The organism is Thermogladius sp. KZ2Tp1, assembly GCF_051131135.1.
Lineage (GTDB): Archaea > Thermoproteota > Thermoprotei_A > Sulfolobales > Desulfurococcaceae > Thermogladius.
This window is the reverse complement of sequence record NZ_CP151274.1, coordinates 57,672-115,042: the sequence shown is the minus strand read 5'-3', so window position 1 is coordinate 115,042 and position 57,371 is coordinate 57,672. Positions and strand designations below refer to the sequence as shown.

The window sequence follows — 57,371 nt, the reverse complement described above, 5'->3', positions numbered from 1 at the left end:
CTTGAAAGAGTACCCCTCGAGGTGGCTCGCAATAAGGCTACTCGAGGGCGACGAAGAGCTATCCGAGTTACTGTCTGAGAAATGCGGTGGCGATGTGTACAGGTCATTAGAGGAGGTGAGGGCGGAGGCCCGGAAGGCCGTTGGTAGAGACATATCCGAGTTCGCGTCGGCGAAGAGGTTTAGCTTCATTATGAGCCTAGCTCGCGAGGCGATAGTCAGAGCCAGGATCCCCGAGACGAAAAGGGCGAGGAGCCTTTTCTACCACCCTGTTATCGGGATGGCGCTCAGCTTAACGCTACTCTTGTCGATCTTCATGCTGGTCTTCACAGTCAACACGGGGTTTCCGTTGAACACCGTATTGTCGTTACTCGGGCAGGAGGAGCTGGCACGTGCTGTAGAGGAGTACAGCCTGTCGGGCCTGTTGGAGAAAGGCCTGGGCTGGCTCATGGACCTGGCGAGGTCGTCTATAGCTAACCCGCTGCTGGCGAGTTTTGTAGCAGACGGCGTCATAGGCGGGGTGGCCACAATACTCGCTTTCCTACCACTGATACTCATCGTCATGTTTGTCCTGTCCGTGGTAGAGGACGCGGGTCTACTCCCGAGGATGGCCGTGGGGGTTTCGGCGTTGACGACAAAGATAGGCTTGTCAGGCAACGCGCTGTTCCCAATAACCATCTCGCTCGGGTGTAACGTCCCCGGTATAATGGGGGCAAGGGCAAGCCTGACGGCAGGTGAGAGGATTAGACAGATACTCACACTGCCGTTAGTCCCCTGCCAGGCCAGGCTCGTCGTCTTACTGGCCCTCGCGACAGCTCTGAGGACTCTAGGTGGATGGCTTATGGTCTTCACTGGCTACGTGGCGGCCTTCTCGGCGTTCGTAGTATTGAACTACGCCTTGTACAGGCTCTCGAGGACAAGGGAGCCTACCCCCGAGATGCTCCTAGAGATCCCTGCTTACCACAAGCCGCTCGGCAAAGTCGTGTGGTGGATGACGTGGAATAACGTGAAGCACTTCCTAGAGAAGGCGGGCACGATCATATTCTTGTCCAGCGTCGTCGTATGGGCTTTGTCGTCGTTTACCCCCGCGCTCACTTACACTGATGACCCGTCTAACAGTATCGCAGCAGAGGTGTCCAGGCTCCTCGCTCCCGCGGTTTACCCGTTCCATGTCACAGGGGAAAACACCTGGATGGTGGTCTTCGGGCTTCTCATGGGGTTCGTCGCGAAGGAGGTCTTCGTGTCGAGTATTCTCACGATAACCGGGGCTCCCAACATGGCGGAGGCGGTCTCGGTGATAGGCTTGACGGACGCTCAACTCATCGCGATAGGGGTCTTCACGACACTCTATGTCCCATGCCTAGCCACTCTCTCCACAATATATAGCGAGACGAGAAGTGCCAAGCTCACGGCCCTCTCAATCCTCCTGTTGATGGGCACGGCTTATCTCATATCCGCACTCGTATACTACCTACTAACGTTAATACTGTGAATCCGTAATCTAATTGGTCCAGGGTCTGTTTTTGAAGGAGGTCTGCACGCGTATCTACGAACTGTTGTCTAGGAAGTACGAGATAAGAGAGGGAGAGTTCGTCGGGCTAGTTGCGAGAGGGAACCTCTTCGAGCACCTCGTTGCCGTCCTATTGAGCCAGAACACCAGCGACAAGAACGCTATCAAAGCGCTCTCCAACTTGAAAGGCAAGCTCGGCGAACTCGCCCCCGAGAAGGTTCTTTCGCTGGACACAGGCGAGCTAGCACAGCTGATAAAGCCCGCTGGCCTACACCTTCAGCGGGCTGAGAGGATCGTGGAATTGGCGAGCTACCTAAGAGACCGGCTCGAGGAGTTCGAGTCGGAGGTCAGGAAAATGGACGTCCCAGAGGCCAGGAGGGTGTTGATGAACCTACCTGGGGTGGGCGAAAAGACTGCTGACGTCTTGTTGCTGGTCTACTTCGGGAAACCGGCTTTCCCAGTCGACACGCACATAAAGAGGATAACCACACGGCTCGGCTTCGTGAAGGGAGGCTCGTACAAGAGAGTATCCGGCTTCTGGCTAAGCTGCCTACCGCCAGATAAGTACCTCGAGACCCATCTCCTTCTAATCCAACACGGCAGGGCGACCTGTAAAGCCAGGAAGCCCTCGTGCCACGAGTGCCTCATCAAAGAGTTTTGCGAGTACTATAAGTCCAGATACCCCCATCAACAGTAGTCGGGAGACAGTCTGAGCGTGGGGGTAACGTTGTCCAGGGGTAAGGTGCTGAGAAGGCTGGCTGGCGAGACGCTGGGTGAGGAGGTGGCGAGCAGGCTGTGGGGGAGGATCGAGTTCGTAGGAGACATAGCTCTGATCAGGATACCGCCCGGTATAGAGGCTGACGTTCTCAAGCGACTCGCCGAGAGGATCTTGGAGGAGTTCAAGTACGTCAAGAGCGTGTGGGGCGGCTACCCTGGCGTCCAAGGGGAGTACAGGCTCCGGAAGTACGTTCACCTGGCTGGAGAGCCGAGGAGCGAGACAGTCTACAAGGAGCACGGCTGCCTTTTCAAGGTGGACATCACGAGGGTGTACGTGTCCCCAGTTCTAGGCTTCGAGCACAAGAGGGTCGCCGGCCTCGTCCGGCCAGGTGAAGTGGTTCTAAACATGTACGCGGGCGCCGGCTTGTTCAGCATTATAATCGCAAAGTATAGCAGGCCGTCCAAAGTCTACAGCGTCGACATCAACCCAGACGCGTACAGGTACATGGTGGAGAACGTCAGGCTCAACAAGGTCGAGGGGGTGGTAGAGCCCATTCTAGGGGACGCTGTAAAAGTGATCCAAGAGAGGCTCGCCGGCTCGAGCGACAGGGTCCTAATGCCCTACCCGGACATCGCCTTAGACCACCTCCCCTACGCCGTTATGGCCTTGAAGGACGGCAAAGGAATGGTGCACGTGTACCTCCACGTTAAGGCTGCTAAGGGCGAGGACTACTTTGGGAAGGCCGTGGCTCTCCTGAGCCAGAGGCTCGGCGAGGTCGGCGTCAAGTGGTTCAACGTCGCGAACAAGAGGGTCGTCAGGATGGTGGGGCCGCGAGTTTACCAGGTCGTACTCGACGTTGAGGTGAAAGTTTTTTAATTGAAAACGGAGTCGAGACAAAGGGTGCTCCTCGTGGGCAAGGCTGTAATCGTGCTCGTGCTCCTCGCGGCCTTCCTAGCCGGGTTCGCGGGCGGTTACTTGTTCAGCTCCGCGAGTACCCCGAGCGGGTCGCAGGCACCGCCTACTAGAGTTACAGTGTCGACGACGACTAGCTTGTACCAGACCCACCTGCTAGACGACCTGCTGGCGGACTTCAAGAACGCTACCGGGCTGAGTGTCGAGTTCAGCGTCCTCGCTAAAGGGAGTGGCGAGGCGTTGAGACTGTTGAGCGACGGCTCGGCCTGCCTGGGCTTCACCCACGCGCCTTCACTCGAGCTGAAGTACCTTCTCAACGGTAGCATCGTCAGGCTGAGCATCTTCGCCTACAACGAGTTCGTGATAGTGGGGCCAAAGGACGACCCGGCTGGAGTCTCTAACGCCGCATCGGCTGTCGACGCCTTCAAGAGGATCTACGAGGCGGGTGAAAAGGGCTTGGCCAAGTTCGTGAGTAGGGGCGACAACTCCGGGACTCATGTGAGGGAGCTACAGCTCTGGAAGCTCGCGGGGCTCGACCCCAGCGGTAAGGCCTGGTACTTGGTCTCGGGGCAGGGCATGGCACAGACCCTTCTAATGGCCGACAACCTCAAGGCGTACACCCTGACGGACGTCGGGACGCTCCAGAGCCTCGTATCACAGGGCAAGATCAGCGATTTGGTTGTACTCCTTAGAGACCCCAAGCTACTGATCAACGTCTACAGCTTCTACGTCTCCTCTAGCCAGAGCTGTAGGAGCAAGGACGTGAACAACCTAGCGCTCCTGCTCGCCGAGTACTTGAACACGAGAGGGCAGCAGTTAATAGCCTCAAAGTACAAGGGCCTCTTCAACCCAGCCCTTCAGAACCTGACAGTTGTCGAGTCCGCCTGGGTCGAGCTGAGCAGGCTCGCCTGACGCGGCCACGCCTTTATCCCTCAAGAAGCATTTTTCCATCTGGGTGTTGAGCCTTGGAGAGCCTCCTCGACATCACGCTGAGAAGCCTGTGGATATCCGGGCTGGCTTCACTCGTATCCTTCATAGCCGCCCTTGCTCTGTCGTTCTCCCTGGCCCGTGCCCGGGAGAGCTTGGCTAACGTCGTCGCGGGCTTTTTAGAGTCGCTAGTTGGCGTCCCCACAACTGTCATAGGCCTCCTGACCTACATGCTACTTTACCCTAGGGGCCCTCTCGCCCCGCTGAACTTGCTCTACACTCCATGGGCTATCGTGATAGGCGAGAGTCTCGTCGCCCTGCCGGTCTCAGCGGTCGTTTTGTACAGGTCCGTCAGGAGGAGCCTCAGCGTAGTGAGCGAATTGGCAGCATCACTGGGCCTAACGAGCGGAGGCCTCTTCGGGATAGTGGCGAGGGAGATCATACCTGACCTCTTCACGTCTTACCTGGTGGGGTTCTCGAGGGCCATTGGGGAGCTAGGGGTCGCCCTCATCGCCGGCGGCGGGATTCAGGGGTACACGAACGTGCTCACTACTGCGATAGCCCTCGAGACGTCTATAGGAAATTACGAGGACGCCATTAGCGTCGGGCTAGTCTTGATCTCGATCACGGCCCTGATAACGTTAGCGTTGAAGACTATGGGTGAGAGGATTTGGAGGTCGTCCTAGAAGGCGTGAGCCACACGTACAATGGTAGAGAGTACGCTCTCGAGGAAGTGGGCCTGTCCATCGACGGCCCGGGGTTGTACCTCGTGGTGGGGCCCAACGGGTCGGGGAAGACCACGTTGCTGAAGATAGTCTCGCTCAACCTGAGACCCAGCCGAGGTCGCGTAATTGTCGACGGCTTGGACGCCTGGAACACCAGCAAGAGGGAGTTCGCCGAGTTAAAGAGCAAGTTTGTATACTCCCACGACAAGCCTATTCTACTACGGGGGACCTACTGGTACAACCTGACGATGGGGGGCAGGCTATCAGGTAGAGTAGACGAGGACTTCATGAAGCGTCTAATCGAGATCTTCGAAGCGGAGAAGCTACTCGAAAGGAAGTCGCGGGAGCTGAGCGCGGGGCAGGCAAAGCTCTGCTCGTTGATAAGAGCCCTGTCGATTAAAGCGGAGGTCTACGCGCTAGACGAGCCGTTCAATAGCCTAGACTCGTCCAACGCGTCCAGGCTCCTAGCGGTGTTGAGGGAGCTCTCTAATACGAAGGCCGTCCTCGTCTCGACACACTTCTTGTACGAGGGGCTGTTGAACTCGGCCAAGAAGACGATAAGGCTGATCAACGGAAAAATAGCCTGAGCAAACCTACCTACTGCTCTTCCTCTCCTCTCCGCGCTTCTCCTTGGGGGCCTCGACCTCTATGACTCTGACCCCGACCCCCATTAGCCTCCTCATAACCGCGTCGATGAACCTGACATGGGCCCCCTTCTGCCCCACGAAGGCGGGGTAGGCGTCCGATCTCACCTTGACTAGGAGGTCCGGGCCCGCGAAGTCGGCGTCGACGATGTGCTTGTGGATCCAGCCTATGGGGTGTATCGACCTCACCAGCGGCTTCAGGTCTAGCGTCAGCTCCACGGCGCGGAGTTTGAGGCCCGTGTCACTCTCGACAGCGGTTATCCTCTCGCCTCCCTTCCCTATCAACCTCCCGATGTAGCCTTCTTTGACTACTATCAGGGCGTCGGGTAGGCTCTCCGTCTTTAGCCCGACAGACTTCTTCTCGTCGATGAACTCGACAGCGGTGATTACCTCGGCGTCGGGGGCCCTGATCTTTACGGCGTCGACGATCATCTTCTCGCTGTCCTTCAGCTTCCTCGTCCTCAGCTTAGTCTCTAGTATCAGCTTAACCCCCCTGCGCGCACCGGGCCTGACTATGTCCTTGAGCCCGAGGTCGACGACTCTCGCCGACTCTTCGCCCAGGAGCACCTCTCTCAGCAGCGACGCGCTATCTCTACTCCCGTGCTCCCTCTGAAAGACCGGGTCTCCGGCCACGATGAGACGGCTGTTCCTGCCTATCCTGGTTATCAGCTCCACAGCGCTCTCGACGGACACGCTGTGGACGTCGTCTAGGAATATGACCGAGTCGTCGAACGTCCTGCCCCTCAAGTAGTGGGTGTCGGCTATGACGATCCTGCCCTGCTTGATCAGCTCCTTTATCTTCTCTACCTCGATGTAGCCGGACAGGACATCGCTCATGTAGTTCGAGGCGACATCGTAGTACATCTCTCCGAGCTCGACCATAGAGAGTTCCCGTCCGGTCGTCACGTCGACTACGGGCCTCGAGATGACGAACCTCCTGTACTCTCCGCTAAGAACTGCGTCGACACCGTAAAGCAGGCTGAAGAGGCTTTTACCAGACCCTGTCGGCCCGAAGAGGCCCACGATCTCGTACTTCTTGTTGGACAGGGCTATCTGCATCTCCTCCTGGCCCGGCGTCTGGGGTTTGAGGCTCTTGAACAGCTCATCCATACAGTTTTCCCTCGCGAGCTGATGAAAACGCAGCCTAGTTAACAGGATTCTAGTAAATAGCCGTTATAAGTTTTCGAGCAAATCGTGGACGGCACGCTCCTTGAGGCGCAGGGGGGCTAAGCCAGAGGCCAACCCCCACGCCTCTGCTAACAGCGCTTTCAAGACGGCCGGGTCGACACCGCCCTTCTCGAGGGACTTTTTGAGGCGGTCCTTGGACAGGCTGTCCGCCCACGCAATCATGAGCGCTAGCCCCTTCGCGGTATAGGGGTACTGACCTCTCACGACCAGCTTCGCGATCAACCCCTCTAGCGGGGGGAGCCTGACCTCGAGCCCGAGCAGGCTATACGCGAAAGACTCTCTAAGTAGCTCAACGTCAAGCCCGGCCGCAGCCGTCTCGATCACTAGGAGAGGGAGTGTGACGAGGTTTACAGCGGCAACCCCCTTCTCCTGCAACGATGCCCTCAGCTTTGCCTGTATGAAGCCCATCTGTGTCGCAGAAGTCACGGCTCGGGTAACATCGTCTTCTCTACCCGCGTCGACGAGCAACCTTACCTCTTCGAGGGGTTGGACAAGCCCGTAAAGCCCGGTGGCTAGGTCGTCCAGGACGACGTAGTTGACTCCGAGCTCTCTAAGCTTTCTCCCCACCCCTTCGACGAGCCTGAGCGTCTCCTCTAGAACCCTGCTCGTCATGTCAGTCCAACTACAGTGCGGGGGCTAGGAGGTACAGTATCTTCCCTACCCCAAGCGAGAACTCCAGCTGGAGCGGGGAGTCGGTACTGAACCTGACGGCTATGGTGTCGGATATTTTGCTAAGGCCGATCACAGAGGAGACGTAGGAGACTTGGTAACTGGCTTTACTCCTCTCCTTTACCTCGAGGGACACGAGAGCCGGCGACCCGATTTGGTACTTGGCCTCGACGGTCCCGGTACCCTTCCCCCTCACTATTAGGGCCTCCTCGGTCGCCTCGAACTCTATCTTCTCCGAGACGCTTTCCACGTCTTTGACCGCCTCCTTGAGGCCGCCCGCTATAAGCCTGGCGTCCACTTTAAACTCCAGGCTAGCGAGAGATATCTCGGGCGGCTTGACGTCGAGGTTCCTGAACCTGTAGAGCCTCTTCGTCGCAGAGACTAGCGTCAGCTCGACGTGCTCCTCGTCACCCTCGATGCTGAGCCTGTCCCCTTTCTTAGCCTTCCTGAACAGCTTGTTAAGGTTGGACAACGACACCCCAATATTGAGCGGGTCCTCTACGTTGTACTCGCTGAACGCTTCTGCGGGTAGCTCTATGTCTATCAGTGCGATATTGCTTATGTCCATTGCCGTGATCTTGAGCTTATCCTTTTGAAACTGGAAAGCCACTTCGTCGACTATCTTACTCAAAGCGTCCACGATCTCCTTGAAGTACCTCGCCTCCGGGTAAACCACTTTTATCAACACGCTACACCATACATGTGATTATACGTTGAGCCTAGGTAATTAAACCCAGTGGTCGGTTCTATGTCTGACCGGGCAGCTAATTACTTCAGCACCAAGGTGACCGAGAGAGACCGCGCGGTATTCGAGGCAGGCCTCGCGCTGGGCATGGTGGTTCACCAGTTCACGGGCATACCCTTGAAGAGCAACGAGGACGCAGAGCTGTTGGAAAGGCTCATCGAGAGGTCGATCTTGTCGCAGCCGTACAGGACAAAGGCGAAAGTCGCGATAAAGAGGAGGTTCGACCACAAGCCCGAAGACCCCTACGACTACAGCACCCTGAAGACGAGCGACCTCGACGTCCTAGTAGAGGTGAAGTACGGCAGGTTCGTGGTGAGGGCCAGGCTCAGGCGCGTTGAAGAGCTCGACTTCAACCTAGCCTACATAGAGGACATAGAGGAGGTGTGAGTTGAAGGGCATAGCCTGGGCTATAACCGGGTCCGGTGTCTTCATCAACGAGTCGCTGGAAGCCATACGAGCACTCAGGAGCAGGAATGTCCCGGTTACCGTGTTCGTCTCGAGGGCTGGCGAAGAGGTCTTGAAGATGTACGGTATGATTAGAATGCTAGAGGAGGTTGTGCGCGGCGAGTACCCGAACGAGGTGGTTTACGAGAGGGACGAGGGGCACAGCTTCCCGAGAACCGGTAGGTTGTACAAGGGCGTGTACAGCTTCGTGGTGGTCTCCCCCGCTACGATCAACACGGTGGCCAAGATAGTGCACGGTATAGCGGACTCACTGGTGTCGAACCTCGTAAGCCACGCGATAAAGACGGGTACCCCCGTCCTCGTGGTACCCTCCGACCTGAACGAGACAACGTCAAGGATACCGCTACTGATAGACCGCGACGCGTGCGAGTCCTGTAGCAGCTGCGTTGCGAGTACGGTCTGCCCCACAGGGGCTCTGAGCAGCGACCACGAGTTCAAAGTCAGAGTAGACTTGTTGAAGTGCACCCTCTGCGAGCTGTGTGCTAGAGCGTGCCCGTACGGCGCTATAAAGTTGAACGTCGAGATAAGGGTTAAGCCCCACCCTTACTACGTGGGCATCATAAACAGGTTAACCGAAATACCGGGGGTGGCAGTCCTCGAGAACCCGGGCCGCGTTCTCGACGTTCTCAGGGAGAGAGGTGTCTTTGCTTGAGGGTGCTTTTTGTAACCGGTAGGCTGGCTAGCGAGATGCTGAAGAGGGTGCTCGACGAAAGCGGCTTGAACCCCGGCGAGTACGACGTCTTAGTGGCCGATATAGACGTGGCAGCCTTCATGACGGCAACCTTTATAGGGCGGGTGCTCGAGCCCCGCAGAGACCTCATTCGGGGCTTCGACCTAGTTGTGGTCCCCGGCTTCACGCGAGGCGACCTATCTCAGGTTGCCCGCGAGCTCGGTGTTAGCATCGTTAAGGGGCCCCGGTTCCTCCAGGACATACCACTGTTTATCAAGGCCCTCAGAGAAGGCGTTAGGTTCTCTCCGGTAGACCCCGCGGACACGCTACTGGAGGGCTACAGGTCACAGCGCGAGAAGGAATTGGTTAAGAGAGTTGAGGAGAGCTCGTGGGAGAAGCGCGTTTTCACCATAGGGTCTGGCCCTGTCGCAAAACCGGTGTCTCGCGTAAGGCCACTCGTAGTAGCCGAGGTGAGCGACGCTGTGGAGCTAAGCGAGGAGGAGGCCGTCACCACAGCCAAGAGATTCGTCGAGAACGGCGCCGACGTAGTAGTCGTCGGAGGAGAAGCAGGAGAGGATAGGCCGGGAAAAATCGGGTCTATCCTCAGAAGGCTCCGCGGCAGGCTGGGCGTCCCGGTGGGAGTGGACGCCTACTACCCCAGCGAGGTAGAGGCGGCGATTAAGGAGGGCGTCGACCTGGTTTTAGTGTCAAACGGGGAGGTCCTAGACCTGGTGAGGCGGCTCGCACCCCGCGACACGACAGTCGTGGTCACACCTGGCGCATCTAAAGCGAGTGTGCAGAGCTCCATCGAAGGTCTAGGGGGGCTGGTGGGCGAGCTGAGGAGAGAGGGGTTCGCTAAAGTGATCGCGGACCCCGTACTCCACCCACCCCTCATGGGGTTGCTGGAGAGCATTAGATCGTACATCGACTTCAGAGAGAGGTTCCCAGATACCTCTCTCATGATGGGGGTGGGCAACGTCACTGAGTTCATCGACGCTGACTGCCACGGGGTCAACGCGGTCCTCGCCTCGATAGCCGTGGAGCTGGGGGTGGAGCTACTGCTCACAACCGAGGGGAGTACCAAGACGAGGGGTTGCGTAGGCGAGCTCGCGAAGGCCGTTAGGCTAGCCTCCATGGCTCGCTACGAGGGGAAGCCTCCAAAGGATTACAGCGTGAACCTCCTCTACCTGAAGAGCAAGAGGAGCCGGGAGGCCAGGGGCACTCTTCCCGTAAACGCCGTGACGGTTGGGCTACTAGAGCCCGTGAGGCTCGACCCTAGGGGCTTCTTCAAGGTCTGGGTGGACAGAGAGCACAACTGCATTGTCGTAGAGCACTACAGGACTGGTGAGAGCGGGCCCGACCACGTCTTCTGCGGTACAGAGCCGGTGTCTATAGGCAGGGAGATAGCCAGGAGGGGCCTAATAGAGTTGCTAGACCACGCCATCTACTTAGGTAGCGAACTACAGAAGGCGTGGATCGCGCTCAAGACAGGTAAGGACCACGTCCAGGACGAGGACTTGTTCTGAACACCCAAGCCTTTTATACTTGATACACGCATACTGGGCTTTGTTAACGGTGTCTTAAGTGGAGGACTGGCTTGTCTACGCACTCCTAGACGCCCTCATGGCCGCGCTCGCGACGATCTTAGCGAAAGTCGGGCTCTCTGGTGTGGACTCTGTAACGGCGACGGCGGTGAGGTCTGTTGTCATGATGTTGTTCACTGTAGGGTTCATGTTAGTGGTCCAAGGCCCAGGACTACTGAGGACCCTTACCTCGAGAGACGTTTTGTTCATCGTGTTGAGCGGTGTAGCCGGCGCGCTCTCGTGGCTTCTCTACTTTATGGCGCTCCAGAAAGGCCCTACTACTCCGGTTGTCGTTGTAGATAAGTCGAGCCTGCTTTTCGTTGTTGTGATGTCCGTTATTCTACTGAAAGAGTCTTTGACCGTGAAGAAAGCCGTTGCGACGGCGCTGATGTTCGCTGCTATCATCCTACTCAGTATGTGATTTTTAGTCCTCTCTCTCCTCGTACTCTCTAGTTAGTACTGGGCACCACTTCTCAGGGCGCTCTACCCCGCCGGGACAGCCCTTCCCGTGCCTAATAGGCTTGTCGATCCTGCTCAACAGCACGATCCTACTCGGTATGCTCTCGCTGAGCACCTTGTACCCCGTCAGCTCGCTCAGCCTCTGGGCTATCCTCCTTATGTCCTCGTGGTCGGGCATGTTCGCGAGAGTCAGCCTGCCCCTACTACCTCCGAGGAACATGTAGGCCTTGACCTCGATGTAGGTTGGGTTGCCTTTTTCTACCATCTTGGCAAAGCTCCTCAGAGCCTCCTCGTGGTCATTGTACCCTTTGACTATCGTGAACCTGAACACTGTGGGAGATCTGAAGCTCCTCACCATCTCGAGCGTCTCCTGGAATAGCTCCCAGGCTCTCGGGACGAGCGGCCTGTTGAACTCCTCGTAGGACTTCTTGTCCCACGACTCAATACTTATATAGAGCTGGGTCGGCTCCTCCTCTAGGTTTGCTAGCACGTCGGGTCTCGTACCGTGGGTGACGAGGAAGGTTGTTATCCCCCGCTTGTGGTACTCCTTAATGAGCTCGCCCAGCCGTGGGTAAAGGAGGGGTTCCCCCGTCAAACTTATGGCGGCGTGCTTCGGGTTCATAGCCTCCTCCACCCTCTTCTGGTCTGCCTTGGGGTTGCCCTTGAAGCCCGCCATTATCTCTCTGTGTACCTTGATGCTCTCCTCTACGAGGACCTCCGGGTCGTCGACCACTGGGACTCTCGTCTCGTCCCAGTGGAGGCCTATGTCCTCGGGCTGTATCCTCCAGCAGTGGAGGCACCTGTTCCAGCACCACGCGGCAACAGGTGACATCTGGATGCACCTGTGGCTCTCGATACCGTACCAGAGACACTTGTAGCAGAACCTGTTCCTCAGGACGGCCTCTTTGCTCCAGTGGCACCTCTTAACAACTCCTATAGTGCCTATGAAGTGGTATCCCTGCTTGACCATTCTCTCGTAGATAGCCCTGTACGCCGGGCTGCTGTTCCAGAACTCTTCCCTCTTCCTCTTCACTTCGCCCCAGTCTATGCTCTTTAGCACTGTTCGAAACACCCAACTCCTAGGATTAGAAACGGCTCTTATTAACTGTGTTGTCACGCTTTTATACCATGGAGCAAATAATCCTATCTGGGTCCCGCACGTGATGAGCGAACCCGTGTCAGAGCTTTTTGCCGTGAAGACGGTTGGCGTTGCTGAGGTGCAACCTGTTTGGTCAAAGCAGTTATAATGGCTGGAGGAGAGGGCTCTCGCCTCAGACCCCTGACAGTGACAAGGCCTAAGCCGATGATCCCTTTGGCAAACACGCCGATCATTGTAAGGCTGATCAAGCACTTGAAGGAGAACACGGGCATCAGCGACATAGGCATCACCCTTCACTACCTACCCAACGTAATAATGTCCCACCTCAACGACGGGGCAGACCTAGGGGTTAGGCTCCACTACGCTGTAGAGGAGAAGCCGCTGGGGACGGCAGGGGGCGTCAAGAACCTCGTCGATCTAATGGGCTGGGACGACACGATACTAGTGATCAGCGGCGACGTCGTCACGAACATCGACTTGAAGAGGCTGGTCGAGTTCCACTTCGATAACCAGGCCGACTTGACCATGGCCGTCAGGAGGGAGACGGATGTCACTAGGTTCGGTATCGTGGCGCTAGACGAGAGGGGGAGGGTGCTGAGGTTTAAGGAAAAACCGTCGCCGAACGAAGTCTTCAGCGACATCGTAAACACGGGTATCTACGTTATCGAACCCCACGTTTTCAAGAAGTTGGAGGCTAAGCGCAGTTTAGACTTCGCCTCCGACGTGATTCCCCGGCTCCTCGCAGGCAACTTCAGAGTCTTCGCCATGAGAGTGGACGACTACTACTGGAGCGACATAGGGGACATAGAGCAGTACAGGGCCACACACGTGGACCTCTTGTCCCGGAGGCTCGCACTACCGGGCGGGGTAGAGGGGCGAGAAATCAGGCCGGGCGTTTTCATCGGCAGGAACACGCACGTAGACGTCGAGAGGGTCATACCTCCTGTGGTGGTCGGTAACAACTCCAAGATCATATCCTCCACGTTGGGCCCCTATACTGTTGTAGGTAGCAACGTTGTGGTAGAGGAGGGCAGTAGAGTCGAGAACTCGATCGTTTTCGACAACGCCTACATCGGTAGCGCGAGCGTTGTAGAGGGGGCGGTGATCGGCGAGAAGGTCACTCTCGGAGACCACGTCGTCGTATCGGAAGGTGTTGTTATAGGCGACGAGACACGCGTAGGTAGGGGGGCAAGCGTAAAAGCGAGGGTCAAGATCTGGCCTATGAAGATCATCGACCCGTACACAACGGTCTCCTCCGACATTAGGTGGGGCGTGAGGTGGAGTAGGGTACTCTTCGAGCCCTGGGGCTTGACCGGTATACTGAATATCGACATAACGCCGGAGTTCCTCGTGAAGCTGGGCTCGGCTATCGGCAGTATAATGAGGGAGGGCGAGAGCGTGATAGCGGGTAGCGACATCTCGCCGGCCAGCCACGTAGGCTTACAGAGCATGATAGCTGGGTTCATGTCTGTTGGGGTCGGCGTGAGGTACGCCGGCTACACACCCCTCCCCTTTATCACTTTCGGCGTGAATAGGCTGGGGACGAGCGGCGGGGTCTACGTGAACACCTTACAAGGCGAGTACGCGAAGATCCGCGTCAAGGTCTTCGACAGGGAGGGCAAGTTCCTGTCCAAGAACTTGGCGAGGAAGATCGAGGACGTCTTCTTCCGCGAGCAGTTGAGGAGGTCTGCCGAGATAGACGCCGGCTTCCTCGTCGAGGAGAACGGGCTCGAAAAGCTGTACGCGGAGGAGGCGTCCACTCTACTCGACCTAGAGGAGGTTGATGGTAGTAAGCTCTCGAAAGTCCTAGTGGACTGCGGCGGTGGTGTGGTCTCCAAGGTTATAGCGGACGTCTTCTTCAAGGCGAAGCTCCCCCTGTACTACTCGAACTGTACAGATGTGAGGACGCCGAGGGCTATTAGGAGACAGGCCTTCACGGAGCTGGTCGACTCCAGCATAGCGATAGTGAAGGGGACAGGGTTCAGGCTGGGGTTCATCTTCGATAGCGACGGGGACAAACTAACGCTGGTCACCGACAGGCACGGCTTGGTCGCCGGCGACAAGCTCGTGGCATTAATGGCGCAGGTGGTCCTGACCGAGAGGCCTGGGAGCAGGGTACTCCTCCCAGAGACGACGCCGAGGGCCATAGTCGAGTTCGTGGAAAGGCTCGGCGGTAAAGTAGAGCTGGCCGAGACAGGGCTCATGGGCCTATCGGAGAAGATCAACACGTCCTACGCTCTGGCGGCGGACGAGAGGGGCTCTATAATCTACCCTGAGTTCCACTACGGTCCGGACGCTATATTCACGGCTATGAGGCTCCTGGTGTTCGCGAGCAGGTCCGACATCAACGAAGCTGTCTCGAGACTTCCCTTGATACACAGGGTGGTCAAGGAGATCTACCTCCCGTTCGAGAAGCGAGGCCTGTTTGCCAGAGAGTTAACGAGGGCCTTGGACATGAGGGAGATCGAGATGATAGACGGACTGAAGATATTCGACGAGGAGGTCGGCTGGGTCTACCTCAGGTTCTCGAGGACAGACCCCGTGGTCGAGGTAATATTCGAGCCCATAGAGGAGGGCAAACTGGAGTACATGATCAAGTCCGTGATGGACCTGATCGGGAGGGTTCTCGAAAAGATATAAAGGAGCTCTTCCGTCTTTAATCAAGCACTGTCACCTGCTCTCTCTACTCTCAAGATAGAGGGGTGGTCCTCGTGGTCAAGATCGTTATTGTAAACGGTAGCCCACACGAGAACGGGGCAACCAGCAAGTTGGCCAGGGTGGCTGCCAGGGGCGTCGAAGACGCAGGGGGGAGTGTCGAGGAGGTCCGGCTATACGCTTACAGGATAAACCCCTGCATGGGCTGCGTGAGCGAGGACGTCAAGAAGTGCTACTTCCCCTGCCCAGTATTCAACGACGACTTCAACGATGTGGCAAAGAAGCTCATCGACTCGGACGGGTTCATCTTGGCAACCCCGGTCTACTGGTACGCGTCGAGCGGGGTACTGAAGAACTTCATCGATCGCCTAACGAGCCTGGAAAACATGATATTCCATGCGGGTAGAAGCCTCCTAGACGGTAAGGTGGCGGGCTTTATAGCCGTTGGAGCTGACAGCGGGGTTATGATGGCGCTATCCTACATGATGATCGTTATGAACAGCATGGGAGTACTAATACCCCCCTGGGCGATAGCCTACACGCACAGCGTCGACCCGCTCGAGGACGAGCAGGCCGTTAGAGACGCCTACAACGTAGGTCTAAACGTGGTGCGGGCGGCCCTACTCGCCAGGAGAAGCGGCGGAGTCTGGTATAGACCAGACGTTCCTATAGACTACTTGAGGTCCGTGGACGTTGCTCAACAAGCCCGTTGAATACGGTTAAGCAGGGCCGTAAACACCGCGCTATCCTAGTAAAAGACGAGAGCTTTTTTATCATATCAAGCCTTGTACCTTGGCAAGCATGTAAAACCCCACAGACACGGTGATGAGACCGTATATAACCCTCAGCTTATCTCTAGGGGCCTTGACCGAGAGGTTTGTACCGAGGTAGCCCCCGACCACACCACCTAGAACGTAAAGGAAGGCTATGCTGGGTATAACGTGGCCGGTTAACGCGTACTCGACCCCGCTGGCTACGCCGAACGTGCCGACGCTTATCAGGCTCGTACCGATGGCCCTGGTTATGCAGAGACCGGCCGAGAACATCAGGCTTGGGACTATTAGGAAGCCTCCCCCGATCCCGAAGTACCCGCTGAGCAGCCCTACGAGGAAGCCGAAAAACCCTACCTTGATGGTCGTAGCCTTCGTTATCACCCGGCACTCCTCGAACGCCTTGACCACCCTGTCGACCTCGTGGATAGTCCCAGCCCTCGGGGACTCCCTCCTCGCGGCCATGTAAACACCGAGCGTGATCATCGCTATAGCGAAGTACGTCAACAAGCTCCTCCCCGGCGTGATCCTCCCCAGGTAGGCGCCCGTCAGAGAGCCGAACAAACCAACCCCGGCGAACACGAGGCCTATACAAGGCGAGACGTTTCTCTTCCTTAGATGTATGTAGGAGTTGACGTAGGCGTTAACACCCACAGCAAGAGCTGTCGTGCCTATCGCCACGTGCGCCGCGTCGGGGGAGTTCTCGAGCCCAACGAAGTAGAGTAGTAGCGGAACAGCGAGGATGGACCCCCCTCCCCCTACCAGTCCTAGAGAGAAGCCGACTATCAGCCCTGAGACTAGGGACGCGAGTACTTCGTAGAGGTCCACTTTGGGTCACCTGTTAACATAAATTGGAAAAGGATATTACATTTTCGCCTTACGTCAGAACCCCCATCTATGCAGTGGTAGTACTGTATGAGCAATAACCCTGATTTGACTGCGCATCATAGGCGTGATAAGGTATTTATCTCTCAGGCACGAAGGAGACTTTTAAGGCTCGGGGAGGGGCCTCGTGATCAAAGTATTTGTCGCCTCCTCTAAGCTGGGGCTGGAGTTCGGCTCGCGCCTCTCGAGGGACGTGGAGCAGGGACTCGCGTCGAGGGGGCTCGGGGGCCTGTTTGCCGGGCTGGTCACGGAGACAGAGCATGTTAGCAGGCTGACCGACTGCGACGTAGGCGTTGTGGTGGTGGCCACGGGCGGCACTGAAGAGCTCATCGTGGCCCTCGGCGAGAGGTGCCAGCTAACGTACGTACTCTACCACTACGCCTACAACAGTCTCCCGGCCACGCTCGAAGCCGCGGCTCTCCTCAGGAGGCGTGGAAGGAGGGTCAGGCTCGGCGAGTACAGGGGCCCCGAGGACGCCGCCGGGCTCGTCGAGAGAATTGTGAGGGTCGTCGAGGGCGTGAACACCCTGAGGGGTTGCAGGCTCGGCGTCATCGGGGGTGTCAGCCCCTGGCTCGTCTACAGCCGCGTCGACCCCGAGGTGGTCAAGAAAAAGCTGGGCTCCGAGGTCGTCTACATACCCATGGAGGAGCTTTTGAAGGAGTTCGACGCGTCGCCGCCTCCACCCGGAGAGTCCGTGTTGAAAGAGGCGAGAGAAGTGCTCGTGGACAGCGTCGAGGTCGAGAAAGCCCTCCGCCTCTACACCGCCCTCGAGAGTCTCGCCAAGAGGCACGGTCTATGCGGGTTGACCGTAAAGTGCTTCGACCTGATCACGCTTAGGAGGGTCACGGCCTGTCTACCAATGGCGCTATTCAACACCCGGCTATTTCCTGCGGCCTGCGAGGGGGATGTCCCGCTACTCTTGTCCATGGCGCTCGGCGAGCTCGTGACCAGGCAGCCTGTCTTCATGGGGAACCCGGCGGTAGTGAGGAGAGACGTGGTGCTAATAGCTCACTGTACAGCCCCCCTGGTCTCCTCGTTCAGGCTGATGACGCACTTCGAGTCAGGTCTCGGCGTGGGAGTCAGCGTCGACTACCCAGTCGGGGCCGAGGTGACCGTGTACAGGCTCACCCCCGACCTCGAGACCCTCAGGGTGGGCGTTGGGAGGGTCAAGCAGTGGTCTTGGCGGGGCGATATGTGTAGGACGCAAGTGCTACTAGAGATGAAGGGGGCTGAGAGGATCGTCAGGGAGAGCATTGGTAACCACTACGCGCTAGTACTAGGAGACTGGTCCAACGAGCTGTCACTAGCCGGGGAGCTACTCGGGCTGAGAGTCGAGGAGCTGGAGTAGTAGGACGTCACACCCACACCAACATAACGCTCGCGATCACGCCCAGCCCTAGTAAGACCTTGTACGGCTCTAACACCTGGCCCAACACTAAGTACGCGAGGATCGAGGCCCCGATCGGCTCTGTGAAGACTATGCTCGTTACGATGTTCGACTTGAAGAACCCGAGCAGGTAGTTCATGAGCGTGTGACCGCCGATCATCGGCACCAGGGCCAGGAGTAGAGCGAACAGGATTCTGTGAGGCGTGTCTATTACCTGGAAAGAGCCCTTCACCAGGCTGTAGAGGAGCGCGGTGAGAGAGGCCGTGGCGTATGTGGGTATCACGTACTCTACTGTACTGAGGCCGAACCTGGACCTCGCGACTCTACCGAGTAGGAAGTACGAAGCGACGAAGAGGCTCGATGTCATAGCGTAGACGTCTCCCTCCGATGGTTTGAGGCCGGGGCCGCCCAAGAAGAGGTACAGGAACGCTGCACCGGACAGGAGGCCGACCACCTCCCTAGCCCTGACCTGGCCTCCAAGGGCTAGCCTCTCCATCACGAGCAATAGAAGAGGATAAGTGTCGACCAGCAGCGTGCTCTCGAAGACTGGTACGAGGAACAGGCTCTCCATCCACAAGGCGAAGTGCAGCCCCAGGCAAACACCTGAGACCGTCGAGACCGCGAGAGCTCTGGGGTTCCTGGGTCTAACAAACCCCCTTCTCGAGAGCAACAGGAACACCGTGGCGATAAAAAGTCGCCAGAAAGCCGCCGAGCTTGCGCTAAGACCTGAGAGTAAAACAAGTACGCTAGCCGAGGATATCGAAAGAGAAATCACAAGCAATAGTAAGAGTAAAACAACAGTATCTCCTGACACTCCATACTCGGAGTCCATCAGAGAAGCTTGATCAGCACTTCTCGAGTTCATAAATGTTCGAAAGTTGGCGAATTTCTTATAAATTTAATTGGAGACCGCGTTTTTGCAAGAACTCCCTCAATTCATGTAAACGAGGCATTCCGGTCTGGGCACCTAATTTAAGGCATTTGAGAGCTGCGACCGCGTTGGCCACTATAGCCGCGTCTTTTAAATCGAGTTGCCTCAAAAAGTACGCATACACAAATCCAGCATTAAAAGCATCTCCAGCACCGGTTGTATCCACGGGATTGATCGGGAATGCGGGGGTTTCAATAACGCCATTTTCGTGAACTATTAGGCTACCTTTTTCACCTCTAGTAACGACTACGACCCTGGGTCCATACTTTAGCATTTCTTTAGCTGCTTCAACTAATGACTCCTTTTTGGTCAAAGTCTTGAGTCCTTCCTTGTTTGGCATCAAGATATCAACGTTCTCTAGCAATGGTTTTAATCCTTCTAGACCGTACTCTATTGCTACGTGCTTTTCGAGGTCGAAGGTCACAGCTGCTTTTTTCTTTTTTGCGATCTTGGCGGCCTCAAGCGAGGGTTGAATTTTGATGGCCGAGGTGTGTAATACTTTCGCCTCGCTTAACATTTTCTCTAAGCCGTCTCGGATCTCATGAAAATCGGGTACATTCAGCTTAAGGAAAGGATCCATATATGCTTGTTTCTCCCCTTTCTCATTTACCACTATTATGTTTACAGGTGTTCTCGCATCTCTCCTCACGAGTAATAACGATGTGTCAACACCCTCCTTTTCGAGAGCCTTAATAAGAAACCTCCCGAAATCATCTTCTCCCACACCACCCACAAATGCTACATTCACTCCCAGCCTAGCTAATCCAACTGTAAAGTTTGCTGTTACCCCGCCCGGGAAGATCTGCTTATCCTCGATATAGATTTTCTCGTCTGTCTCGGGGAACCTTTTTACTTTAACAGTCCAATCAATACAAACTTCGCCCAACCCTACGACTTCAACCAAAACCCTTCCACCGGGAGGGTTTCTTGAAATAAAAAATGCATTATGGAAGTTATAATCCTTGTTAACAGGGCTCGGCGTAGTAGGATGGGGCTTGTATTCCTGGGTTGCTCGGTGTTAGCTGATTTAGCAGAGTCGATAGCTCGTTGTACCCGACGGTTAGGTAATCGATCTTGTTGGCAACGACTGTAGCGTTGCACGGTAACACACTGTAGATCGGTGTGTTAACGTACGCCTTAGGTGGTAAATTGACCTGCTTCGACCAGATTGCGTAGCCAGCCCAAACTCCCCAGTAACCCATTAGGTGCGGGGTCTGTGTAACGCTCATGGACACTACGCCTTGTTTAATCATGTTCAACCAATCGGATGGCTGTGCGTCGAAGCCGCATACGTATTTATCCTGCCCAGGTTTGTATCCCGCGTCTTGTAGCGCCTTGACTATGGCCATGGCTTGTAGGTTGTTCGTTGCAAACCATACGGTAGCTTGGGCCCCATAAGATGCCACAATAGTCTGTGCCTTCGAATAGCATTCCTGGAAGTTGTCTGGGTCTACCTCTACTTCGGCCAGGATTTTGACCTTACCTTGATCGACCAGAGGTTTAAGAGCGTCCATGAACCCTTGGTACCGCAGGTAGCTTGTAGGGATACCCGGTAGACCCTTAAATATTATCACGTTATAGGGTGGGTTAACGCCCCTTTCTTGGAGAGACTTTAAGAAGTTTTCTGCGACAAACTTAGCTGCGTACCGGTTGTTGGTGCCGAGGTAGAGGTCCCTCGCTGTCTGGTCGGGGACGTCTCTATCAACTAGGATGACTATAGTGCCTGCTTGTCTAAGTTGCTTTAAGATATCTTGTACAGCATCCGAGATTGGTCCCACTATAGCTACGTTTGGTCTCAAGCTGATCGCATTTTGCAACTGTGAAATTTGCTGATCAAGCGTGGTAGCGTCAAACCTCTTGTACTCGATGGTTACACCTTTCTGGGACTGCACGTCCTTTATGGCCATCTCAATGCCATGGGGTACCAAGTCCCACCACGGGTTTCCAGGGGCTGGATCGAAGAAGTATATGGTCAACTTCTTAGGGGTAGCCGTGTAAGTTGTGTAATACCAGGCACCAACCCCCGCGATCGCTACAACTGCTATGATTATTCCAACTATTGCGTATTTAGATATACCTCTCATACTTCTCCCCTTTACAAAAGTTCTTATACATGCTAAGTATATAAACATTTACGTGTGTTTATCAAATGCACATAAATTTTTTAACACTACGTATATAGAAATTAACGTGAACGTGAATATGGTGGGAGATCCATACGCTGAGGTGTAAAGACGCTCCAATTCTCGAGCTAAGAGGTATTTCGAAATCTTTTCCCGGGGTTAAAGCACTTGACAACATCGACTTAGACCTATATCCTTGCGAGATTCACTGCCTGCTAGGCCAGAACGGTGCTGGTAAATCCACACTACTAAAAATAATAGCAGGAATAATATCTCCTGATAAAGGAAAAATAACATTCGAAGGCAGAGAGGTATCGTTTAAAAGCCCACGCGAGTCTAGAAAGCACGGCATCGTGCTCGTTCACCAGGAACTAACGGTCTTACCGTCTCTAACGGTGCTGGAAAATGTAGAGTTATTAGGAGAAATGTCTTCATGGTCAGTTATTACACCTTTTAACAAGCGGGTGTATACCGATAAGGTCAAGAGCGTATTTGAGTCCCTAGGTGTAAGGATAGATCTCAACGAGAAAGTAAAGGACCTAAGAGCTTCTGAAAAGACATTGACGCAAATAGCCGCGTCTTTAACTATGAATGCCAAGCTATTGTTGCTCGACGAGCCTACGAGTCCCTTAAGTAGAGAAGAGATAGAACATTTATTCAAGGTTATGAGAAGGCTAAAGGAGAATGGTATTAGCATAATCTTCATTACTCACCGTGTGGAAGAAGCCTTCGAAATTTGCGACAAGATATCAATATTGCGGAATGGCGTTAAACTGGGTACTTTTCCGGCAAGCAAGCTTTCCCGGGAAGAGGTTATAAGATTGATGATCGGTTCTGATCTGTCGGAGTTCTACTATATAAAGAGCTCGACAACGCAACCTGCCGGGGAGGGTGCTGTACTCTTGTCTGTGAGAAATATGTCTACAAATCCTCTTAAACCTGTAGAGGTGAGGTTGAAGAATATTAGCTTCGATCTGTATAAAGGCGAGATACTAGCGGTTTTAGGATTGCTGGGCTCTGGAAAAACTGAGCTTGGGAAAAGCCTTGTCGGCCTTCAATATATAGAATCCGGCACTATCTATATTGAGGGGAGGCCTGTAATAATAAAATCGCCTGTCGACGCTAAGAGGTATGGTATAGTTTACTTGCCTGAGGACAGGAGAAACGAAGGTCTTTTCCTGAGTAGGCCTATTCTTCATAACATGACTATCTCTTCGTTAGACAAATACTCGCGTTTATTCATAATAGACGGTAAATCCGAGTTGAACGATTCAATGAAAGTCTCAAAATCTTTAAACTTAGTGTTTGCGACGTTGCTTGACAGGGTTTTGAAATTGAGCGGCGGTAACCAGCAAAAGGTTTTGCTAAGTAGGGCACTATTGGCAAACCCTAAAATTTTAATACTAGACGAACCAACGATCGGAATTGATGTTGGTTCAAAGCACGAGATTAGAAGGCTAGTGTACAACATGGTCAGAGACAGGGGGATCTCGGTGATTTGGCTAACCAGCGATGTGGACGAGGCGCTTGGAGTGAGTGATAGGATCATGATACTTCATGACGGGAGAGTCAAAAACATTTTAAAGAACGAGAACTTAAATCGCGAAGTGTTGATTAAAATGTTGTAAATGAAGGTGTAGCCGATTGCGGAAAGGATCCACCGAATATCTTATGAAAATCCTTAGCGAGATATATGGTAGAGAGATCCTTAGGCCAATACTTCCAATATTCCTGCTCATCATCATAGGAAGCATAATGGTTCCAGAAAAGTTCCTCACCTTAACAAATGTGAAAATTCTACTTATGCAACTTACTCCTCTAGCCGCTATAGCAACTGGGGAGATGCTTGTCATATTGACAGGTGGTGTCGACCTTTCTCCAGGATCTGCACAGGGCTTCACTGCAATGTTAGCTGCCCTAATATACATATTGACAAAGAATTTTTCATTGGCAGTACTGGCGGCTCTAGCGATGGGGTTAGTCATTGGTGCGATTAACGGGGTGCTCGTAACAAAGCTGAAGATATTTTCGTTTGTCGCAACTCTGGCTGGTCTTGCTATATGGAGAGCAGTGGATCTCTTCATCAGTGGAGGGAAGCTAATATACGGTTTAACGCCCTGGGATATATTCACTTACTCTATTGCTGATGTAATACCACTAGGTTTCCTTGTAATTGTGATCGTTGAGATAGCGGTGTATATAATGCTTCAATACTCCATCTTAGGAAGATACATTTATGCTATGGGTAGCAACGAGGAAGCATTAAGGCTATCGGGGGTTCGGGCAGACCTAGTGAAATTCATGGTGTTCACCATCGCCGGTCTAATGTATGGACTTGGTGGTGTCCTTATTATAGGAATGTCCGGTCTAGCTGTAGACCCGTGGACGGCGAGGGGCAACGAACTGAGTGCGATTGCCTCCTGCGTACTGGGAGGCATACTCTTGACAGGTGGTGAAGGGCATCCTCTCGGGGCGTTCTTTGGGGCTGCCCTCTTAACACTAATAAGCAATATACTCATATTGCTAGGCTATACAGAGTACTACATACAACAAATAATAACGGGTGTGATCTTAATAGGGGCAGCGACAGCCTTGTCGAGAGGTCTAAGGTATGTTAAGTAAGACCATTTTTGTTTAAAAAACAATATTTCTCCATATATTATTCATTTCCTCGACTATTTCCAATGTTTTCTTGCTTTTAAGGATTTTTCTTAAGAGGTCAAACTTTACAGTGACGGCATCAGCACCTACTAAAAAGGCTCTCACTATTTGTTCCCTACTTCTAATGCTGGCAGCTATGATCCTAGTAGCTGAATTATTTAGTTTATAGATGCTGGCAATTTGCTTAATTAGGCTTATGCCATCACCCCCTAGCTCGTAAACCCTCGTGACGAAAGGTGCGATATAGTCTACCCCTATTTGGTTGGCAACCACTGCTTGGTCCACAGTAGTAACTGCGGTGAGAGTAACTCTTACACCTCTTCCTTTAAGGATACTAGCGGCCAAGATCCCTTCTTCTGTGGCGGGTATTTTTATAATCATTTTTTTCTCGTTGATGGAGAAAACTCTTAGCGCGTTCTTTACCAGCTCGTCTGCGTTTGTTCCAGGGACCTGGACATGAAATTCATTTTCCACTAACGGCTCGAGCTCCGTTATAAGTTCGATGAACGACCTTTTCTTTATATCGACGCCTTTAAGCAAAAATGGGTTCATCGTAACGCCATATACTAGCCTGTTTTCTACTGCCCACTTGATCTCTTCGGGGTTAATACTGTCAAGGTAAATCCTCATTTCTAACACCCTACTCGACATTTGCGTGCTTCTTAGCTATTGTTTCCTCTGTAGCCCCTATCTTCTCCATCAACTCAGATGCCACCGAATCTAATACAGCCATAGCTGTTATGTCAAACAGTGTTGTAAAGGGGGCAAGGCTCTCTCTTTCAATGATCTTCGTCTTCCCAGGCACCTTTACGACCAGGTCGGCAATTTTCCCCAGACTACTCTCTGGATGAGCAGTTATAACAACAAGTATGGCTCCAACCTCCTTTGCTTTTTTCCCTATACAAACCGAGGATGTGGTCTCACCACTACCTGATACAATAACGATCGCGTCTCCGCTCTCAACACTAGGATTTATAGTCTCTCCGATCACGTACGATTTAAACCCTAGATGCATCAATCTTTGCGCGAAAGCCTTGGCTATAAGTCCTGATCTCCCAGCCCCGTAGGTGTAGATCTTGTTAGCTTTCAGTAAAACTTCGACGAACTTTTCAATTTCTTTGGTATCAACCTGCTGCTTTGAAGATATCAAGTTATCGATTATCTCCTCTAGAGTAGCTAAAAATCTCTTCATAGCCTGACCGCCAAAGCCATTATCACGGACTGAGAGATATTAAATTTTACCACACAGGTGGTGTAGTATTACAAAATATTACTAGAACGTTGTATTTGGCAAACTCTTTTTATTATACCTCTTGTGCTGTAGAGTTCCCCGCCAATTCTTTCGGGAAGCTTGAGTATTTCTATGTCAAATAAGCCCCTCTTTCGAATTTCGTTTTTTAATTTTTCTGGTGTTATCCACTGGTCGGGCCCTAGTAGTATTATGTCGGGTTTTATGTGCTCGACGGGCTTGAGGAAGTCCTCCTCGTCTCCGAGGACGGCCGTGTCCACGTACTTGACCGCGCTGACTACCTCCAGTCTCTGTTGCTCGGGTACCACCGGCTCTCTCCCCTTAATTCTTCTTATACTACTGTCCCTCGCGACTACAACGTGGACTCTACCCAGCTCCCAGGCCTTCTTCAGTAAGTGGAGATGACCAGGGTGCAGTATCTCGAAGGCGCCTGCTACGAGTACCTTGGGCCTCGCCAGCAGCTTGGATAATGGCTCCCACTCGAAGCTGGCCTTGCCGAGCCTCTTCAGGGCGTCTAGGAGACCCTCGGCATACGCTATACAAGCCAGGCTCGTGAACACGTCACCCTTCTCGAGGTAGTACTTTGAGTCGCTCAGGTACGTCCTCGCGAGCTCGACTATCCCCCGGGACTCCTCGTCTAGGCTCATACTGCTGAGAGTGTTTATCGCCTTTTCGACGTTCAGCACGTACGCTCTCACACGCTCCTCCAAAGCGAGGCACCACTATAGTGATCCAGGCTAGCATACTGATTAATTAGTAGACCCGGTAATATCCCAGTATTACAATCGGGTCATCTTTATAAACTAGTCTAACATACGTAGTGGTTGATAAAGCACGTGGGGTTTTGGCGGCTGGGAGGGGAACCCCTGAGAGATGTCAGATAGCGAGTGGAGCGTTGAGCTGGCCAGGGAGCTATACGGATTGAATAACTACATGAGACAGGAATTCATCGACGTCGACGACGAGGGCTTTCTTGTGGTAAAAGTCAACGGTTATAGAGCCAGGCTACTCGACCTCATGAAGAAGTACGGGTTGTCAAACGCCTACGTTCGTGTACTCCCCGCGATCCGCTGGGCAATGGACCAGGTTGTGAGGGCCTACCTGGAGGCCTCAGAGGAGGCCCAGTACAGAGGGAGGCTCATACCCGTCTACCCGCTGAAGGTAGACGCCAACCCTGTGGTCGTCGAGACGATTTGGAGGCACGGGCGCCGCTACAGCTGGGGCTTTGAGGTAGGGACTCTCCAGGAGCTGAAGAGCATCGAGAAGTACCTTAGCGAGGAGACGGGCGTCCTCGTAGTAGACGGCTTCAAGACCAGCGAGGAGCTCGAGGCTCTGAAGAAGCATGCCGAGAGGGGCTGGCGGGTCATACTCACCATCGAGAGCGAGAGAGAGGCAGAGCTGGCTGGGAGGTTCCTCGACTCTATCGAGGTCGGCGTCAGGCTGAAGCCTATGACTCGTACAGGCAGCAAGTGGAGCTTCACGATGGGCTTCGCGTCGAAGTTCGGGATGACGCTAAACCACCTAATGATGATGGTCAAGGACTTCCCGTTCTTGAAGAAGGCGTTGACCACAATACACGTACACGGGGGGTCGCAGATAACGGACATAAAGGCGGTGGCCAGGCTGGCGCACGAGGCTGTCAGCATACTAGAGGACTTACGCGAGTTGGGCTTCGAGAACTTGAACGTCATAGACCTGGGCGGAGGCATGGCGTACCCGTACTTGGATTTGAGAGACGGGTCTCACGAGTCCCCCAACTACACGGTAAGGGACTACTTCAAAGCTGTACTAAGCGCGTTCAGGAAGAGCAAGAGACACCCAGACCTCGTCTTCGAGAACGGGCGCATCATAACCAGCGCTCACAGGGTCGTAGTTGCCAAGGTGCTCGAGACTAGGGAGTACGGCCCAGAGGAGTACGAGGAGAGCCTGGACTTGGACTTTATCGAGAGAGCGAGGGACATGAAGGAGCTTGAGAGAAGCCTGGTCGAGTTCAGAGAGGTGCTTGCCAAGATGGAGGGTAAGGAGGAGTGGGGTATACGGGCCAAGCATATCATTGAGACCACGAGAGCCAGGATGATAAACAGCGTTGTTTCGAAAGTGGTGAGGATGGTGGTCGACGGCCCCTTGGAGTTGAGCGAGGTCCTCAAGTACCCGACCCTGTTCAAGATCGTGACCTCGCCGAGTAAGAGGTTCATCGTCTCCTACAGCCTTTTCGCCGATATACCTGACAAGACGATAGTCAACCAGTACTTCCAGGTGGTGCCCCTCACACGCTTGAACGAGAAGCCCCACGTACTAGCATCGCTGAGCGACTTGACGTGCGACAGTATGGGGGAGTACAGGGAGTACTACTCCTATGTCTCGAGGGTCTACGACAAGAGGCAGGCCTTTACAGGCATGGACAGTAGACTAATGGCTGTGCCTGGCGTTAAGGTGAAGCTGGGGGGCATACCGCTACACCTGCCCTCGAGCGGGGAGGACTACTACATCGCCTTCCTGGACACCGGCGCTTACCAGGACATGCTAGCGATGAAGCACAACCTGATCGGCGAGCCACCCGAGATCATTATCGACGAGTCTAGCGAGGGTGAGCTGAGAGTCGAGTGCTTGAAGTGCGAGACCAAAGGCTACACGGACATGAAGACGGCCGGCCAGGTCTAACGAGAGACAGCTTGAGGGCTTCCAGGCGGCCTAACTACTTGGTCGGGCAACCTACCTATCCTCTTGTTCACCGCCTCCTCAGGTAGTAGACCGCCGTGACGCCGACTATGGCTAGCCCTACGGCGATTGCCACTAGCCCCACGGTCTTGGCGGCCTCAGGGAAGATGGCGAGGTAGGCCGCGGCAGAGAGGGCTGCGAATAGTAGGGTGGTCAGCGACGTGAAGAGCAGGGAGAGCTCTGTCGGTACGCCTTCCTTGACGAGTAGGTTGTAGACCCAGTTTGTGAGGGTGAGTCCAAAGAGCAGGAGTATAGACCCTACGGTGACTGCCATAACGACCTCTGCCTTAATACCTAGGAAGTCTAGTGCTACCACGATAAACGCGACTATGACCGGCACCACCGCGTAGACCTCCGCCAACTCGAGGGGTATCGATGTGGCGCCTTTGAGCGCCGAGATCTTGCTCTTGACAAACACGGAGAAGACCAAGCCCACAGCCGCTATGGTAAGCGAGACGGCTACCCTGGTGATGACGTCGGATATAGTGGCGAGAACAGGGTAAGACGAACTCGCCAGGTAGACTCCGGCCGATAAGGATAGGAGCGTGACGAGAACCTTGAGGGCCAGCGTCACGGAAGTCTTGATCTCGCCTCTCCACTCCGTGTACGACGCTACGTAGTCGCTCAAGAGTAGTGCGAGAAAGGACCCCGCAATGGTCACCGTGGCTAGTAGCAGCGCTAGGGGGAGATACGTCTGGAAAGAGTCCAAGACTACAGTACCGCCTCCCGCGACGTCCACGCCCAACCCGACTATTGGTACGGCGATGAAGAACATCCCGGTGTACAAGACGATCTGCGCCAGAACCCCGTACTTTGTCTGAACCCTGCTGACAACCCACGATGCTACCGAGTAAGCGCCGACGAGGACGGTGATCAGGGTCACGATGACGAGTAGGCCGGCGAGGACTCGGCTGATCGCGAGCATCACGGCCTCCGAGCCGACAACTAGCGGGTGCTGGCTCCCGGAGACGAGTAGCCCGTAGTAGATGCTGTAGGTGATGACTACCGAGAACAGCAGCCACCCTATGAAACTGCCCACGCTACCGCCGCTCTCGTACAGCCTGTTGAACAAGGGGTACTTCCTCATTTTCCACTTCACGTAGAAGTCGATCGCTAGACTAACTACGACTTTCAAGAAGTAACCTACCAGGTAGCCGATCACAGCGACAGCGAGGAACACGAGGGCGTTCGGAAGGTAGCCCGTGAGCCTGGTGAAAATTCCCGTGATCAGGTCGTAGAACTGCCCTATAGGGTCAGGCGACATCGAGACCACGTCCACAAATATGACACAAGCTGGTGGTAAAAATAAGCTTAACCAGAGACGGCCTTGCTAGTAGTAGACCTGCTCGTAGCAGAGTTGTGTTGCGACGTCATCGATGGGATTAATGTAGGGAGGCCTCTACAGTAGTGCGAGGAGACGAGGACCTAGAGAAGCTTAGCTCGTATTGCGAAGAGGGCTCATTTCAAAACCCTGCTCGTTGCCTGCTCTGCCACCTTTGGCTTGGAACACCCAATAGTACGAGGCTCTCGCGAATCATTCTCTACTTGTTTTTAAGCAGCGTGCTACTTATTGCCGGCACGTTCTCGGCCCAGATCCTGCACGTCCCCTCTACACTCACCATGCAGGGACCGTACGGGTTGCCCGGCTTACACGCCTTCATGAACAGGGGGCAGTCTAGAGGTGTTGCGAGCCCCAGCGTCACCTCGGGGCACTTGCACCCGGGTAGCTTGTCGTCCGCAACCCTCTCTTCCAGCCCGAGCCTCGCGTTGGCGTCGTGTTTCTTGAACTCCTCTCTGTGGACCGCACCGCTCGAGGGGATCACTCCTATCCCCCGCCAGTAGGCGTCTACCACCTTGTAGGCCCGCGACATAGCCTCTTTAGCCCCGACGTTCCCCTCCGGCTTGACCACCCTCGTGTACTCGTTGACGATACTGGGTCTCCTAGCGTTGATCATCTTCAGGATTAAGAGGACGGCGAGTAGCACGTCGAGGGGCTCGAAGCCCGCCACAACTGTTGGGACTCCGAACTCCTCGGGTAGGAACGACCAGCTTCTCCAGCCGATCACGGACGAGACGTGTCCTGGCGCGATAACGCCGTCTATACGGGCCTCGGGGTGCTGTTCTAGCAAGAACCTCATAACGGGCGGTGTAAGCCTGTAGGCTGGGAAAATGAGCAGGTTCTCCGGTAGGTTACCCCGAACGAGCGGTACAGCGGTCGAGGGCATTGTAGTCTCGAAGCCTACCGCGAAGAAAACGAAGGTCTCGCCCTTGTTCCGGTAGGCTAATTCGACGGCGTCGTTGAAGCCGTAGACTACTGTGACCCTGCCGCCGTACGCCTTGGCGTCGTAGAGACTCCTCGGTTGTTTGAGGCTCGACCCAGGCAACCTGAAGCTGTCGCCGTAGGTCAGGACGTGGTAGCCCTCGAGGGCTAGCTTGACGAGCGTGTCGACGTAGTACCCCGGAGTTATGCAAACGGGGCAGCCCGGCCCCGCGATGAGCTTGACGTTCTCGGGCATGAGGCTCCTTATACCGTAGTGGGTGATAGTCCACTCGTGCGTCCCGCAGAAGTTCATGATCCTTACTTCACGCCCCACCCTAGAGGCCTCCTCTCTTATAGACTCTACGACCTTCTTCGAGCTGGCGGACCTCTCGTATAGCAGCTTAATCCTCGCGTCCACAGGCGAGGGCATGGAGGCCCCGGACCTCTGTTTAGTACGTCTCAAGTCACCACATTAAAGTTAGACCCACGCCTGCTCTTTAACTCTGTTGAGGTCTGTTATAGTGTCCAAATCTAGTAGTATCGAGGGGTAGGGGAGCTCGACTTCCCTGACCTCGAACCAAAAGTCCCTCACTACTCTCTTAAGTCCCCGGGTCTCCTCGTCGATACTCATGAGGTAGGGTATCACGTGCGAGGAGAACAGTATTGGGTGCCCTCTCCTCTTCTGGTGCGTCGGGACTACTATGTTCCAGCCGAACTCCTCGTGCTTGTCTATAAGGATGTCGTAGACTACCCCGGGGATCCAAGCAGCGTCGCCGGGCGACACTAGGACGGCCCTTAGGCCCCCGTACTTACGGAGAGCGTACTCGAGCCCAGCCTTGATACTCCGGCTCATCCCCTCCTTGTAGAAGGGATTCTCGACCACTTCGACTCTACTGGTAGAGCCGAAGTAGTCCTTTAGGAGCTCTGCTACAGCCTCCCTCATGTACCCTACTACGACGACTACTTTCTCTACTCTGCTGTCGAGCGCGGACCTAACAGACCTCGCTATGAGGGGGTCGCCAGAGTACCTGTACAGTAACTTGTTCCCGGGGAACCTGGTGCTCTCCCCGGCAGCCGTGATGAGGGCAACGTACATGGCTTCGGCACGACCCTGTATATTCTAGAGCCTCCTGCTGAACATCAGCTTCAGTATTACCCCCACGTCCTCGCACACGTCCGTAATAGACTCGAGGTCGTCGACCAGCCCGGGGAGTATCACACACTTCGGTGACAGGGCTGCCACACACTCTTTGTACAGCTCCTCGAGTATCTTCAACCTCAAGTCGTCAACCTCTTTCTCGAGCTTCTCTACGTTGCCCAACCTCTCGAGCGAGCTTGTCGCCCCCTCGATCACCGACTTAATCGTGTCAACCAGCTCGTTCACCGCCTTGCGAGAGGCCTCAATGATCGTCTTAATGTCGCTAGAGTAGGGCTCGTCCACCCTCAGGCCTCCCTTCGTGTAGGCCAGTATCCTCTTGGAGGCGGACTTGCTGAAGCCGGCTATGTCGTCAACGAGCGTGACCATCTTCAACAGGTCCTCCCTATCGATCGGGTGTACGTACGCCATCCTGAGCTCGGAGATTATCTCCCTCTTCAGCTTATCGGCCTCTCTCTCGAGCCTGTACACTTTCTCGAACAGGCTGTCTAGCTCGGGAGAGCCCACCAGCGAGGCGGAGAAGAGGGTCTCGAGAGCTACTACCGTCTCGAGGACTTTAAGAGCGTGGTCCACTATCTTCAACTTTATTAAGTCGACCCTCCTCTTCCCGGTGCCGTGCTCACTCATCTCAACACCTTAGATATGTGATGACTATAAGCGTATTAAGCCTAGACTAAAACTTTAAAAGGGGGGCTCTACACCCCTTTCACACAAGCGGTGCCCTCTATGTCCTGTATAAGGTTTAGAAAGCGGGTTGTTAGCCCGTTTTTGAGCATCGAGGAACTCGTCCAGTTCTACGAGATCAGTTTGAGGAAGTTGGTCGAGACGCAGAACACTGAGTTGATCGAGCACATAGTGAACGAGGAGTCGAACACCCTCTTAGTCGTGAAACAGGGTGGTCACACAGCATACATGTTGAGTACAGACGACAAGGTACTCGTCGAGGGGCTGAGCGAGGAGGTATGTAGTGAGGGCCCGAAGGAGTTGATGGTCTACGATGCCAGGCCCCCCTTTACAAGCCACGAGCGGGTGTTTGCTTTAGGACTGAGGGTCTTAGACGAGGTTCACACAGAGATGTTCAGGCTGATTAGAGACATTTTCGACAAAATCATGGAGGGGGACATAGAAGGTGCAGGCAGAGATCTCCAGACGCTAGTCGACCACACGAGGAACAGGCACTTCAAGCTTGAAGAGGCCCTCATGGTAAAGTACGGTTACTTCCGTTACGACAAACAGGGCTACGACAACCACTTGAAGAGGCACGCGGAGTTCCTGGACGCACTTAACGACGTGATATCGGATTACAGGAGAAAAAATTACCGCGACTTCTTAATCGACTTCATGGGGTTCGTAGACGAGTACTTAAGGTACATGTCGTTCGATGACAAAAAGCTGGCCGTATATTTGGCGAAGGTCTGCGGCGCAAACTGCACGGTCTAAACTCTAAACTATATTAAACTATATTTAGTTTTCCAGCCAAAATCATGTCAAGACCGAGCGGGAGTTCCATGAGCGAGACTGTTAGAGACTACGCGCTGGTCGAGGAGTACGTAAGGGGTATGAAGTTCGAGAAGATCGGCAAGGGCCTGTTCGTGCTACCGGGGCTACTCCTATTCCCCGCCTCCGTGGGATTGATCGCCGAGCTAGCCTACTTCATCACCTCGAGCTCTGTGCCTTGGCTAGTCCTGGGAGCCCTCACAGTCATGTTCACCGGCTTCCTCGTGTCGTCAGCCGTCGCGTCTTACACGCTGCTAAAGAAAGCCTCTCTACACTTCTACGACAGCGCTGTAGTTGTCTACTACTGGTCTAGAAAGGAGAACTTCGAGAACGTGCTTAATTACCTACAGGAGAGGAGGGAGGTTAGGAGCCTGCCCTCCCCTGTAACTGGTTTACTCCTCAGCTTACTAGTCGGCGGGATAGGGTACATAGCGATCCTATACTACGTGGAGAAGAGTATTAGAGAGCACATTAGAGTTGAAGAGAAAGCCCTGTTCGGGGTGTGGACGATCGAGCCCGTCAGCCCTGGGGACCTCGTGAGAGACGTCTTTTTAACGGCCGCGACGCTCGGGCTATACCTCTCCTACTGGGCGTGGAGAGTCGTCTCGCTCTACAACGAGCACGTTGAGGAAATTCACGGTCAGCACCCAAACCCGCCCTCAAGGAGGGGGCTATTAGGGGTAGACCACCCGGACTTAACGCTGAACGGTGTCCTCGGGGTTGTTCTAGCAGTGGGAGGGCTAGACGCCCTCTTAGCGTGGTTAGGCCTGTACGCCCATGTCCACTTCGCGGTAGTACTCGGGCTCGCGCTGTCCTACACGGGGTTGAAGCTCTCGGACAAGCCCATCAGAGGGCTCGCGGTTAGCTACGGCCTTATCTACTTAGGGCTGGCGTTCTCCACGCTCGTGGGGTTTGCCGGCTATACAACGTACACAAACCTGGCAAAGCTCTTCGAGTCGTTGGCGAGTGAGGCTTACAAACTCGGCTTTCTCGGCATCCTCTTCTACATTTTCCTCAACAACTTCTCCATAGCTATGTCCTCCACCCCGCCCCTACTAGGCCCCCTCGTAGTGGGCTACGGCCTGTCTAACAGTGGCGTGATATACGGGGCTCTACTAGCCAGCGGCGAGGCCACGCCACTACTTTTCATAATGCCGCACACCCCCATCGAGCTGCTCGGCTACGCCGTATTCACCGTGGCGTCAGCTCAACTTTCGGGCGGGAAAGGCTCTCCATGGAAGACCATCGTAGTGGGCTCGCTAGTCCTGCTGGCGGCAGCCGCCGTAGAGACGTCCTTGATAGCGAGCCGCCTACACTAGGCGAACCCGGAGTCAAGCCTAGACGGGCCTGTAGACAGCTAGCGCTAGGGCGCCGTACAGTACTACGTCGTCCCCCAACTTCGTGGGGGCTATGACGGGAGGTCTCACCACAATGTTCTTTTTAACGATCTCAACGACGGGCTGGTAGAGTAGGTCGGTGTTGTGCAGGAATACGCTCCCTCCGATCGATACGTACTCCGGGTCGTACGCGTTTATCACGCTGGCGAGGCCCGCAGCGCTCGCCTTGACTATCTCTTCGACGATCAGCCGGCCCAGCGGGTCGCCTCTCCTGGCCGCCTCGAATACCTCGCGCGGCTCTAAAGACCCGCTCGCGGCCTTCTCACCGATAACAGACACCTTTACTATCGAGGGATTCCTCTCGGCAACGTACTTAGCGAGCCTGGGTATGTTGGCCCCCCCAGCATACGCCTCCCAATGGCCGTAGCCTCCGCAGCCGCACCTGAGGCCCGAGTCGTAGTTTACGACTATGTGCCCGATCTCGTGCGCGTTACCGTCCTTCCCTAGTATGACGCGGCCGTCCACTATGACCCCTCCCCCCACGCCAGTGCTTATGGTGACGTAGACGAGGTTGTTGTAGCCCACGCCCCCTCCATAGTACTTTTCGGCCAGGACACCGGCCACAGCGTCGTTCACCACGTACACCGGCCTGTTGAAGAAGTCTTCGAGCGGCCTCTTAAGCTCGAACGTCCCCAGGGGGAGGTTTGGGGTGTTCACGACAACCCCCCGCCTCATGTCTAGGGGGCCGATGGTGCCGATGCCTACGGCCTCGACCCTCTCGCGGTACTCCTTGAACTCCTTCTCGAACGTCCGGGCGACCTCCTCTGCGACTGCCAGCCTGCCGCCCTCGCGGGGGGTCCTAACAACTACCTTCTTGACAAACACCTCGTCGACGGCGACGGCGAGCCTGGTCCATGTCGCCCCTACGTCAACCGCTAGGTGGACTCTCCCCACCACTTGGAGACTCCCTTCTAGCCTGCACTTTCCTGAACAGTATGGGGGCTTCGACTATGTTGTACCTCTCCACGCTGCCCACCCTGAAGTCGCGTGGGGACACGAGCTTGAAGCCGAAGCTCTCGGATATCACTGTCGAAGCCCTCGGCGTTACGGGTGACAGCATGACGGTCACGGCTCTTATGCCCTCAAGGAGGCTGTAGAGCTCCTTGCTCGGGTCGCTCTTCTCCCAGGGCTTGACCTCGTTTATGTAGGTGTTCAGGGCTTTACCAAGCTCCTGGACTTCCGAGAGCGCTCTGGAAACCTCGAGGGACTCCATGTCTTCAACGTACCTGCCCAGGGCTGTCTCGATGCTCTCCTCTATCTTCTTGTCCACGTCCCTCCTGTACACCTTCCCCTTCACCTTCTTGGCCGCTAGGACCCCCACCCTCCTTACGAGGTTACCGTAGGTGTCGGCCAGCTCAGAGTTGTATATTGAGTCCATTAGGTCTATCGTGACCTCCACGTCCTTGTCTAAGTTGAACAACTTCATCAGCACGTACCTGGCTCCGTCGCTCCCGTTGTACCTCTCCACGAGGAACTCGATGGGGATCACGTTGCCAGCGCTCTTCCCGATCTTTAGGCCTCTGTTTATCAGGAAGGAGTGTACGATCAGCCTCCTGGGAGGGGGTATGTCGAGGGCTTTCAGGAGGGAGAACCACACCACTGTGTGGAACCACAGTATGTCCTTCCCTATGACGTGGTGCGCCCACGGCCAGTACCCCTGGAACCGGACCTCGTCTGTCATGTATCCTATCCCGCTGACGTAGTTGAGCAGAGCGTCGAACCAGACGTAGATGGTGTAGTCCGGGTCGAAGGGAACGGGTATGCCCCACGCGACCCTGTCTTTCGGCCTGGCCACGGAGACGTCTCTCAGGCCCTCGGCCTGGACGCGGTTCAATACCTCCTTGGCGTAGGATGGCGGGTAGACGATGTCGGTCTCAGACAGCGTCTTAGTAACGTAGTCCTTGAACTCGCTCAGCTTGAAGTAGTACGTCTCCTCCTCCAGCCACTCCAGGGGCTTGTTGTGTATTGGGCAGTGAGGCTTGTCGTCGACCAGTACGTACTCGCCGGGCGAGTAGTACCTCTCGCAGTCCACGCAGTACCAGCCGGCGTACTTGGCCTTGTAGATCAACCCCTTCTCGTGGAGCCTCTTGAAAGCCTCCGACACGACCTTCTCGTGGTAGCCGTCCGTCGTCCTTATGAAGTGGTCGTAGCTTATGTTGAGCATAACCCAGTACTGCCTGTAGACACCGGCCATCTTGTCTACGAACTCCTTCGGGGTAATACCCTCCTTCTCGGCCGCCCTCTGTATTTTGAGGCCGTGCTCGTCGTTGCCCGTCAAGAAGAAGACTTTCCTACCCACCAACCTGTTATACCTGGCAAGGACGTCCGCGTAAACGGTCGTGTAGGCGTGCCCTATGTGAGGGGGGGCGTTAGGGTAGTATATCGGCGTGGTGATGTACAATCTCTCCATCTACTCCACCGTTGTCTTGTAATCGTTGTTTGTGATAGATATCGACGAAATTAGCTTTTTAACTGATACTCTAGGCTCTTAATGAACTCGTCGGCCCTCCTGTTCACGTACCACACGAAGTATCTGAGTATGAAGCGCAGAGGCGCGTGGAGGGGCGAGGAGAAATAGTACTTGTTCATGATCTCCCTCGCCCAATACGTAGTGTGCTTCAAGGTCTTGTAGAGTACCTCTATGTGCTCCCTCTCTACGTGGTCTTTCAAGAACCAGTCGCCCTTCTTGAGGGCGCCCATCGGTACGAAGAACATGGGGACTATGATGCTCCTGTAGGCCCTCAGCCTGTCCAGCAGCTCGGAGGTCTTGACGACGTCGTCGGGCGTCTCCTCTGGGAGCCCCAGTATCAGGGTCGCGGCAGGGATTATGTTGTTCTCGTGCATTATGCGGAACGCGTCCTCGACTATATCAGGCCACATCTCCGGCGGGTACGGGGCAGACTTGCCTATCATTATCTTCTTGGCCAAATTGACGCTCCCGGTCTCGATCCCCACTTCTACGCCGAGGAACTTCCTGCCGCTGGTCAGCACGTAATCGTTCATGAGCCTTGAGATCAAACGGTGCTCTTCCTCGGCGTACTTGATAGCCGCCAGGCTAGCGTGAGACCAGGCGAAGCTGCCGTCACCCACTTTCTCGAGCACCGCCTTGTGGAGCTTGATAAGGGGCTCCGGCCTCGGCTTAACGCCGTCTGCTTGGTACAGTAGGACGTCCTCGCTGTGGAGTATAACGCCCTTCACGCCGTTCCTGACGTTAACCTCGACCTCGGCCAGGATCTTGTCCAGCGGGATGAACCTCAGGGGTCTCAAGGTGACACTACAGAACTTGCACCCGCGCGGGCAACCCCTCATTATCTCGACGAGCCCGTTCACGCTGGGGGCCTTAATGACAGGGATCTCGTCGAGGCTGGGGGAGTCGGACGGACCCACGTAGACGTACTCCGGTAGCTCCTCGTTGTTAAGCGCCTTCTCGACCAGCTTTACCACAACCCTCTCCCCCTCCCCGTCAATCACCGTGTCGACGCCCCACTTCTTCCAAAGGTCGAGCTCCCAGAGCCATTGCCAGGCGGCGGGCCCGCCCACGATGAACTTGACCCCCTTCTCTTTAGCCCTCCTCACAGGCGGGCTCTCCATGAGCCGCTTAAAACTCCTCCTGTTCACCGGCTCTAGGCCGGTGATACTCCACCACTCGCTGCTCGGGGGCCCGTATGCGAAGTAGTCGTGGTGGCTGAACATGAGGACCTTCATAGAGTCCAGGTGCTTCCCCAGGTAGTCGGGGTCGATAATGGCGGCTTTGAACCCGGCTTCGACGAGTTTGGCCTCGACCTTCCTCATCCCGTAAGGTGCCTCCAGGGGCTTGCCCTCCTCGTCGACTTTAGGTCTTGGCGCCGTTATCCAGAGCCACACTTTCTCCGGAAGAGCTATCGGAGGGCCGGTCGCCACGAACCCCAGGAACTCTTTACCGTGGTGGTTGGTCATCATAGTTCTGTCTGTTGTGAGGACCACGTCGTAGCCCACTAGACCACCTCTACCTCGGCGTTGTAGAAGCCCTTCAGTAGGTTAGCGCACTTTTCGCTGGCCACAATGATGGGTATCCTTGCGCCGGTTATAAGCGTGCCGAGGTTCTTTAAAGCGTCCTCACAGCTCTCGACCCTCACCCTCTTGATCGATAGCGTTAGAGAGATGTTGCTCGAAATCATGTCGCGGTAACGCTCGTAGAACTTAACGTGGTCGAGCTTGGTCAGGAAGACCAAGTTGAACCTCCTGTTCTTCTTGGCAACCGCGATCCTTGAGAGCGCGCTGTAGATCTCGATAGGCGTGACGTCTTCGTTGTCGACGTCTAGGACTACCACGTCTAAAGCCCCCTCAAACAAGCCCTTATACAAAACTCATCCTCCTGAGTGAACGCTAGGTTTGTTTTTACCTATATATTCTAGACAATTAATAAGAGTTTAAACGTGGTGTATATGAAGGCGTACGTATCGATAGACCTAGAGGGGCTGCCCGGCATCGCCTCAACCACTATGACTAGCCCCGAGAAGACGCAGTTCTCGACGGCTGTCAAGGTCATGACCAGGATATCCGAGTTCGTCTCCAAGAGACTACTCGAGCTGGGTTTCAGCGAGGTGTACTTGGCAGATAGCCACGGGCTAATGACGAACATAGACTACGCCTCTGTCCCCGACGGCGTCTACCTCGTACAGGGCTACCCACGACCATACTCGATGTTGACCATGCTAGACGGGAGCTTTAGCGCGGCCTTGTTCATAGGCTACCACTCAGCGGCCGGGACCACGAAGGGCTTCCTAGACCACACGATGAGTGGAAGGGTATTCTACGAGGTGTACGTTAACGGGGTTAAGGCCAGTGAGTTTTTGATAAACTCCCTCTACGCGAGGGAGAAAGGCGTCCCGGTCATCCTAGTGGCGGGCGACGCTCACTTGAGGAGCGAAGTAGAGACCCTTTCCACGAATATCGTATTCGTCGAGCTGAAGAAGGGGCTCTCCCGGTACGCAGCAGTCTACCCGTCGCTGAGTAGAGTACTAGACGAGCTAGACAGGGGTCTAAGGACGGCTGTTGACAGGTTGAAGAGCAAGCACGAGTTCAAGATACTCCTCCAGCCCCCCTACACTCTCGCGGTGAAGTTCAGGGACAACCTAGTGGCCGATGTAGCCGAGATGACGGGGGCAGAGAGATTGGACGCATACACAATCAAGAAGACGTTTGGGAGCGCTTCGGAGATGCTGGGGTTCATCGAAGTACTGGCGTACCTCGGTCTTGGAGTTGAGTACTTAAAGAGCTCGATCAAGTGAGCCGAGTTCCCGGTCTAGCCCTAATTTTTTACCCAGCTCCCCCAGTCTATCTATCACACTAGACCTCAGGGCTGAGAACTCCTCGTGGCTCCTTGATTCGCTGGCGAGAGAGCGGAGTTGCGAGAGGAGCGCGCTCACCCCCCTGAAGACCCTGGTAGACACCTCCTTATCAGACTCCACGGCTTCAAGCGCCTTGTTCAGCACCTTGTTTAAGAGCTCGCTCATCCCTGCGAGCAGAGTCCTGTGGGCGAAGAGACTCTTCGGGGGGTAAGAGAGGACGACCGAATTCAGCATCTCGACGAAGACCTCTAGACAACACACGTGGCAGCCCTCGGGCTCGACGACCGAGATCACCTGTGCGACTCTATCGAGTCCTAGAGTGGTTATGGGCCCGTTGGCGACAAGCCTGACCAGCTCGGCAGCCCTCGCTTCCTCGGCGTTCGACAGCTCGCAGGCCCTCTTCAACAGGTCTGACGCTATGTGTGCCGCCTCATCGCCCAATCCCAGGAACGGCATTAGCTCTATCAACGACACATACCCGTAGACGTCGTTGAGCTTGCCCTTTCTAAAACTGTCGATTATCACCTCGCTCTTGACACTCGCCTCGACCCAGTCGAGGAGATCTGGGTCGACAGCGCTGGCGAGCAGCTCCAGGAAGATGAACGGGTCTAGGTTGGACTTGAGAGCTCTTAGGAGCTCGAGGCCTCGAGCCGTATCGTTCAGTAGGAGGTGTCTTAGGGCTCTACCGGTCTCTACGATGTCGCAGCCCCCAGCCCTGCACTCGAGGGCGAGCTGCCACGGGTTATCTCGGGCCTTCTCGAGTAGGTTGCTCATCCAGGCACCTCTTTTCAAGCTTTGATTTCGAGTCTATTTATCGCTATCGAGGGTGCTGTAGCCCCCCGTAGCTTGTTCACGTTTAATACAACAGAGCCCTTCTTAGACCTAACGACTACTCTTGTGAACAGGCTCGTTGTAAACACTACGTTCGCCAGGACTATGCTCGCGTAGAACTTAGAGTAGAGAGTGTTCGTGTTGAGAGGCGAGTCGTCGTGGTCGATGTAGCCGCACACAATATTGCCACGGCACACGTTGAAGGTCTGCCACGCGTTGAACGCCTTTCTGTCTGCCGTGAGGAGGAGTACGACCTTCTGTTGTAGGTTAGACGACTCAACGGCAACCGAGGCCTCGCAAGGCTGGGATATAGCTGGTAGGGTCTTCGCTTTGTAGTGGTACTTGATCTCCTGCAGAACTCTGTTTGCCATGAGCGCCATTATATAAGAGAACCTCTCCACAAGCGTCTCAGAGGTCGAGGATGTGGCGGCTATCTTCCCGTTCACCTCCGCCTCCGCGCATATGGGGACGTACACCTCTACGTTGGGTACGGGGCTCCACGGGCTGCTGTTCCTAATACTCGCCTTGAGCAAGCTCATGTGGAGGCCCTGGTAGAACATGTTGGTGTCCGGTAGGACGGCCACGTTCCCGTACTCCTCCCTGAGGTGTCTGATAAACGCGTGGAGTTTAGTCCTCTTGTAGCTCTCCAGACCGAGCTCCTGGCTCATGATGTTAGAAACCACTAAGTCGGCTGAGCCTGTCAGCCTCTGCAGTTGCTTGAGGATCCTCTCAATAGACCTTGCCTCCCCCTCCTCCCCGACCTTCTTGGACACAACGTCGTAGATGGTTCTCCAGGAGTTGTAAAGGAGCTTCGAGGTCTCCTCGTCCGGGCCGACCGACGTCTCTACGCTGACCAGCCTCTTCCTCTCGTTTTCTATCTCGTCCTGTACGTAGAACTCTACAACGTCTGGGTCTCTCTCGGGGCTCTCCTTCTTGTGCCCGTCGAAGACCTCTACTATCCTCCTGTCCGAGAGCGAGTTTATCAACTTGGATATCGCGATGTATATCCCCCTAGTACCCTTCCACTCTATGATTTTCGGCGGGTCCGTGACCACCTCCACTCCTTTCCAGCCCGCTCTGTTAGACCCGTAGACGTGGACTTTGTGGAGCCACCTGGGGTTCCCCGGGTACGCCGGCACTCCCTGGAGCGGGATCGTGGTCACCACGGTTAGGTAGGTCGGACCGTTGTCTAGCTGGAGGTCTTTCAGAGCGTAGTAAGTGGCGGAGGCTAGCTCGCCGGTCGTCATAGTCAGGTCAACTATCACTTTCTCCTTGTTGTGCCAGCGCACGACCTCGAGGACGTTCCTGATGAGGAAGGAGTTCTCGAAGATGTCGTCCTTCAACAAAGACCTCTGGAACTTGTAGTCCCCTATGTACTTTATGTTTATCTCCTTCTGTATGTGCTGGAGGCTCTCCTCTACTATGTTCGCTACCTCCCACCTCGTCAAGAAGATAAACCCGTCTACCCCTAGCTCCTCGGTGAGCCGGCCTGTGACCGTGGCCGCGTTCCAGGGTATGAAGTTAACGGGCACTATGGCGGGAAAGCTGACGGTTTTAACAAAACTGCTAATACCCTCTATGACGTTGTCCAAGTAAAAACCACCACTATGCTATCAAGTCATTTTCCCTTAATGGTTTAAGAGTCTTAAAAACAGTCTCTAGGTCAAACGGGCTCGGCGTAAGCCCCTAGCTTGCTCAGCAGAGACTCGTCTATGTCCAGACCCAGGCTTGAGTCGTAGTCGACCCTCAGCTCCTCGGCTACGACCCTCTTAACCACCTCTACGTAGATGAGGGTCAGCTTGTCCTCCGCCGTCAACTCGCCTTTACTGTTAATCTCGGCCTCCTTCTCGATGGCGTCCTCCAAGAGCCTAAGGTAGTAGAGGTCCATCTGCCTGAGTAGCTCCCGCCACCTCTCGACGAGGTACATCTTGGCCATGCCAATCAACGCGTAGCACCATGCTTGAATCCACGCTGGACTCTTTTAAAGCGGCTTGAAGTAGGATTAACAGAATAATATCCCGATATTAATCGGGTTCCCGATATAAAGGCGGATTAACGGGACATGATTTACGGTGTCGTGGTGAGGCACGTAACCATATCCGTGACCCTATCGCCCACGAGGGACCTAGGGCGGCTGGTGATCACGCTCAAATCGATCGTTGAGGTGCTGGTAGCCAGAGGGTATAGCGTTGACCTAGTCTACTTCTACAATGGCAGCGAGGACGTACTCATGGTAAATGGCGTGGCTCTCAAGCCTGGCGGCGAGATCGAGGAGGAGGTTGTAGGCGTCATAACAAACTATTTAGTCACGGAGACGGTATACACTAGGTGGTGGCCCAGAGAAAAGGTGGCTTCATGAGTTTTACGGGGCCTCACCATCTTCTAGGCGTCCTCGTCTTACTCCTGGCCGTGTTACAGCTGCTGCCGGTTACCACGGGCGGTTCCCCCGTGACGCTGGCTTCATGCCAGTTAAACACGCTTAGTGAGAGCTACCTGGCATACGTCGACCTGGACATCGACTTCTTCGGAGACTACGGCGTACTGGCCATGTTCTTCACGGAGAAGGGCGTGGAAGCCTACGGGGTAATCTTGATGAAACCCCCGGGGGAGGGCATTGAGGCCTACGCAATGGCCGGTGACCAGAACAACTGGTACTACGTAAGCACACTCAGCGGGAGCAGGCTCAACGTTACACTAGTCTTGGACCTGAACTACAGGCTGCTCAAGGTGGTCCTCAGCAACGCGTCGAGGTACTTCGACGTCAAGACGATCATCACCCCGAGGAGCTTCGTCGTCTTAGCCTCGAACGTGACGGGGGCGAAGAGTCCGCCACCCGTTGTAGCTCTCGAGGGCTACGTGGTCTACGCCTCTAACACCTCGCTCCTGAACGTCCTAGACCCCCTCCACCCGACAGTACAGAACTTCACGACGCTCTGCGGGAGCCTGACGCCGGTGTTCACAAGATCGGAGTCGCCGCCCGCGGAGGAGACGACCACGACAACAACCTACGTCCCGCCCGAGGGGCAGTTCAGGTGGACAGTTCTCTTGGTCCTCGCTGTACTCGTAGTCGTTATCGCCCTCTTCATCCGACTAGTGGCAGGTGAACGTGGATCCCCCGGTCCGTGAAGTCATCACATCTCAGGTAGGAGGGCTCCGGTCATCTCCACTCTTAAGTTGAAAAATATTCGGTTCTATAAACATTGGTATGCCGAGGGGTGTCGTCTTTACGGCCTTGAAAATCGGCGTCTACCTCCCCGAGGATATAGCCGAGAAGCTGATCAAGGTAAGGGATGAAAAAGGCCTAAGCCTCAGCAGGATCGTACAGCTCGCCCTCTACAACTACCTGGCCGAAGAGGAGTTCCTGAGGAGCGACAACGTCACAGCGGTTATAGGGCTCCTCTACGACCACGGCATGGACCGTGCCGACGTCGAGTTGACAGACATACAGCACCACTACCTAGGCCTGGTAATCTCTGCCACCCACATCCACCTTGACGAGAGGAACTGCCTCCTCGCCATATTCGTCCGGGGGAAAGGCGGGGAGGTGGCCAAGCTCTTCGAGGAGTTGAGGAAGGTTAAGGGTGTTAAAAGCGCTAAGCTAATGACTTTACTCGCGTGACTTACCCCTGCTCTCGTGACAGCTTCTTCACGAACTCGGTTATCCTCTCGACTGTTTCGTCGTGTAGTAAGTGCTCGATTCTACACGCGTCTATCTCGGCTATGTCCCGGGGTACCCCGATGTACGTCAGGAACTCTGTTAGTACCTGGTGTCTCTCGTATATCCTCTTGGCTACATCCAGCCCCTTCTCCGTCAGCTTTATCTCGCCGCCCTTCTTGTAAGTGATGTAACCCTGCTCAGCGAGCCTCCTGAGAAACTCCACAACACTACTAGGCGACACGCAGAGCCTTCTAGCGAGTTCCCTGACTCTCGGCTTACCTTTTAGAGACAGTATGTAGATTGCCTCTAGGTAGTCCTCGGCACGCGCGGTCGGGTTGCCCGCAGGCCTACTTCTTTCCACTAGTATCCCCCCTCTTGATCTTCCTCTCCGCTCTAGCTAACACCTTCGAGGCCTGCTCTGGGGGCACGTAGCCGGGTATTATCTCGACGGGTTCTGCACCGTATTCGTCGTAGTCCTCCATCTTGTTTATCGTGACGTAGGGTACGGCCTGGACGCCGTACATGTCGGCCTCGTAGGGTAGCTCGAGAGCCTCTATCGTCTCAACCCATATCTGCTTGTTTACCAGGGCCATTTGGTTGAAGTAGTCGACGACGATCGGGCAGTACGGGCACTCGGGGGTGACGAAGATCTTTACGTGGAGCGGGGTGTCAACACTCTCCACGACCTCCTTTACTTTGCTGGACAGCTTCACCTCCCCCGTCGCGATGTACTGGTGTACGTATATGAAAGGTGCGAACTCCTGCCCGCTCGGTAGCCCGTAGTACCTGATATTAAGCCCGCTGGACCCGTAGATAAAGGCTGGCAGGTACCTTGGTCTCAGGTCCTTCGCGTTCTGCTTCTCGACGACCTCGAAGCTGAGCGCCCCGCTGCTGATCTTGGACAGCTCTGTCGCTAGCATCCATGCCTCGCCACAAGTCGGGCACTCCTCTACCACCGCTGGTTTTAGGCTGAAGTAGGCGTGGTGATGGTGGTGATGTTCGTGTTCATGCTCATGTTCGTGAGTATGTTCCACAGCCTCCTTCAACGATAGCACTACCAAGTAGTCCTTGACGGGCCTGCTGAACGTCTTGAATATCTCTTTCAGAGCCTGCTCTGTCTCCTCGTCGAATAGCTGGGAAGGCATAAGCAACACCGTTCTGCCAACCTAACTAAGACGATAAAATTGCTTTATATATTTAGGTGTCAAAACAATAGAGATCACGGCGTGATGGACGATTTGGGCAAGGACGAGACCTTAACTGCCAAGATCCTCAGGTTCGTGATGGAGAACCCGGGTGTATCGGTCAAAGACGTAGCCGGCTACCTCGCTATCTCCCCTACCCTCGCTAGGAACGTACTCCAGAGGTTGAGGGACAAGGGCCTTGTACGAAAGGAGGGGAGGGGCTTCTACATTACTCAGAGAGGGGAGTGGTTACTATCGAGGACGAAAACCAGTAGAGTCGAGGAGGTGGGGAGGGAGCAAGTCGTGGAACCGCCAGCTGAAGCACGGGTACCAGAGACGAGTGTTACAGAGACGCCTAGCGAGGAGAAGTGGAGACTACTCGAGGAGAGGATCAGGAACCTCGAGGAGAGGTTGAGGAGGGTCGAGGAGATCGTGGCGAAGTTTGCTAAGGCTAGCGAGCAGAGCGGAGTACCCGAACCTCCTAGAGGCGAAGCGGAGCGGGGTAGACAGCTGCCGAGGCCGCCGAAGCCTGTGATGAGCGTCCAGGAGGCCCTAGCCCAGTACCCGGGTATGCTGGAGCAGTGGAGGATCGAAGGAGCTGTGGTCCAGGTAGGGAACCTTGTCGTTGATAGGAGGTTCCTGGCCGAGTTCTCTAAGAAGTTCCCCTTGTCGGTGGAGGATGTCGAGAGGCTAGACCCCGTAGAGAGAGCGCTTTTCGAGGAGCTTAGACGAGAAGCCCTAGTAATCCTCCACAGCGGGAGGGAGTACAGGCTGGTGAAGAACTTGGGCTAGAAGTCTACTTCTTGTCGCTGAGCGTCTTCTTGGCGTGCTCTTTCAAGTTTGGGCTGAGGTCTTTTAAACCCTCGCTCAGTACGTCCTTTTTCCCCGGTTTCCTCGGCTTGTAGACGCTCATGTTCTACCAAGACTTAGTTTACTAAGACCCCTTTATCAACTTGACAACCCTGGCTTTCAGACCACGGACTTTAGCAGGGTCGTACTGGAGGAGAGGGTCGTCGCTCAGCTCCACTATGTCTGCGTAGCACCCTGGTAGCAGGTAGCCTAGCCTCGGGTCCCCGAGGGCGAGCCCAGCGTCTACCGTGTAGTGTGCGAGCGCCTCGGCTACGGTGACCGCGTTCCTGAGAGTCGCGCGGGCGTAGTCCACGTCATCATACAGGCCTCTCGTGACGGCGGCGTAGACCGTCTCGAACGGGTCTACTGGTTCTACAGGGGCGTCTGTCGAGTACGCTGTGACCGCGACGCTCTCCAGCTCTTTGAACCTGTAGACCCACCAGACCCTTCCCCACCCCACTCTCTGCGTAATCCACTTATCGGCGATCACAAAGTGGGGTTGCACTACGAGTACCGGCCCGAGCTCCCCGATGTATCCGAGTTGGTCGTCCCTGACTAGGGAGACGTGTTCCAACCTTAGATGGAGGCTCCTCACTCTCCTCGCGGCCCTCAGTGCCACCTCTAAAGCGGCGTCTCCGATCACGTGAACCGCGACCTGGAGATTCCTACGGCTCGCCTCGGCGAAGATCTTTTCGAGCTCCTCCTCGCTGTAGTTCAAGAAGCCCCGTCTCCCTGGTTCGTCAGAGTAGTCGTCGGATAGGTAGGCCGTTCGCGGCCCTAGCGCACCGTCTAGGATCACCTTTAAACCGTTGACCCTGAACTTGCTCGAGCTGTCTTTCCAAGTCTCGTTCACCAATCTCTCGACGTAGTCAAAGTCGAAGTCTGGCCCTCCAGTGTACATCACGTAGCCGTAGACCCTTATAGGGAGTTTACCCTCCTCGTCAAGCCTCTTAAACGCCTCGACCTCTCTACGAGAGAGACCTGCCGCCCCGACCGCCGTCACACCTTTGGACTCGAACTCTCTCAGGCCAAGTAGCAGGGCTTCTTCGAGCTCTGGTTCTCGCATCGACGACCTGATGTGTGTCAGGAGTCTCCACAGGTCTTCTTCGTAGATCCAGCCCTTCTCTAGGTCTCCAAACTTGATCTGTCCCAGCACTTCTCTAGCCAGGTCTAACCCCATACTGTTCAGGGAGGCCATGTGGCCCGATATGTGCTGTAGCAAGACTGGCTTGTCGCGGACGTAAGCGTCTATCTCCCAGTAGTACGGCATTCTACCCTCCCTGAGGCTGGAGGGGTCTAACCTCGGGGGTATCACCCAGCCAGCGACGGCTCTGCTTTCCCCGAGCCTCTCCAAAACGTCCTTAATGCTCGAGGCCTCCATCCTACCTCCGAGAACCAGGTTATAGCCCAGCGAGTCCGGGTGTGCGTGGGCATCCACGAAGCCGGGGGCTAATACATACTCGGAATCCACCTCGGTGTATTCCGACCCCGCTAGTGCCTTCTTCACATCCTCGTACCTGCCTACGGCTACAACCGTCTCCCCGTGTACGGCGATAGACTCGACCACTACTAGGGGCCTGTAGTTCGCTATAACCCTCCTTTTACTCCTGACGAGCACTAGAGGCAAGAGGCTGGCACCTGAAATGAGAGAACGGGGGGAGGGAGAAAAATCTGAGCCCGCCTTAAATGAGGTAGTTGTACACGCCCTTGCCCTTGAAGTTGAATATGACGGTCTTCGTGGTCATGACGTACTCTACGCTATAGCCGATGCCCTCCCTACCAATACCGCTACTCTTCCTACCACCGAACGGGTAGTAGCCGATACCGTGCCTCGGCATGTCGTTGACGTACACGGCGCCTACCTCGAGGTACCTGATGACTTTCCTGATCCGGTCTAGGTCCTTCCCGAAGACAGCGGCGTCTAGTCCGTACTCCCTCCCGTTGGCGATCTTTATAGCCTCGTCGAGGTCTTTGAACGGTGTTATCAGGGCTACGGGTGCGAAGACCTCCTCCTTGTAGAGCCTCGTCTCAACGAGTTGTTCGTGGGAGGCGATCTCAACTAGTGTAGGCTCAACGTAATTGCCGCCTAAGCGCCTCCCCCCGTAGAGTAAGACACCGCCCTTCGCTAGGGCGTCTTCAACCGCGCTCATCATGTTCTCGACGGCATCCCTGCTTATCAGTGGGCCCATAACAGTCGTGGAGTCGCGTGGGTCGCCCACTTTCACTTTCTTGAGCTCCTCGACAAGTCTCTTCTTGAACTCCTCGTACACTTTTTCTTCTACCAGTATAAGCTTGATGGCGTCGCACCTCTGGCCTGCGTAGCTGTAAATGCCAGCTGCCACAGCTCTCGCAGCCTGATCTAGGTCGGCGTCCGCGAGGACTATAGCGGGGTCGCCTCCGCCCAGCTCCATGATGTACTGCTTCACACCTCCCACAGCGAGGACGTGCCTACCCGTCGACGAGCTCCCGGTGAGGCTGACCACGGAGATCCTCCTGTCAGCGACGAGCGGGTCTGTCTCCTTGCCCGGCAGCGTCAGTACGGCGAAGGAGTCCCTCGGGAAGCCCGACTCCTCTACCACCTTGGCGAACATCAAGACGGGTAGAGGGTCTGCGCTGGGCGGCTTTATGACCACCGCGTTACCGCTGATAGCGCTGTAGACGAACTTGTTAACGGAGTCGAACAGCGGGTAGTTGAAGGGGATCACAGCGAGGACTACGCCGAAGGGCTCCTTCCTCACGATGGCCTCGGTCTCCAGTGTAGACTGGTCCCAGTCGCCAGCAATGTACTCGCCGGGCACCTTCCTGGCGTCGAGTGTCGAGTCCCTCAACCTGCTGATACTAGCGTTCAACTCCCCCTTGGCCTGGGCATAGGTCTTGCCGGTGTTCAAGACGAGAGCCTGAACGAAGTCCTCAGAGTACTTCTCTAAGAGGTCGGCTATCCTTAACATGAGGGAGACGCGCTTGTAACCCGGGGTGTTCCTGATACTCCACCTCCCCTGCTCGTAGACCCTGCCCACTACCTTATCGACGTCCTTGTAGGTCAGTCTAGGTACGTAGCCTATGACCGTGTCGTCTATTGGAGAGTAGACCGGGGTCCATTCCGAGGACTCGACCCACTCGCCGGCGGCGTAGGCCTTGAAGTAGGGCCTGCCCTCTCTCGTGTGGTGAATGCCCTCGAAGAACTTCGATAGCCTGAGCTCGACCATCCAACCCCTCCTTGGTAGTTTATACGCTTTTTTAAATTATAAAATTACTTTAAGAGAAGGAGTAAAAGAAGGATTTAAACAGGCGATTAAATTCAGAACTCTGACCCGTAGTACTTCCTTGCGGCCGCGAAGAACTCTTCTTCGGCGGGGTTGATTAAGGGTACGTCGCCTGCGGTTTTCTTGACTATGTCGGGGTCTTTCAGGCCGTGCCCGGTCACTAACACGACCACCGTCTCGTCCTTGTCGACCTGTCTGTCCTCAATCGCCTTGATCAGGCCTGCTAAGCCCGCCGCTCCACTGGGCTCGGCGAAGACCCCTTCAAGGCTGGCAAGCAGCTTCATCGCCTCTACGATCTCGTCGTCTTTCACCACGACACCGTAACCGTTAGTCTTGTAAAGCGCTCTGAGGCCGGCGTCTCCATCCCACGGGAACGTGTCTTCTAACCCTGTAGCGATCGTCTCCGGCGGCTTCTCCCACGGCCTTATCTTGTCGGGGTCGGCCCTCTCCATCCACGCCCTAACGAACGGGTAGTTGCCCTCCGGCTGAACAGCCACCAGCTTCGGGTACCCGGTTATCCAGCCGACCTGGTTCCAGTCCCTGAAGCCGTTGAAGACGCCTGTGAGGAGGCTCGCGGCACCTGTGGGAACGAATACCTGGCCTGGTAGCCTCCAGCCCAACTGCTCGACGATCTCCATGGAGATGGTCTTCGGGCCTTCTATCTGGTAGGGGTTGAAGACCCCGAAGCTGGGGCTGGGATAGAAGCCGTACCTCTCGCTGAGTACTCTCATCATTTTAACGGTGGGGTCCTCTGCCTCGGTCCACTTTACCTTGAAGACCTTGGCCCCGTAGTATAGGAGCTGGGCTATCTTGCCGAAGCCGGCGAAGTCGGGCACGAACGCGTATACTTCGATGCCCGCCTTAGCGCCGTAGGCGGCCAGTGAAGCAGCGGCGTTACCGCTGCTCGCAATAACCGCTCTCTTGAACCCGAAGTACTTTGCCATAGAGACCGAGACGCTCATTGCCCTGTCCTTGAAGCTACCGGTCGGGTTCCTGGTCTCGTCCTTCAAGTAGAGGTTCTTCAGGCCGAGCCTCTCGCCGAGCCTCTTCGCCTTCAGTAGGGGGGTGCCGCCTTCACCGAGCGTGACTATATACTCATCGCTGGGGACCGGCAGGAACTCCTTGTACCTCCACATGTAGAAAGGCCTCTTGGCCAGCTCCTCCCTGCTTACACTTGAGGCGATCGCCTCGTAGTCGTAGTAGACGTCGAGCCTTCCCAAGTCCTTGTTGACGCACGTGACAGGCTTCTCCTCTAGCTTGTATACCCTCCCACACTTACTGCACTTCAGGTGTGTGACGAACATAACGCTCACCAACCCATTACACAATGTGGTCGAACGCTTAATTAATTAACCTTGAGGACTTGAGGGAGGAGCTAGTCCTCTATAAAAGTTAAGGGCAGCGAAGAGATCAACAACCGCGCCTCTCGCTCCCGCTCATTTTTCCAAGTAAGCGTTCAAAGGGTCGGGTCCAATGCCCTGGAGGTTCATCTCCCTAGTGCGCGATCCTGGAGGCCAGGTACTCAACGTGGTCCAACATCCTCTCGACGTGCCTGAGTATCAGTAGCCTGGCTACCTCTTCCTTGGAAAACACCCTCTTCGCCGCCGCGGCCTTAAGCGCTGTGAGGTACCTCTCGTCGCTCTCTTTCTCGAGTTCGAGGAGTCTGTCCACGTTGATGGTGTCAGTCTCGCCTCTCAGTAGTTTGTTCACGAAGGCTTTCAGCTCCTTCACGGCCTCGGATAGCGACTCGTAGACGTCCCTCCCAACGTCAACCGTTCCAAAGATCTTCACAACTCTGGCGATCTCCCACGAGTACCTGGAGATCCTGTACAGGTCGTAGGCGGCGTCGAGGAGGACGGTGTAGTACCAGAGCAGCCTCCCCACAGGCCTATACCTCGCGATCGACTCGAACACGTACGTGTAAAGTTCACGTCTCAGCATTTGTTGTCTCAGAGTCGATTGGTACAGCTCTATGTAGTCGCCGTCGGTTATCGACCCGGCCTTGAGGGAAGACATGATTATGTCGAGGGACTTAAAGGTCTCCTCGGAGATCGATTCGACGATCTTTGTTACAGTCTTACTGGCCTCCACCGCGTCACCACCCCTCGCTCAAGAGCTTTATAGCGAGCTCGTTCCTAGTCTTCAAGACAATATCGCCCACGGGCCCGCTCTCGATAACCTTGCCGTCGAACATGACATTCACGTAGTCCCCGATCCTGAGGGCCTGGTTCGGGTTGTGCGTCACCATGACAATCGTCATCTCGTTCTTCAGTTCTCTGAGGGTCTCCTCGATCTTCTTCGCGTTTATCACGTCGATGTTCGCCGTTGGCTCGTCTAGAAGTAGAACCTCCGGCTTCATCGCAAGAGCCCTAGCTATACACAGCCTCTGCTTCTGGCCCCCGCTCAACACGTGGGGGTGCTTCTCCAGTTTGTCCTTCACCTCATCCCACAACATGGCTTTCTCCAGGGCCCACTTAACCAGCTCTTTCAAGGAACCCTTGTCCTTGGCCACACCGTTGACCCTGGCTGGGAGCGCCACGTTCTCGAAGATCGTCAGGTGGGGGAACGGGTTGGGTACCTGGAACACCATGGCTACTCGCCTCCTCACGTCTACGGGGTCCATGTCGAAGAGGCTCCCACCGTTCAAGAGTATGTCTCCACTCCTCCTCACGTTGGTATTAAGCTCGACTATCCTGTTTATGCTCTTAAGGAAAGTCGATTTACCCGAGCCGCTTGGTCCGACTATGACCGAGATCGAGTTCTTGGGCGCGCAGAACTCGACTCCTTTGAGGATCTCCACGTCGTTTATCCACAAGTGGAAGTCTACTGCCCGGATATGGCACCTCACAGCTCCACACCCCTCACCATCCGAGACAACGCGAATAGAGCAGCGTATACGACGTAGAGGACTAGTGAAGCGGCCCACGCGAACTGGAACTGTGAGGGGAATGGAGAGCTCGAGAGGGTGAAAATGAGCGTCGTGATAGTGGACGAAGGCTGGAGTAGGCTGTAGAGCGAAGAGGGGTAGGTGTTGATGGCGTTGCCGATCGTGAAGAGGAGCGGCGCCGTCTCCCCCATCACCCTCGCCAGGGTCAGTGCCACAGTTGATGCCACCCCCGACTTTCCGATCCCTATCAGTACTCTCTTCAATACCAACCACCTCGTGAGCCCGATCGCGTAGCCGGCTTCGCGGTATGTCTCGGGGATGCTCGAAAAGACGCCCTCTAGGTACGATATCTCTACCGGTAGCGCCACTAGAGCCAGCGATAGGGAGCCGGCCAAGAGGCTCTGCGCCCTCATGGGTATGACCAGTAGGCTGTACACTATGACAGAAATCGTGATCGTCGGTAGCCCGTACAGGCTCGTGAAGACCACTCTCAGGAAGTCGACGAACCATCTCCCCTTGTACTCGACCATAGTGAACGCGGCGATGAGGGCCACGGGGGTCGCCAAGGCGACGGCGATACCCGACGACACGAGAGTCCCTACTAGGCTGGGGCCCACACCACCAACCGGGGCGTCTTGGTTGGGGAGGGGTGGGGTTGCGTACAGCAGGCTCAGCCCGTTCAGTAGTGCAAGGGGGAGGCCGTACACAACCACCACGATATGCACTACGAGTATCAGGGTCAGGGACACGAGCGCGGAGGTCAGTATGGAGGCCTTGACGAGGGCGACCTTGAGAGACCGCCGTCTACTCACCTACCACCACCCTGAACCTTTTGTTGAGGTAGAGACCAGCCGCGTTCAGCGACAGGGATAGAACGAAGAGTATCAGGGACGAGGCGAACAACACGCTGTCGAGAAGGGGGTACATGACGGAGTAGCCGAAGTTGTTCACTATGAGAGAGGGAATGGTCGACACCGGCGAGAGGGCGCAGGGGGTTATCACGTACTGGTTGCCCGCGACTAGTGACACTATAGTGGTCTCGGTCAGGATCCTGCTGGACGATAGTAGTAGGGCTGAGACTATTGCCGGCCTTACCATCGAGAGCTTCATCAGTATGACCTCCTCCTTGTAGAGCCCTATGCTGTAGGACGCCTCCACGTAGGACTTCGGTATCATTCTAAGAGACTCCCTGACCAGTGCGGCCATGTAGGGTACTGCGGAGATCGAGAGGATCACCGTGGCGGTCATGAGGTTCTGGCCCGTCAGGGGTCTACAGGCGAATAGAGGCAAAAAGCCGAGCAACTCGTGCAGGGGCCTCTCCAACCAGTCCTTCAGTACGTTGGACATGAAAGCTAGGCCTATGTACGCGTAGATCACCGTGGGAAGGCCCGCAGACAGGTCGATCACGAGGTTAACCAGTTTGCCGGCTAAACCCCTCAAGTACTCCTCCGCTAAAACCACTAAGGGTATGGAAAACACAATGATTAGGGGTATCGAGTAGACAGTCACGAGGACAGAACCCAAAAGGGGTGCGAGGAGACCGAACTTACCCTCGTCTGTGTTCCAGACGGAGCCTAACAGGCCCGCCCCGAGCGAGAAGACCGACGGCGCTGACTTAACGGCCAAGACGTACACGACCAGGGCAAACAACACGACGAGGATCGCCAGGTTCAAACCCACCAGGTAAACGAACTTGTCTGCTGAAAAAACCCTTATCTTCATCTTAAGCACCCTGTGTGAGGCTGGTCAACAGCTCGCTAACAAGTCTCTGGGGGAGCGAGTAGAACCCTTCGATCGCGTTCTCCTGGCCCTTCGTGAGTATGAAGCGTATCCACAGGTTGACGGCGTCCTGCTTGCTCTTGTCGGGGTAGGACGCCCAGAACAACTGGTAGGTGAAGGTAACCAAGGGGTAGGAGTTGTTGCCAGGCGCGTATATCACCTCGCTGGAGGACTGGCTCCAGTCTGCTCTAACAGTTGAGGGGAGCTTGTCGATTATGCTCTCCACGGCGGCTGATACGCCATTAGGGGTGGGCAGGACGAAGAAGCCCTCTCTGTTCTGTAACGCGGCGTACTGTATTCCGGAGGACAGGGCGTACTGGACCTCCACGTAGCCTAACGTGTACGGGTTGTTTTTCACTGCTAGAGTGAGGCCGTCGCTGCCCTTCGCCCCGATAGCCCTGCTGGACTCGGTTACGAAGGTCGGCATAGACAAGCCCACGAGGTTGCTGGGCCATAGGGAGGGGCAGGACCGCGAGAGGTATGTGGTCAGGATATTGGTTGTCCCGCTTTTGTCGCTCCTGTACACAACAATAATGTCCTTATCGGGGAGCTTGTCGGCGACAGCTGGGTTGAGGCTCTTGATAGCAGGGTCGTTCCACCTCGTCACGTTGCCTCTCAGGACCTCGGCTAGTATGCACCCCGTGATGTTCAGGTGGACCTCTCTAGGTATCTCCGGGATGTTGTAGACCACGACGACCACCCCGACTGTGATCGGGAGCTGTAGGACTCTACCTTCATAGTTCTTGTAGACGTCGTGCGGGAGGGGCACGTCGCTTCCCGCGAAGTCGGTGGTGCCGGCCAAGAACATGCTGATCCCAGCACCGCTTCCAACCCCCTGGTAGTTCACCTGGACACCATTCTCCTGCTGGAAGAGTCTAGCCCAGTACTGGACTAGCGGTGCCTGAAGCGTGGAGCCCGCACCGTTAAGCACGACGTTGAGAGGGAGAGTAGTCGGGGTCGGGGACGAGTACGTGGGCGATGGAGAAGTCTGGCCCGTGTACGGTGCCCCTGGATACGTTTTACCCACCATGTAGTACCAGGCTGCTCCTAACACGATAACCGCGATTACAAGAATTGGCAATAATACTTTTTTGTTCATATTGACCTCACCAGGATTATATGATTGGATGCGTGTTTTTTAATGTAAGTACAATAACCTTTAAAGTCTACAATAAACTTTAAAGTTTGGGCATAGAGTGTCTAACGACTTTAGCGGCGGAAGGCTATTCGTCGTCACTTAGATACAATTATGAGTAAGAACAAGAGGGCCTCGAGACCTAACAGTAGAGCAATCGTGATCGAGATCTTCCTCTTTACGTTCATGGTTCAAGCATATAGTCTTTGCTGTTAATATGCCTAGCCTTGTTAACCTTTAAACACCCTTTAAAGTATTTAACCCTCTACTGGGATACTTAGTCGAGGGCGTTGTTCAAGAGAAGAATTCAAGTGATGAGCGGCTCTACATACATGGTATCGCTACCGAAGGACTGGGCTAGGCTACACAACCTCAAACAGCACGACGAGGTCGTCATAGAGATACTGCCAGACTTGAGCTTGAAGGTCAGCCCAGTGCAGTCTAGGAGGAGCTTCGAGAAGTCCTACACCTTCTACTTGAGCGGCCTCCGCGCCTACGACATGATACAACTGGTATCAGCCTATCTCGCGGGCTACGACGAGGTAAAGATCAACTGCGGCAGGTGCTCAGCCGACTACGCAAGGAGTGTGGTGAGAGAGCTCATCAACAAGACGATCGGGCTGGAGATCGTCGAGACGAGCCAGTTCGAGTACGTGGTCAAGAACGTGGCAGGCGACTTCAGCATAGGCGTCGACGAGATCATCCTGAGAGTATTCAGGATACTGAGGATGATGCTTCAAGACCTCTCCAACGCCCTCGCCAAAGAAGCGGGGAGAGACGTATACCTGGAGATCGCCGAGAGAGACAGCTTGGTGGATAAGCTGACCCTCTACGGGCTGAGGGTGTTCAACAAGGTGTTCATGGGCGAGATCCTGCCGAAGGACGTCGGGTTTAAGTCTTTTGCGGAGGTGAACGTGTACTACAACATCCTCAGGAACCTCGAGAGGACTGTAGACCACGTAGCATTCCTCGCGAGAGACCTGAGCGACCTCGACGGTAGGCTAGACGAGAGGGTGAGAGAGGCGACGCTGAACCACATCAACACGCTCGCAGACTTCTGCGACAAAGTTATGAACCTCTACGCCTCCAAGAGCGGGAGGGACTTCTCCAGCCTACTGAATGTAGAGTACGAGAACGTGAAGAAGGCGGAGGAGACCAACCGGCGCATGATCGCGTCTAACCCTAACTACTTCTTCATCTACGATAACCTCTACAGGGTCAGGGGCTACCTCTTAGACATAGTAGAGCTGGTGAGCGACATAAAGTACCTGACTCAACGCTTACAGTTCGAAGAAAGCTAGCTTCAAGACATGGCGGATGTATGCCGAGATCACTTTAAGGCCCAGTTTAGACTTGCCTTTCTCTCTTGACACGAACACGTACGGCTGGTCGCACACCTTCGCCTGCCGAGCCCTCCGTAGTAAGTCCAGTAGAACCTTGTAGCCCCTCGGCTCGACTGTGTCAAAGTCCCCGATCACCCGTCTCCTAAAGCCGAAGAAACCCGACATCGGGTCGCTCGTCTTGCGCGACTCGGGGATGAAGAGCCAGGCGATAACGGCGGCGCCCCTCGACATCAACCTCCTGTACCAAGGGAAGCCCATCACGCCTCCGCCTTTTGCATACCTCGATGCTACTACGACGTCGCACCGGGAGAGCTTCTCCACGATCAGAGGGATCACCCCGGGCGGGTGCTGGAGGTCTGCGTCCATGACGACGACGAGGTCCCCGTCCGCGTGCTTCACCCCCTCGACGACCGCGGAGGCGAGCCCTAGCTTCCCGGGCCTCTTTATCACCTTGACCGGGTAGAGGCCGCTGAGCTGCCAAGCCAGCTCTGCTGTTCCGTCCGGCGAGTTGTCGTCGACAACTACGACCTCGTAATCCCATCCATGCGGCCTGATCGCCCGGTCGATCCTCCTCAGGAGCTCCGGTATGTTGTCTCTCTCGTTGTACGTGGGGACTACGATTGAAACCTTCATACCGGACTACCGGCTTGCCACGGCACTACGATTATATTTCCTTATACGGTTCATATAATTACCTTAGCCAAGTACGGTGTCAGGCTTGCATCAGGGCTCTAACGAGTTCCTGGAGTGGCTCAGGGGTATCGAGAGGAAGTGGCAGAAGCTGTGGCGTGAGAGCCGCGTCTTCGAGCCCGAGCCAGACCCCGCCAAGCCTAAGTTCTTCATAACCGTTCCCTACCCGTACACCAACGCCCCTCTCCACATAGGCCACGGTAGGACTTACACGATAGGCGACATTATAGCCAGGTACAAGCGTCTCCGCGGCTATAATGTCCTGTTCCCAATGGCCTTCCACATCACGGGTACACCTATTGTAGCGATATCCGAGATGATCTCGAGGGGAGACAAGAAGGTAATAGCTAGGTACGAGTCCTATGTGAGGATGTACCTCAGCGACGAAGAGAAGGTGAAGGAGACCCTCGAGTCCTTCAAAG

Annotated in this window: 58 protein-coding genes (2 of these 58 cut by a window edge); 25 read left to right on the top strand and 33 right to left on the bottom strand. The window is 55.1% G+C overall.

What is annotated here, in order from left to right; translation table 11 throughout:
- The 6 genes in view from feoB to WLZ34_RS00515 are tightly spaced (at most 53 nt apart) and all read left to right on the top strand, a layout consistent with a single transcriptional unit that may run on beyond the window.
- On the top strand, nt 1-1,489 hold the 3' portion of the coding sequence (feoB, locus tag WLZ34_RS00540) for a ferrous iron transport protein B (RefSeq protein ID WP_434731976.1). The gene continues 584 nt to the left of window position 1, outside the view; only the last 1,489 of its 2,073 coding nucleotides appear in the window; its start codon lies off the left edge, out of view; it ends in the stop codon at nt 1,487-1,489.
- 31 nt (nt 1,490-1,520) lie between these two features.
- Nucleotides 1,521-2,204, top strand: coding sequence for an endonuclease III domain-containing protein (locus WLZ34_RS00535; protein ID WP_434731447.1), 684 nt, complete (start codon nt 1,521-1,523; stop codon nt 2,202-2,204).
- Between the two features lie 30 nt (nt 2,205-2,234).
- A complete protein-coding gene (locus WLZ34_RS00530) occupies nt 2,235-3,101 on the top strand; it encodes a class I SAM-dependent methyltransferase (RefSeq protein ID WP_434731446.1) in 867 nt (288 codons plus the stop codon).
- Between the two features lie 33 nt (nt 3,102-3,134).
- The gene (locus WLZ34_RS00525) at nt 3,135-4,049 is read left to right on the top strand and encodes a substrate-binding domain-containing protein (RefSeq protein ID WP_434731445.1); all 915 of its coding nucleotides are present in this window, start codon (nt 3,135-3,137) and stop codon (nt 4,047-4,049) included.
- 53 nt (nt 4,050-4,102) lie between these two features.
- On the top strand, nt 4,103-4,750 hold the full coding sequence (locus tag WLZ34_RS00520) for an ABC transporter permease (protein WP_434731444.1): 648 nt from the start codon (nt 4,103-4,105) through the stop codon (nt 4,748-4,750).
- A 47-nt stretch (nt 4,751-4,797) separates the two neighbouring features.
- Nucleotides 4,798-5,376: an ATP-binding cassette domain-containing protein gene (locus WLZ34_RS00515; RefSeq protein WP_434731975.1), complete on the top strand. Its 579-nt coding sequence runs from the start codon at nt 4,798-4,800 to the stop codon at nt 5,374-5,376.
- Nucleotides 5,377-5,382: 6 nt separating this feature from the next.
- Here WLZ34_RS00515 and WLZ34_RS00510 read toward each other — a convergent pair whose 3' ends face one another.
- The 3 genes from WLZ34_RS00510 to pcn form a co-directional block, all read right to left on the bottom strand.
- Nucleotides 5,383-6,543 carry a PhoH family protein gene (locus tag WLZ34_RS00510; protein ID WP_434731443.1) on the bottom strand — a complete coding sequence of 387 codons (1,161 nt, stop codon included), beginning with the start codon at nt 6,541-6,543 and terminating at the stop codon, nt 5,383-5,385.
- 63 nt (nt 6,544-6,606) lie between these two features.
- A complete protein-coding gene (locus WLZ34_RS00505) occupies nt 6,607-7,233 on the bottom strand; it encodes a hypothetical protein (protein WP_434731442.1) in 627 nt (208 codons plus the stop codon).
- Nucleotides 7,234-7,243: 10 nt separating this feature from the next.
- Nucleotides 7,244-7,978, bottom strand: a complete 735-nt coding sequence (gene pcn, locus WLZ34_RS00500) for a proliferating cell nuclear antigen (pcna) (protein ID WP_428726487.1) — start codon at nt 7,976-7,978, stop codon at nt 7,244-7,246.
- A gap of 60 nt (nt 7,979-8,038) precedes the next feature.
- Between pcn and WLZ34_RS00495 the strand changes: the two genes are divergently transcribed.
- The 4 genes from WLZ34_RS00495 to WLZ34_RS00480 are packed head-to-tail and all read left to right on the top strand — an operon-like array spanning nt 8,039 to nt 11,174.
- Nucleotides 8,039-8,422, top strand: a complete 384-nt coding sequence (locus WLZ34_RS00495) for a dihydroneopterin aldolase family protein (protein WP_434731441.1) — start codon at nt 8,039-8,041, stop codon at nt 8,420-8,422.
- Between the two features lies 1 nt (nt 8,423).
- The gene (locus tag WLZ34_RS00490; RefSeq protein WP_434731440.1) at nt 8,424-9,152 is read left to right on the top strand and encodes a flavoprotein; all 729 of its coding nucleotides are present in this window, start codon (nt 8,424-8,426) and stop codon (nt 9,150-9,152) included.
- 2 nt (nt 9,153-9,154) lie between these two features.
- Nucleotides 9,155-10,696 carry a dihydropteroate synthase-like protein gene (locus WLZ34_RS00485; protein WP_434731974.1) on the top strand — a complete coding sequence of 514 codons (1,542 nt, stop codon included), beginning with the start codon at nt 9,155-9,157 and terminating at the stop codon, nt 10,694-10,696.
- Between the two features lie 58 nt (nt 10,697-10,754).
- On the top strand, nt 10,755-11,174 hold the full coding sequence (locus tag WLZ34_RS00480; protein ID WP_434731439.1) for an EamA family transporter: 420 nt from the start codon (nt 10,755-10,757) through the stop codon (nt 11,172-11,174).
- A gap of 3 nt (nt 11,175-11,177) precedes the next feature.
- Here WLZ34_RS00480 and twy1 read toward each other — a convergent pair whose 3' ends face one another.
- Entirely contained in the window at nt 11,178-12,272 is a 1,095-nt protein-coding gene (twy1, locus tag WLZ34_RS00475; protein WP_434731438.1) for a 4-demethylwyosine synthase TYW1, read from the bottom strand.
- A gap of 168 nt (nt 12,273-12,440) precedes the next feature.
- Here twy1 and WLZ34_RS00470 point away from each other — a divergent pair, with 168 nt between their 5' ends.
- Together WLZ34_RS00470 and WLZ34_RS00465 are read left to right on the top strand one after the other, a co-directional pair.
- The gene (locus WLZ34_RS00470; protein ID WP_434731437.1) at nt 12,441-14,951 is read left to right on the top strand and encodes a sugar phosphate nucleotidyltransferase; all 2,511 of its coding nucleotides are present in this window, start codon (nt 12,441-12,443) and stop codon (nt 14,949-14,951) included.
- A gap of 71 nt (nt 14,952-15,022) precedes the next feature.
- Nucleotides 15,023-15,679 carry a flavodoxin family protein gene (locus WLZ34_RS00465; protein ID WP_434731436.1) on the top strand — a complete coding sequence of 219 codons (657 nt, stop codon included), beginning with the start codon at nt 15,023-15,025 and terminating at the stop codon, nt 15,677-15,679.
- Between the two features lie 60 nt (nt 15,680-15,739).
- Here WLZ34_RS00465 and WLZ34_RS00460 read toward each other — a convergent pair whose 3' ends face one another.
- Entirely contained in the window at nt 15,740-16,564 is an 825-nt protein-coding gene (locus WLZ34_RS00460; protein ID WP_434731435.1) for a sulfite exporter TauE/SafE family protein, read from the bottom strand.
- Between the two features lie 184 nt (nt 16,565-16,748).
- On the opposite strand from WLZ34_RS00460, the gene WLZ34_RS00455 reads away from it, so the two are divergent.
- The gene (locus tag WLZ34_RS00455) at nt 16,749-17,969 is read left to right on the top strand and encodes a hypothetical protein (protein ID WP_434731434.1); all 1,221 of its coding nucleotides are present in this window, start codon (nt 16,749-16,751) and stop codon (nt 17,967-17,969) included.
- Nucleotides 17,970-17,976: 7 nt separating this feature from the next.
- On the opposite strand, the gene WLZ34_RS00450 is transcribed toward WLZ34_RS00455, so the two are convergent.
- From WLZ34_RS00450 to WLZ34_RS00440, 3 genes are all read right to left on the bottom strand, one after another.
- Nucleotides 17,977-18,840 carry a DMT family transporter gene (locus WLZ34_RS00450; RefSeq protein WP_434731433.1) on the bottom strand — a complete coding sequence of 288 codons (864 nt, stop codon included), beginning with the start codon at nt 18,838-18,840 and terminating at the stop codon, nt 17,977-17,979.
- Between the two features lie 58 nt (nt 18,841-18,898).
- Nucleotides 18,899-19,843 (bottom strand): carbohydrate kinase family protein, encoded by a 945-nt coding sequence (locus tag WLZ34_RS00445; RefSeq protein WP_434731432.1) that lies wholly within the window; start codon nt 19,841-19,843, stop codon nt 18,899-18,901.
- A 61-nt stretch (nt 19,844-19,904) separates the two neighbouring features.
- Complete coding sequence (locus tag WLZ34_RS00440) at nt 19,905-21,023, bottom strand: sugar ABC transporter substrate-binding protein (protein WP_434731431.1); 1,119 nt, start codon at nt 21,021-21,023, stop codon at nt 19,905-19,907.
- Nucleotides 21,024-21,139: 116 nt separating this feature from the next.
- On the opposite strand from WLZ34_RS00440, the gene WLZ34_RS00435 reads away from it, so the two are divergent.
- Nucleotides 21,140-22,690, top strand: a complete 1,551-nt coding sequence (locus WLZ34_RS00435; protein WP_434731973.1) for a sugar ABC transporter ATP-binding protein — start codon at nt 21,140-21,142, stop codon at nt 22,688-22,690.
- 16 nt (nt 22,691-22,706) lie between these two features.
- The gene (locus tag WLZ34_RS00430; RefSeq protein WP_434731430.1) at nt 22,707-23,684 is read left to right on the top strand and encodes an ABC transporter permease; all 978 of its coding nucleotides are present in this window, start codon (nt 22,707-22,709) and stop codon (nt 23,682-23,684) included.
- A 12-nt stretch (nt 23,685-23,696) separates the two neighbouring features.
- Here WLZ34_RS00430 and WLZ34_RS00425 read toward each other — a convergent pair whose 3' ends face one another.
- The 3 genes from WLZ34_RS00425 to WLZ34_RS00415 all read right to left on the bottom strand — a co-directional run bounded on the left by WLZ34_RS00425 (nt 23,697) and on the right by WLZ34_RS00415 (nt 25,682).
- Nucleotides 23,697-24,353, bottom strand: a complete 657-nt coding sequence (locus WLZ34_RS00425; RefSeq protein ID WP_434731429.1) for a transaldolase family protein — start codon at nt 24,351-24,353, stop codon at nt 23,697-23,699.
- A 10-nt stretch (nt 24,354-24,363) separates the two neighbouring features.
- The gene (gene hxlB, locus WLZ34_RS00420) at nt 24,364-24,915 is read right to left on the bottom strand and encodes a 6-phospho-3-hexuloisomerase (protein ID WP_434731428.1); all 552 of its coding nucleotides are present in this window, start codon (nt 24,913-24,915) and stop codon (nt 24,364-24,366) included.
- A 68-nt stretch (nt 24,916-24,983) separates the two neighbouring features.
- Entirely contained in the window at nt 24,984-25,682 is a 699-nt protein-coding gene (locus WLZ34_RS00415) for a DUF357 domain-containing protein (RefSeq protein ID WP_434731427.1), read from the bottom strand.
- 163 nt (nt 25,683-25,845) lie between these two features.
- Between WLZ34_RS00415 and WLZ34_RS00410 the strand changes: the two genes are divergently transcribed.
- Nucleotides 25,846-27,633, top strand: coding sequence for a decarboxylase (locus WLZ34_RS00410; protein ID WP_434731426.1), 1,788 nt, complete (start codon nt 25,846-25,848; stop codon nt 27,631-27,633).
- A gap of 67 nt (nt 27,634-27,700) precedes the next feature.
- Here WLZ34_RS00410 and WLZ34_RS00405 read toward each other — a convergent pair whose 3' ends face one another.
- The 4 genes from WLZ34_RS00405 to WLZ34_RS00390 all read right to left on the bottom strand — a co-directional run bounded on the left by WLZ34_RS00405 (nt 27,701) and on the right by WLZ34_RS00390 (nt 31,733).
- The gene (locus WLZ34_RS00405) at nt 27,701-28,963 is read right to left on the bottom strand and encodes a hypothetical protein (RefSeq protein WP_434731425.1); all 1,263 of its coding nucleotides are present in this window, start codon (nt 28,961-28,963) and stop codon (nt 27,701-27,703) included.
- A 268-nt stretch (nt 28,964-29,231) separates the two neighbouring features.
- Complete coding sequence (hypD, locus tag WLZ34_RS00400) at nt 29,232-30,380, bottom strand: hydrogenase formation protein HypD (protein WP_434731424.1); 1,149 nt, start codon at nt 30,378-30,380, stop codon at nt 29,232-29,234.
- Nucleotides 30,381-30,428: 48 nt separating this feature from the next.
- Nucleotides 30,429-31,046 (bottom strand): nucleotidyltransferase family protein, encoded by a 618-nt coding sequence (locus WLZ34_RS00395; protein ID WP_434731423.1) that lies wholly within the window; start codon nt 31,044-31,046, stop codon nt 30,429-30,431.
- A 24-nt stretch (nt 31,047-31,070) separates the two neighbouring features.
- A complete protein-coding gene (locus WLZ34_RS00390) occupies nt 31,071-31,733 on the bottom strand; it encodes a DUF47 domain-containing protein (protein WP_434731422.1) in 663 nt (220 codons plus the stop codon).
- 141 nt (nt 31,734-31,874) lie between these two features.
- Between WLZ34_RS00390 and WLZ34_RS00385 the strand changes: the two genes are divergently transcribed.
- Nucleotides 31,875-32,546, top strand: coding sequence for a bacteriohemerythrin (locus WLZ34_RS00385; RefSeq protein ID WP_434731421.1), 672 nt, complete (start codon nt 31,875-31,877; stop codon nt 32,544-32,546).
- Between the two features lie 68 nt (nt 32,547-32,614).
- On the top strand, nt 32,615-33,922 hold the full coding sequence (locus tag WLZ34_RS00380; protein WP_434731420.1) for a hypothetical protein: 1,308 nt from the start codon (nt 32,615-32,617) through the stop codon (nt 33,920-33,922).
- 18 nt (nt 33,923-33,940) lie between these two features.
- On the opposite strand, the gene WLZ34_RS00375 is transcribed toward WLZ34_RS00380, so the two are convergent.
- The 4 genes from WLZ34_RS00375 to WLZ34_RS00360 are packed head-to-tail and all read right to left on the bottom strand — an operon-like array spanning nt 33,941 to nt 38,343.
- Nucleotides 33,941-34,897, bottom strand: a complete 957-nt coding sequence (locus tag WLZ34_RS00375) for an ROK family protein (RefSeq protein WP_434731419.1) — start codon at nt 34,895-34,897, stop codon at nt 33,941-33,943.
- Nucleotides 34,869-36,410 carry a methionine--tRNA ligase gene (gene metG / locus WLZ34_RS00370; RefSeq protein WP_434731418.1) on the bottom strand — a complete coding sequence of 514 codons (1,542 nt, stop codon included), beginning with the start codon at nt 36,408-36,410 and terminating at the stop codon, nt 34,869-34,871. The genes WLZ34_RS00375 and metG overlap by 29 nt, the downstream gene beginning before the upstream one ends.
- A 50-nt stretch (nt 36,411-36,460) precedes the next feature.
- The gene (locus WLZ34_RS00365) at nt 36,461-37,975 is read right to left on the bottom strand and encodes a B12-binding domain-containing radical SAM protein (protein WP_434731417.1); all 1,515 of its coding nucleotides are present in this window, start codon (nt 37,973-37,975) and stop codon (nt 36,461-36,463) included.
- Nucleotides 37,975-38,343 (bottom strand): hypothetical protein, encoded by a 369-nt coding sequence (locus tag WLZ34_RS00360; protein WP_434731416.1) that lies wholly within the window; start codon nt 38,341-38,343, stop codon nt 37,975-37,977. Before WLZ34_RS00360 ends, WLZ34_RS00365 begins: the two co-directional genes overlap by 1 nt.
- A gap of 81 nt (nt 38,344-38,424) precedes the next feature.
- Between WLZ34_RS00360 and WLZ34_RS00355 the strand changes: the two genes are divergently transcribed.
- Nucleotides 38,425-39,270 (top strand): M55 family metallopeptidase, encoded by an 846-nt coding sequence (locus WLZ34_RS00355; protein WP_434731972.1) that lies wholly within the window; start codon nt 38,425-38,427, stop codon nt 39,268-39,270.
- Here WLZ34_RS00355 and WLZ34_RS00350 read toward each other — a convergent pair.
- The 3 genes from WLZ34_RS00350 to WLZ34_RS00340 all read right to left on the bottom strand — a co-directional run bounded on the left by WLZ34_RS00350 (nt 39,250) and on the right by WLZ34_RS00340 (nt 42,106).
- Nucleotides 39,250-40,104: a hypothetical protein gene (locus WLZ34_RS00350; protein ID WP_434731415.1), complete on the bottom strand. Its 855-nt coding sequence runs from the start codon at nt 40,102-40,104 to the stop codon at nt 39,250-39,252. The two genes, WLZ34_RS00355 and WLZ34_RS00350, sit on opposite strands and share 21 nt — an antisense overlap.
- 14 nt (nt 40,105-40,118) lie before the next feature.
- Nucleotides 40,119-41,753: a hypothetical protein gene (locus WLZ34_RS00345; RefSeq protein ID WP_434731414.1), complete on the bottom strand. Its 1,635-nt coding sequence runs from the start codon at nt 41,751-41,753 to the stop codon at nt 40,119-40,121.
- A 71-nt stretch (nt 41,754-41,824) separates the two neighbouring features.
- Nucleotides 41,825-42,106, bottom strand: a complete 282-nt coding sequence (locus WLZ34_RS00340) for a hypothetical protein (protein WP_428726459.1) — start codon at nt 42,104-42,106, stop codon at nt 41,825-41,827.
- A 135-nt stretch (nt 42,107-42,241) separates the two neighbouring features.
- Here WLZ34_RS00340 and WLZ34_RS00335 point away from each other — a divergent pair, with 135 nt between their 5' ends.
- The 3 genes from WLZ34_RS00335 (at nt 42,242) to WLZ34_RS00325 (ending at nt 43,780) form a co-directional block, all read left to right on the top strand.
- The gene (locus WLZ34_RS00335; RefSeq protein ID WP_434731413.1) at nt 42,242-42,520 is read left to right on the top strand and encodes a hypothetical protein; all 279 of its coding nucleotides are present in this window, start codon (nt 42,242-42,244) and stop codon (nt 42,518-42,520) included.
- Nucleotides 42,517-43,287, top strand: a complete 771-nt coding sequence (locus WLZ34_RS00330; protein WP_434731412.1) for a hypothetical protein — start codon at nt 42,517-42,519, stop codon at nt 43,285-43,287. Before WLZ34_RS00335 ends, WLZ34_RS00330 begins: the two co-directional genes overlap by 4 nt.
- Before the next feature lie 79 nt (nt 43,288-43,366).
- Entirely contained in the window at nt 43,367-43,780 is a 414-nt protein-coding gene (locus tag WLZ34_RS00325; protein WP_434731411.1) for a CopG family ribbon-helix-helix protein, read from the top strand.
- Between the two features lies 1 nt (nt 43,781).
- On the opposite strand, the gene WLZ34_RS00320 is transcribed toward WLZ34_RS00325, so the two are convergent.
- The gene (locus WLZ34_RS00320; protein WP_434731410.1) at nt 43,782-44,180 is read right to left on the bottom strand and encodes a metal-dependent transcriptional regulator; all 399 of its coding nucleotides are present in this window, start codon (nt 44,178-44,180) and stop codon (nt 43,782-43,784) included.
- Nucleotides 44,167-44,964 (bottom strand): thioredoxin family protein, encoded by a 798-nt coding sequence (locus tag WLZ34_RS00315; RefSeq protein ID WP_434731409.1) that lies wholly within the window; start codon nt 44,962-44,964, stop codon nt 44,167-44,169. The genes WLZ34_RS00320 and WLZ34_RS00315 overlap by 14 nt, the downstream gene beginning before the upstream one ends.
- An 84-nt stretch (nt 44,965-45,048) precedes the next feature.
- On the opposite strand from WLZ34_RS00315, the gene WLZ34_RS00310 reads away from it, so the two are divergent.
- Nucleotides 45,049-45,795: a MarR family transcriptional regulator gene (locus WLZ34_RS00310; protein ID WP_434731408.1), complete on the top strand. Its 747-nt coding sequence runs from the start codon at nt 45,049-45,051 to the stop codon at nt 45,793-45,795.
- Between the two features lie 142 nt (nt 45,796-45,937).
- On the opposite strand, the gene WLZ34_RS00305 is transcribed toward WLZ34_RS00310, so the two are convergent.
- The 8 genes from WLZ34_RS00305 to pstS all read right to left on the bottom strand — a co-directional run bounded on the left by WLZ34_RS00305 (nt 45,938) and on the right by pstS (nt 54,862).
- Nucleotides 45,938-47,470 carry an amidohydrolase gene (locus WLZ34_RS00305; protein WP_434731971.1) on the bottom strand — a complete coding sequence of 511 codons (1,533 nt, stop codon included), beginning with the start codon at nt 47,468-47,470 and terminating at the stop codon, nt 45,938-45,940.
- A 64-nt stretch (nt 47,471-47,534) separates the two neighbouring features.
- Nucleotides 47,535-49,058 (bottom strand): NADP-dependent glyceraldehyde-3-phosphate dehydrogenase, encoded by a 1,524-nt coding sequence (gene gapN, locus WLZ34_RS00300; protein WP_434731407.1) that lies wholly within the window; start codon nt 49,056-49,058, stop codon nt 47,535-47,537.
- A 92-nt stretch (nt 49,059-49,150) separates the two neighbouring features.
- Entirely contained in the window at nt 49,151-50,419 is a 1,269-nt protein-coding gene (locus WLZ34_RS00295; protein WP_434731970.1) for a threonine synthase, read from the bottom strand.
- A 190-nt stretch (nt 50,420-50,609) separates the two neighbouring features.
- Nucleotides 50,610-51,206: a hypothetical protein gene (locus tag WLZ34_RS00290; RefSeq protein ID WP_428726452.1), complete on the bottom strand. Its 597-nt coding sequence runs from the start codon at nt 51,204-51,206 to the stop codon at nt 50,610-50,612.
- Between the two features lie 4 nt (nt 51,207-51,210).
- Nucleotides 51,211-51,963, bottom strand: a complete 753-nt coding sequence (locus tag WLZ34_RS00285) for a phosphate ABC transporter ATP-binding protein (protein ID WP_434731406.1) — start codon at nt 51,961-51,963, stop codon at nt 51,211-51,213.
- Nucleotides 51,960-52,814 (bottom strand): PstA family ABC transporter permease, encoded by an 855-nt coding sequence (locus WLZ34_RS00280; RefSeq protein ID WP_434731405.1) that lies wholly within the window; start codon nt 52,812-52,814, stop codon nt 51,960-51,962. Before WLZ34_RS00280 ends, WLZ34_RS00285 begins: the two co-directional genes overlap by 4 nt.
- A complete protein-coding gene (locus WLZ34_RS00275) occupies nt 52,807-53,724 on the bottom strand; it encodes a PstC family ABC transporter permease (RefSeq protein ID WP_434731404.1) in 918 nt (305 codons plus the stop codon). Before WLZ34_RS00275 ends, WLZ34_RS00280 begins: the two co-directional genes overlap by 8 nt.
- A 1-nt stretch (nt 53,725) precedes the next feature.
- A complete protein-coding gene (gene pstS, locus WLZ34_RS00270; RefSeq protein WP_434731403.1) occupies nt 53,726-54,862 on the bottom strand; it encodes a phosphate ABC transporter substrate-binding protein PstS in 1,137 nt (378 codons plus the stop codon).
- Nucleotides 54,863-55,206: 344 nt separating this feature from the next.
- Between pstS and WLZ34_RS00265 the strand changes: the two genes are divergently transcribed.
- Nucleotides 55,207-56,217, top strand: a complete 1,011-nt coding sequence (locus WLZ34_RS00265; RefSeq protein ID WP_434731402.1) for an AbrB/MazE/SpoVT family DNA-binding domain-containing protein — start codon at nt 55,207-55,209, stop codon at nt 56,215-56,217.
- Here WLZ34_RS00265 and WLZ34_RS00260 read toward each other — a convergent pair.
- Nucleotides 56,197-56,892 carry a polyprenol monophosphomannose synthase gene (locus WLZ34_RS00260; RefSeq protein WP_434731401.1) on the bottom strand — a complete coding sequence of 232 codons (696 nt, stop codon included), beginning with the start codon at nt 56,890-56,892 and terminating at the stop codon, nt 56,197-56,199. The two genes, WLZ34_RS00265 and WLZ34_RS00260, sit on opposite strands and share 21 nt — an antisense overlap.
- Nucleotides 56,893-56,968: 76 nt before the next feature.
- Between WLZ34_RS00260 and leuS the strand changes: the two genes are divergently transcribed.
- Nucleotides 56,969-57,371 carry the beginning of a leucine--tRNA ligase gene (gene leuS, locus WLZ34_RS00255; protein ID WP_434731400.1) on the top strand. It continues 2,519 nt past the right edge of the window, so 403 of the gene's 2,922 nt are visible here — the first part of the coding sequence; it begins with the start codon at nt 56,969-56,971; the stop codon falls past the right edge of the window.

Excerpts from the sequence above, each read along its gene's own strand:
- WLZ34_RS00310 (WP_434731408.1), top strand. The coding sequence starts at position 45,049 with ATGGACGATTTGGGCAAGGACGAGACCTTAACTGCCAAGATCCTCAGG.
- WLZ34_RS00505 (WP_434731442.1), bottom strand. The coding sequence starts at position 7,233 with ATGACGAGCAGGGTTCTAGAGGAGACGCTCAGGCTCGTCGAAGGGGTG.
- WLZ34_RS00495 (WP_434731441.1), top strand. The coding sequence starts at position 8,039 with ATGTCTGACCGGGCAGCTAATTACTTCAGCACCAAGGTGACCGAGAGA.
- WLZ34_RS00510 (WP_434731443.1), bottom strand. The coding sequence starts at position 6,543 with ATGGATGAGCTGTTCAAGAGCCTCAAACCCCAGACGCCGGGCCAGGAG.
- hxlB (WP_434731428.1), bottom strand. The coding sequence starts at position 24,915 with ATGAAGAGATTTTTAGCTACTCTAGAGGAGATAATCGATAACTTGATA.
- WLZ34_RS00450 (WP_434731433.1), bottom strand. The coding sequence starts at position 18,840 with ATGGACTCCGAGTATGGAGTGTCAGGAGATACTGTTGTTTTACTCTTA.
- gapN (WP_434731407.1), bottom strand. The coding sequence starts at position 49,058 with ATGGTCGAGCTCAGGCTATCGAAGTTCTTCGAGGGCATTCACCACACG.
- WLZ34_RS00425 (WP_434731429.1), bottom strand. The coding sequence starts at position 24,353 with ATGAGGATTTACCTTGACAGTATTAACCCCGAAGAGATCAAGTGGGCA.
- hypD (WP_434731424.1), bottom strand. The coding sequence starts at position 30,380 with ATGCCCTCGCCTGTGGACGCGAGGATTAAGCTGCTATACGAGAGGTCC.
- WLZ34_RS00355 (WP_434731972.1), top strand. The coding sequence starts at position 38,425 with ATGAAGGCGTACGTATCGATAGACCTAGAGGGGCTGCCCGGCATCGCC.
- metG (WP_434731418.1), bottom strand. The coding sequence starts at position 36,410 with ATGGAGAGATTGTACATCACCACGCCGATATACTACCCTAACGCCCCC.
- WLZ34_RS00410 (WP_434731426.1), top strand. The coding sequence starts at position 25,846 with ATGTCAGATAGCGAGTGGAGCGTTGAGCTGGCCAGGGAGCTATACGGA.
- WLZ34_RS00390 (WP_434731422.1), bottom strand. The coding sequence starts at position 31,733 with ATGAGTGAGCACGGCACCGGGAAGAGGAGGGTCGACTTAATAAAGTTG.
- WLZ34_RS00315 (WP_434731409.1), bottom strand. The coding sequence starts at position 44,964 with ATGCCTTCCCAGCTATTCGACGAGGAGACAGAGCAGGCTCTGAAAGAG.
- WLZ34_RS00395 (WP_434731423.1), bottom strand. The coding sequence starts at position 31,046 with ATGTACGTTGCCCTCATCACGGCTGCCGGGGAGAGCACCAGGTTCCCC.
- WLZ34_RS00380 (WP_434731420.1), top strand. The coding sequence starts at position 32,615 with ATGAGCGAGACTGTTAGAGACTACGCGCTGGTCGAGGAGTACGTAAGG.
- WLZ34_RS00325 (WP_434731411.1), top strand. The coding sequence starts at position 43,367 with ATGCCGAGGGGTGTCGTCTTTACGGCCTTGAAAATCGGCGTCTACCTC.
- WLZ34_RS00260 (WP_434731401.1), bottom strand. The coding sequence starts at position 56,892 with ATGAAGGTTTCAATCGTAGTCCCCACGTACAACGAGAGAGACAACATA.
- WLZ34_RS00275 (WP_434731404.1), bottom strand. The coding sequence starts at position 53,724 with ATGAAGATAAGGGTTTTTTCAGCAGACAAGTTCGTTTACCTGGTGGGT.
- WLZ34_RS00350 (WP_434731415.1), bottom strand. The coding sequence starts at position 40,104 with ATGAGCAACCTACTCGAGAAGGCCCGAGATAACCCGTGGCAGCTCGCC.
- WLZ34_RS00295 (WP_434731970.1), bottom strand. The coding sequence starts at position 50,419 with ATGTTCGTCACACACCTGAAGTGCAGTAAGTGTGGGAGGGTATACAAG.
- WLZ34_RS00330 (WP_434731412.1), top strand. The coding sequence starts at position 42,517 with ATGAGTTTTACGGGGCCTCACCATCTTCTAGGCGTCCTCGTCTTACTC.
- WLZ34_RS00440 (WP_434731431.1), bottom strand. The coding sequence starts at position 21,023 with ATGAGAGGTATATCTAAATACGCAATAGTTGGAATAATCATAGCAGTT.